The 56,540-nt window shown below is 57.7% G+C and carries 52 protein-coding genes (2 of these 52 running past the window's edge); 13 read left to right on the plus strand and 39 right to left on the minus strand.

Annotation, left to right across the window (positions count from 1 at the left end; translation table 11 throughout):
- The 11 genes in view from QVG21_RS00990 to QVG21_RS01040 are tightly spaced (at most 45 nt apart) and all read right to left on the minus strand, a layout consistent with a single transcriptional unit that may run on beyond the window.
- A protein-coding gene (locus QVG21_RS00990; RefSeq protein WP_287921228.1) for a glycosyltransferase family 2 protein crosses the window boundary here: on the minus strand, positions 1-626 show its 5' portion. The gene continues 103 nt to the left of window position 1, outside the view; 626 of the gene's 729 nt are visible here — the first part of the coding sequence; it begins with the start codon at positions 624-626; the stop codon falls past the left edge of the window.
- Positions 627-637: 11 nt separating this feature from the next.
- Positions 638-1,453 carry a glycosyltransferase gene (locus QVG21_RS00995; RefSeq protein ID WP_287921230.1) on the minus strand — a complete coding sequence of 272 codons (816 nt, stop codon included), beginning with the start codon at positions 1,451-1,453 and terminating at the stop codon, positions 638-640.
- Positions 1,416-2,642, minus strand: a complete 1,227-nt coding sequence (locus tag QVG21_RS01000) for a hypothetical protein (protein WP_287921232.1) — start codon at positions 2,640-2,642, stop codon at positions 1,416-1,418. The genes QVG21_RS00995 and QVG21_RS01000 overlap by 38 nt, the downstream gene beginning before the upstream one ends.
- Positions 2,639-3,718, minus strand: coding sequence for a glycosyltransferase family 2 protein (locus QVG21_RS01005; protein WP_287921235.1), 1,080 nt, complete (start codon positions 3,716-3,718; stop codon positions 2,639-2,641). The genes QVG21_RS01000 and QVG21_RS01005 overlap by 4 nt, the downstream gene beginning before the upstream one ends.
- Entirely contained in the window at positions 3,705-4,988 is a 1,284-nt protein-coding gene (locus QVG21_RS01010) for a nucleotide sugar dehydrogenase (protein ID WP_287921238.1), read from the minus strand. The genes QVG21_RS01005 and QVG21_RS01010 overlap by 14 nt, the downstream gene beginning before the upstream one ends.
- A gap of 45 nt (positions 4,989-5,033) precedes the next feature.
- Positions 5,034-6,350 carry a UDP-glucose dehydrogenase family protein gene (locus QVG21_RS01015; protein WP_287921241.1) on the minus strand — a complete coding sequence of 439 codons (1,317 nt, stop codon included), beginning with the start codon at positions 6,348-6,350 and terminating at the stop codon, positions 5,034-5,036.
- 19 nt (positions 6,351-6,369) lie between these two features.
- Positions 6,370-6,798 (minus strand): hypothetical protein, encoded by a 429-nt coding sequence (locus QVG21_RS01020; RefSeq protein WP_251213582.1) that lies wholly within the window; start codon positions 6,796-6,798, stop codon positions 6,370-6,372.
- Positions 6,780-7,424, minus strand: a complete 645-nt coding sequence (locus QVG21_RS01025) for an acyltransferase family protein (protein ID WP_287921245.1) — start codon at positions 7,422-7,424, stop codon at positions 6,780-6,782. The genes QVG21_RS01020 and QVG21_RS01025 overlap by 19 nt, the downstream gene beginning before the upstream one ends.
- 1 nt (position 7,425) lies before the next feature.
- Positions 7,426-8,904 (minus strand): lipopolysaccharide biosynthesis protein, encoded by a 1,479-nt coding sequence (locus QVG21_RS01030; RefSeq protein ID WP_287921247.1) that lies wholly within the window; start codon positions 8,902-8,904, stop codon positions 7,426-7,428.
- Positions 8,905-9,813, minus strand: a complete 909-nt coding sequence (locus QVG21_RS01035) for a hypothetical protein (protein WP_251213585.1) — start codon at positions 9,811-9,813, stop codon at positions 8,905-8,907.
- 15 nt (positions 9,814-9,828) lie between these two features.
- Complete coding sequence (locus QVG21_RS01040) at positions 9,829-10,893, minus strand: hypothetical protein (RefSeq protein ID WP_287921250.1); 1,065 nt, start codon at positions 10,891-10,893, stop codon at positions 9,829-9,831.
- Positions 10,894-11,319: 426 nt separating this feature from the next.
- Between QVG21_RS01040 and QVG21_RS01045 the strand changes: the two genes are divergently transcribed.
- The 3 genes from QVG21_RS01045 (at position 11,320) to obgE (ending at position 16,380) form a co-directional block, all read left to right on the plus strand.
- Positions 11,320-12,771: an aminoacyl-histidine dipeptidase gene (locus tag QVG21_RS01045; protein ID WP_287921253.1), complete on the plus strand. Its 1,452-nt coding sequence runs from the start codon at positions 11,320-11,322 to the stop codon at positions 12,769-12,771.
- A gap of 86 nt (positions 12,772-12,857) precedes the next feature.
- Positions 12,858-15,278: a TonB-dependent receptor gene (locus QVG21_RS01050; RefSeq protein WP_287921255.1), complete on the plus strand. Its 2,421-nt coding sequence runs from the start codon at positions 12,858-12,860 to the stop codon at positions 15,276-15,278.
- A gap of 85 nt (positions 15,279-15,363) precedes the next feature.
- The gene (gene obgE / locus QVG21_RS01055) at positions 15,364-16,380 is read left to right on the plus strand and encodes a GTPase ObgE (RefSeq protein WP_251213589.1); all 1,017 of its coding nucleotides are present in this window, start codon (positions 15,364-15,366) and stop codon (positions 16,378-16,380) included.
- On the opposite strand, the gene QVG21_RS01060 is transcribed toward obgE, so the two are convergent.
- From QVG21_RS01060 to QVG21_RS01075, 4 genes are all read right to left on the minus strand, one after another.
- Entirely contained in the window at positions 16,343-17,143 is an 801-nt protein-coding gene (locus QVG21_RS01060) for a DUF5689 domain-containing protein (RefSeq protein WP_287921257.1), read from the minus strand. The two genes, obgE and QVG21_RS01060, sit on opposite strands and share 38 nt — an antisense overlap.
- Positions 17,118-17,870, minus strand: coding sequence for a DUF5689 domain-containing protein (locus QVG21_RS01065; RefSeq protein ID WP_287921259.1), 753 nt, complete (start codon positions 17,868-17,870; stop codon positions 17,118-17,120). Before QVG21_RS01065 ends, QVG21_RS01060 begins: the two co-directional genes overlap by 26 nt.
- A 3-nt stretch (positions 17,871-17,873) precedes the next feature.
- On the minus strand, positions 17,874-19,097 hold the full coding sequence (serB, locus tag QVG21_RS01070; RefSeq protein WP_287921428.1) for a phosphoserine phosphatase SerB: 1,224 nt from the start codon (positions 19,095-19,097) through the stop codon (positions 17,874-17,876).
- A 74-nt stretch (positions 19,098-19,171) separates the two neighbouring features.
- Positions 19,172-20,761 carry an ABC-F family ATP-binding cassette domain-containing protein gene (locus QVG21_RS01075; protein WP_287921261.1) on the minus strand — a complete coding sequence of 530 codons (1,590 nt, stop codon included), beginning with the start codon at positions 20,759-20,761 and terminating at the stop codon, positions 19,172-19,174.
- A 253-nt stretch (positions 20,762-21,014) separates the two neighbouring features.
- On the opposite strand from QVG21_RS01075, the gene QVG21_RS01080 reads away from it, so the two are divergent.
- From QVG21_RS01080 to QVG21_RS01090, 3 genes are all read left to right on the plus strand, one after another.
- Positions 21,015-21,932 (plus strand): mechanosensitive ion channel family protein, encoded by a 918-nt coding sequence (locus QVG21_RS01080; RefSeq protein ID WP_287921264.1) that lies wholly within the window; start codon positions 21,015-21,017, stop codon positions 21,930-21,932.
- A gap of 27 nt (positions 21,933-21,959) precedes the next feature.
- A complete protein-coding gene (locus tag QVG21_RS01085; protein ID WP_251213593.1) occupies positions 21,960-22,367 on the plus strand; it encodes a DUF5606 family protein in 408 nt (135 codons plus the stop codon).
- Between the two features lie 333 nt (positions 22,368-22,700).
- Complete coding sequence (locus QVG21_RS01090) at positions 22,701-23,174, plus strand: methylglyoxal synthase (RefSeq protein ID WP_251213594.1); 474 nt, start codon at positions 22,701-22,703, stop codon at positions 23,172-23,174.
- Between the two features lie 31 nt (positions 23,175-23,205).
- Here QVG21_RS01090 and QVG21_RS01095 read toward each other — a convergent pair whose 3' ends face one another.
- Both QVG21_RS01095 and dusB read right to left on the minus strand, forming a co-directional pair.
- Complete coding sequence (locus tag QVG21_RS01095; RefSeq protein ID WP_287921268.1) at positions 23,206-24,639, minus strand: S41 family peptidase; 1,434 nt, start codon at positions 24,637-24,639, stop codon at positions 23,206-23,208.
- A gap of 99 nt (positions 24,640-24,738) precedes the next feature.
- Positions 24,739-25,761, minus strand: a complete 1,023-nt coding sequence (gene dusB / locus QVG21_RS01100; protein ID WP_287921271.1) for a tRNA dihydrouridine synthase DusB — start codon at positions 25,759-25,761, stop codon at positions 24,739-24,741.
- A gap of 81 nt (positions 25,762-25,842) precedes the next feature.
- Between dusB and argS the strand changes: the two genes are divergently transcribed.
- The 3 genes from argS to QVG21_RS01115 all read left to right on the plus strand — a co-directional run bounded on the left by argS (position 25,843) and on the right by QVG21_RS01115 (position 29,204).
- Positions 25,843-27,624, plus strand: coding sequence for an arginine--tRNA ligase (gene argS, locus QVG21_RS01105; RefSeq protein ID WP_287921274.1), 1,782 nt, complete (start codon positions 25,843-25,845; stop codon positions 27,622-27,624).
- 124 nt (positions 27,625-27,748) lie between these two features.
- Positions 27,749-28,783 carry a hypothetical protein gene (locus QVG21_RS01110; RefSeq protein ID WP_287921277.1) on the plus strand — a complete coding sequence of 345 codons (1,035 nt, stop codon included), beginning with the start codon at positions 27,749-27,751 and terminating at the stop codon, positions 28,781-28,783.
- Positions 28,784-28,913: 130 nt separating this feature from the next.
- Positions 28,914-29,204, plus strand: coding sequence for a hypothetical protein (locus QVG21_RS01115; RefSeq protein ID WP_251213598.1), 291 nt, complete (start codon positions 28,914-28,916; stop codon positions 29,202-29,204).
- Between the two features lie 49 nt (positions 29,205-29,253).
- Here the strand turns inward: QVG21_RS01115 and QVG21_RS01120 are convergent, their stop codons facing one another.
- Positions 29,254-30,024, minus strand: a complete 771-nt coding sequence (locus QVG21_RS01120; protein WP_287921280.1) for a metal ABC transporter ATP-binding protein — start codon at positions 30,022-30,024, stop codon at positions 29,254-29,256.
- Positions 30,021-30,881 (minus strand): metal ABC transporter solute-binding protein, Zn/Mn family, encoded by an 861-nt coding sequence (locus QVG21_RS01125; RefSeq protein ID WP_287921282.1) that lies wholly within the window; start codon positions 30,879-30,881, stop codon positions 30,021-30,023. Before QVG21_RS01125 ends, QVG21_RS01120 begins: the two co-directional genes overlap by 4 nt.
- A gap of 272 nt (positions 30,882-31,153) precedes the next feature.
- Between QVG21_RS01125 and QVG21_RS01130 the strand changes: the two genes are divergently transcribed.
- Positions 31,154-32,413 (plus strand): fimbrillin family protein, encoded by a 1,260-nt coding sequence (locus QVG21_RS01130; protein ID WP_287921285.1) that lies wholly within the window; start codon positions 31,154-31,156, stop codon positions 32,411-32,413.
- 1,459 nt (positions 32,414-33,872) lie between these two features.
- Here QVG21_RS01130 and QVG21_RS01135 read toward each other — a convergent pair.
- The 10 genes from QVG21_RS01135 to dnaA form a co-directional block, all read right to left on the minus strand.
- Complete coding sequence (locus tag QVG21_RS01135; protein WP_287921288.1) at positions 33,873-34,346, minus strand: helix-turn-helix domain-containing protein; 474 nt, start codon at positions 34,344-34,346, stop codon at positions 33,873-33,875.
- Between the two features lie 657 nt (positions 34,347-35,003).
- Complete coding sequence (locus QVG21_RS01140) at positions 35,004-35,390, minus strand: HIT family protein (protein WP_287921291.1); 387 nt, start codon at positions 35,388-35,390, stop codon at positions 35,004-35,006.
- A gap of 163 nt (positions 35,391-35,553) precedes the next feature.
- Positions 35,554-35,823 carry a hypothetical protein gene (locus QVG21_RS01145; protein ID WP_251213603.1) on the minus strand — a complete coding sequence of 90 codons (270 nt, stop codon included), beginning with the start codon at positions 35,821-35,823 and terminating at the stop codon, positions 35,554-35,556.
- Positions 35,823-36,227 (minus strand): hypothetical protein, encoded by a 405-nt coding sequence (locus tag QVG21_RS01150; RefSeq protein ID WP_287921294.1) that lies wholly within the window; start codon positions 36,225-36,227, stop codon positions 35,823-35,825. Before QVG21_RS01150 ends, QVG21_RS01145 begins: the two co-directional genes overlap by 1 nt.
- Before the next feature lie 5 nt (positions 36,228-36,232).
- The gene (locus tag QVG21_RS01155) at positions 36,233-38,443 is read right to left on the minus strand and encodes a RelA/SpoT family protein (RefSeq protein WP_287921296.1); all 2,211 of its coding nucleotides are present in this window, start codon (positions 38,441-38,443) and stop codon (positions 36,233-36,235) included.
- A 3-nt stretch (positions 38,444-38,446) separates the two neighbouring features.
- Complete coding sequence (recA, locus tag QVG21_RS01160; RefSeq protein WP_287921298.1) at positions 38,447-39,460, minus strand: recombinase RecA; 1,014 nt, start codon at positions 39,458-39,460, stop codon at positions 38,447-38,449.
- Positions 39,461-39,492: 32 nt separating this feature from the next.
- Positions 39,493-39,969: a thioredoxin-dependent thiol peroxidase gene (gene bcp, locus QVG21_RS01165; RefSeq protein ID WP_287921300.1), complete on the minus strand. Its 477-nt coding sequence runs from the start codon at positions 39,967-39,969 to the stop codon at positions 39,493-39,495.
- A gap of 151 nt (positions 39,970-40,120) precedes the next feature.
- Positions 40,121-40,333 (minus strand): hypothetical protein, encoded by a 213-nt coding sequence (locus tag QVG21_RS01170; RefSeq protein WP_251213608.1) that lies wholly within the window; start codon positions 40,331-40,333, stop codon positions 40,121-40,123.
- Between the two features lie 145 nt (positions 40,334-40,478).
- Positions 40,479-41,372, minus strand: coding sequence for a helix-turn-helix transcriptional regulator (locus QVG21_RS01175; protein ID WP_287921303.1), 894 nt, complete (start codon positions 41,370-41,372; stop codon positions 40,479-40,481).
- A gap of 65 nt (positions 41,373-41,437) precedes the next feature.
- The gene (gene dnaA / locus QVG21_RS01180) at positions 41,438-42,847 is read right to left on the minus strand and encodes a chromosomal replication initiator protein DnaA (RefSeq protein ID WP_251213610.1); all 1,410 of its coding nucleotides are present in this window, start codon (positions 42,845-42,847) and stop codon (positions 41,438-41,440) included.
- 227 nt (positions 42,848-43,074) lie between these two features.
- Between dnaA and QVG21_RS01185 the strand changes: the two genes are divergently transcribed.
- Positions 43,075-44,817: a phospho-sugar mutase gene (locus QVG21_RS01185; RefSeq protein ID WP_287921306.1), complete on the plus strand. Its 1,743-nt coding sequence runs from the start codon at positions 43,075-43,077 to the stop codon at positions 44,815-44,817.
- A 105-nt stretch (positions 44,818-44,922) separates the two neighbouring features.
- Positions 44,923-45,495 (plus strand): hypothetical protein, encoded by a 573-nt coding sequence (locus QVG21_RS01190; RefSeq protein WP_287921308.1) that lies wholly within the window; start codon positions 44,923-44,925, stop codon positions 45,493-45,495.
- A 59-nt stretch (positions 45,496-45,554) separates the two neighbouring features.
- Here the strand turns inward: QVG21_RS01190 and QVG21_RS01195 are convergent, their stop codons facing one another.
- The 8 genes from QVG21_RS01195 to dapB all read right to left on the minus strand — a co-directional run bounded on the left by QVG21_RS01195 (position 45,555) and on the right by dapB (position 53,977).
- Positions 45,555-45,881 (minus strand): nucleotide pyrophosphohydrolase, encoded by a 327-nt coding sequence (locus QVG21_RS01195; RefSeq protein WP_287921310.1) that lies wholly within the window; start codon positions 45,879-45,881, stop codon positions 45,555-45,557.
- Position 45,882: 1 nt separating this feature from the next.
- Positions 45,883-46,530: an O-methyltransferase gene (locus QVG21_RS01200; protein ID WP_287921312.1), complete on the minus strand. Its 648-nt coding sequence runs from the start codon at positions 46,528-46,530 to the stop codon at positions 45,883-45,885.
- A 1-nt stretch (position 46,531) separates the two neighbouring features.
- Entirely contained in the window at positions 46,532-47,125 is a 594-nt protein-coding gene (locus tag QVG21_RS01205; RefSeq protein WP_287921313.1) for a type 1 glutamine amidotransferase family protein, read from the minus strand.
- Position 47,126: 1 nt separating this feature from the next.
- Positions 47,127-48,341, minus strand: coding sequence for a M16 family metallopeptidase (locus tag QVG21_RS01210; RefSeq protein ID WP_287921316.1), 1,215 nt, complete (start codon positions 48,339-48,341; stop codon positions 47,127-47,129).
- Positions 48,342-48,344: 3 nt separating this feature from the next.
- Positions 48,345-51,134: an excinuclease ABC subunit UvrA gene (gene uvrA, locus QVG21_RS01215; RefSeq protein ID WP_287921318.1), complete on the minus strand. Its 2,790-nt coding sequence runs from the start codon at positions 51,132-51,134 to the stop codon at positions 48,345-48,347.
- Positions 51,135-51,236: 102 nt separating this feature from the next.
- Complete coding sequence (locus QVG21_RS01220) at positions 51,237-51,836, minus strand: IMPACT family protein (protein WP_287921321.1); 600 nt, start codon at positions 51,834-51,836, stop codon at positions 51,237-51,239.
- Between the two features lie 3 nt (positions 51,837-51,839).
- Positions 51,840-53,192 carry a signal peptidase I gene (gene lepB, locus QVG21_RS01225; protein WP_287921323.1) on the minus strand — a complete coding sequence of 451 codons (1,353 nt, stop codon included), beginning with the start codon at positions 53,190-53,192 and terminating at the stop codon, positions 51,840-51,842.
- 26 nt (positions 53,193-53,218) lie between these two features.
- Positions 53,219-53,977, minus strand: coding sequence for a 4-hydroxy-tetrahydrodipicolinate reductase (gene dapB / locus QVG21_RS01230; protein ID WP_287921326.1), 759 nt, complete (start codon positions 53,975-53,977; stop codon positions 53,219-53,221).
- Between the two features lie 104 nt (positions 53,978-54,081).
- Between dapB and truA the strand changes: the two genes are divergently transcribed.
- Positions 54,082-54,861 (plus strand): tRNA pseudouridine(38-40) synthase TruA, encoded by a 780-nt coding sequence (truA, locus tag QVG21_RS01235; protein WP_287921328.1) that lies wholly within the window; start codon positions 54,082-54,084, stop codon positions 54,859-54,861.
- Between the two features lie 66 nt (positions 54,862-54,927).
- Here truA and QVG21_RS01240 read toward each other — a convergent pair whose 3' ends face one another.
- A complete protein-coding gene (locus QVG21_RS01240; RefSeq protein WP_287921330.1) occupies positions 54,928-56,094 on the minus strand; it encodes an NHL repeat-containing protein in 1,167 nt (388 codons plus the stop codon).
- A 15-nt stretch (positions 56,095-56,109) separates the two neighbouring features.
- Positions 56,110-56,540 carry the end of an NHL repeat-containing protein gene (locus QVG21_RS01245; RefSeq protein WP_287921333.1) on the minus strand. It continues 1,591 nt past the right edge of the window, so the window shows 431 of its 2,022 coding nt (coding positions 1,592-2,022); its start codon lies off the right edge, out of view; it ends in the stop codon at positions 56,110-56,112.

A 56,540-nucleotide genomic window follows, 5' to 3' on the forward strand; every position in this document is an offset into this window, starting at 1 on the left:
AGCGGAAACGTGCTGCGACGGGCGGATTGCGATGTGTTGGAATCGTGGCGCCGAAAATAGATCAGAGGTGTCCGGATAAATTCTACCTTGCCCTTGATGTCGGCGAGCGAGCCTAACCAGCCGTCGTGATATACCGGCAATTTGTCGGGCAGAGGCAAAGCGTATTCGAGTATGGAGCGCCTGAATGCTTCGCAGGCTCCGACGTAACTGTTGCACAGGAGATTTTTCCAGAAGCCGGATGCGGACCCTCTCATTTCAAAGAATGAGGGGTGCAGGATATGCAGATTGCCGTCGGTCACGTAGCAGTCATGAACGACCAGGTGGGCCGTCTGAAGCGCCTGGAGACAGATGTTTACCTTGCCGGGCAGCCAAACGTCGTCTTGGTCCGAGAGGAAAATGTAATCGCCTTGCGCATGTTTCAGTGCATTCTCGAAATTGCCGTTGGTCCCGTGTTTGCCCGTGTTGCTGATTATTTTGATTCGGGGATCGCTGAAAGAACGGACGATGGAAAGAGTGGCGTCGGCCGAACCGTCGTCGGAAACTATAAGTTCGTCCTTGTCGTCCAATTGCGCAAGAATGGAATCTATCTGTTCCCGGATATATTTTTCACCGTTGTAGGTGGCCATGCAGACGGAAATCATACCCAATAATCTGTGTAGAAAATACGGAAAGGCCGGAACGTTTTTTCGGACACAGCCAACGAACAAGCGCGTCGGAACACGATCCGGTGGAGATATTTTTGATTTTTGCAGTCGTCGCACACGAAATTGCGGAGCGACTGGCAGAACAATCGGTAGCGGCTTAGTTTCTGTTCGCGTGTCTGAACTTCGTTGCTGAATTCCTGCTGACAAACTGCGTCTATGACGAATGCTTTGGGCGAAACCTTTCGGAATCGTTCGATGAATTGGAAATCGGCGAAATCGAGATGAACCTCCGGCCGATACCCTCCGGCTTGGATGAATGTTTCTACATGAATCAGCATGCCGCTGTTGATTACGGAGTATGCAGAAAGGCTGATTTCTCCGGTTGGCGCTGTTCGCTGGATGTTGCAGCGATAACGGTTCATTGGGACCGGAGACATGAACCGATCGGGGCCGATGCTTACCTGCGGACAAAACAATTTGACGGACGGATGCCGCTCGACAGCGCTTCGGTATTGTTCGAGGATGCCTGGCGGAAACGCCGTATCTTGGTCCGTCAGCAAAATCCAATCATATCCGTGCCGCCGCGCAAAGTCGGCCGTGTAATTATAGGCCGCGCCCAATCCGGGATTGTCCGGGAAAGAAATGTAATGCCATGAAGCAGGCAAATCGGCCTTGCTGTTCAGAGGCTGGGGTGAATTCTCGACGATGAGTACATCCGTACCCCCCCCCTGCAAGAGGGTCGTGTAGGTTTTCGTGTCGGCGAGACGCTCGTTATACAGCACACTGACCAGCAGAATTCTGTTTTGCACGGTGTTTACGATATTTGAGACTCAAGAGTATCAGCATGAACGGCTGCGGAATCAGGCCCATGAAGATGAACATGTTGTCGAACAAATTCATGATGACAACCATAGACACTTCGACAATGCCCAATACATAGAACGGTGAATCGCGGGGAATCAACCCGATAGTTACAAAGATAAAGAACACGGTGAAGGCAAACATATAGACGGGGCCCCACCAACCCAAATATTTGTAGGTTCTGCCGTATACGGATGCAACATTGAACGCATCCAGGATTTTGTCCATTTCCTGCCGCTGCATGTTTTTTCCGTCACTTATACGTTTGGAAACGAGGTCCGGCATCAACTCGAAAACTGCAAAATCGCGGAAACAGGCGGCATCTATGTCGACCACGGGATTTTGATCGACCATGTGTTGCGCGTTGGCAAGAGGTGTTGCTATATATATATAGGTCCAGAAAAACTCGTCCGGAATGCAGGAAGACTTGAATTCTTCCGTAGCTTTGCCGAACTCGAGAATCAGGCTTTTCACACCTTCCACATCGGTGCGCAAGTTTCCCAAAGCTCCGAATCCGAACAAGATAAAGGTAAATATCGCAGCAAGTTTGAACAGGACTTTTGATATTCGCTGTCTGCTCATCAGAAACAGAATCAGACATTCAAGTATGCAAAACATGATACCGCCTCGGCTGAACATCAGAAAAAACGGGAGAATGGCAAGAATCATGTTCTTGTAACCATATTTTTTAGTGGTTTTGTCTTCTGTGGATATTATTCCGTAAAAGGAGTACAATACGCAAATCATCAATCCGTTTACCACGATTACATGGAGGAACGGAAGCCCGAAGTCCGTATATTCGGTCTCTCTGTTTCCGCTAATGTAGGAGAGCAGAGGGATTCCTCGGGCTGCAATTATTTCGAGGAAGAGCAACAGGAGGAGCCAATAAATCACTTTCCGGCATGTGCGGAAGTTGATAACGCGCAACGGATTATAGGAAAAATATCGTTTTTGATGGGTTGCAAGGCCCAATAACAGAGATATGAAACAGGTGGAGAGCAGGAATAACCGATAACCGACCGATAGTTTGGGACAAAGATGGCTCCATTCGAGCTGATAGACCAACAATACCCCTATCCACGTGATAGCGTAGAGGATGAAGGGGTTGGTAAGTATTTTGTTTTGAGGAGCAATCATTTTTCAGCAGCAGCAGCTTGTCTGAGTTCCCTGAAATATTTTTTCTGCTTGCGCACCCATCCGATGTTGGCAGCCCGCCGGTATCGGATTTCATAGACCGGGCAGAGAAGCAGAAGCAAGATATTTACGACATGCCTGGACGCGAACTTATGACGGCTCTGCATTCGTCCGATGAAGAGCAGCTTTCGTCTGAGGAAAGCATACCGGTCGAAAAATCCGTGTGACAGGAACGTTTCTACGAATTGCAGATTGTTCTGGTATACCAACACTTTGTAGAGGTAGTCGGAGAGTATCAGCAAATCGGCCGTGTGCTGTGCTTCGGCCGAGAATTCCCGGGCCCGCTTGTCGAAAAAGTACAGATTGGTTTTGAAATGTTCCGGGGTGTAAATCTTCTTTCCGGTGGAGTTGGGGTTGCCTGCAATCCTCCAAAAGTAATCGGGCAGGAGGTTCGATTCGCTGAATTTCATACCGCTGCGCAGGCACAGAATATTGAAGTCGGGGTCTTGGTGGGACCGGAGCTGTTCGTCCCATACGATTCCCCGTGACAGCAAACTGTCCTTTCGGTAGATGTTCGTCACGACCTGGAACGGAACCAGATTGCGAATCAGCTTGGAAAGCGCATGCCTGCTGCTCTTGTAGCCCAAGGCGATGCAGCCGATGTCGAAAGGCTCCTTTTTGAAAGCCGTAAGCGGGAATATGGCGAAGTCCAACTCGGGGTGCCGGGAAATGAAATCCACTCGCTGCTCAAGGCAGTAGGGGGCGATCAGGTCGTCGGCATCGAAGAAAACGACATATTCGCCCGCAACGTTTTCCAACCCGATGTTGCGGCAGGTATTTCCGCCTTTCGTCCGCTCCTCGGAACGAACCATCAGTTTGATGCGAGGGTCTTTCGCTGCATATTCGGCAACGATTCGTTTTCCCGTGTCCGTGGAACCGTCGTCTACGACGAGCAGTTCCCAATCGGAATAGGTCTGCGCCAAGATGCAGTCGATCATCTTTCCGATGAACGGTTCTGCATTGTACATCGGAATGACGATACTGACCGTCGGGGCGGTAATTCTGTCAGAGACGGCCATCTATCGCAGCGGGGTTAAGGGTGCCCTTGACATCGTAGACAACTCCGGTTCGGGGGTCGGAGAGGAAATCCCGCGGGTCGAGCTGTTGGAAATCGGTGTGGGCGACGGCGTGAATGACCGCGTCGAACCGACCGTGCAATTCCTCGATGCCGGAGGTAACGATGTCTATGCTGTATTCATGCTTGACGTGTCCCGGATTGGCCCAGGGGTCGAAGACGGTGATGTTCGGCGTGTATTCCTGCAAAGTATGGTAGATGTCGACAATCTTGGTGTTGCGAATGTCGGGGCAATTTTCCTTGAACGTGACACCGAGTACCAGTATGCGGGCGTCCTTGACCATGACCCCTTTCTTGTTCATGAATTTGATGGTCTGGTTGGCCACGTAGGCCCCCATGCCGTCGTTCAGACGGCGTGCCGAAGACATGATTCGGGGCAGTACGCCGTAGACTTGCGCTTTCTGAATCAGATAATAGGGGTCGACGCTGATGCAGTGGCCGCCAACCAGTCCGGGCTTGAGCTTGATGAAGTTCCATTTGGATGCCGCGGCCTCGATGACATCGTTGGTGTCGATGCCCATGGCGTTGAAGATTTTGGCCAGCTCGTTCATGAACGCGATGTTGACGTCGCGCTGCGAATTCTCGATGATTTTGGAGGCTTCGGCCACCCGGATGGAGGGAGCCTTGTGCGTGCCGTTGATGAGCACGGAATTATAGACGCGGTCGACGATGTCGGCGATTTCCGGGGTCGAACCCGAAGTGACCTTGCGGATTTTTTCGACGGTATGCTCCTTGTCGCCCGGGTTGATGCGCTCGGGCGAATACCCGGCGAAGAAATCCGTATTGAACTTCAGCCCGGAGACGCGCTCCACGACCGGGAGACACTCTTCTTCCGTGACACCGGGGTAGACGGTCGATTCGTAGACGACGATGTCGCCCCGGGAAATGACCTTGCCTACCGTTTCGCTGGCGCCGAGCAGGGGCCGCAGGTCCGGACGGTTGTTGGCGTCGACCGGAGTGGGAACCGCCACCACGTAGAAATTGCAGTCGCGGATATGGCCGATGTCGGTCGTACAGCGGAATCCGTGGTTGTCGATGGCGTCCCGGAGCAGGGCGTCTTCGACTTCGAGCGTCGAATCGTGCCCGGTCATCAACTCTGAGACACGTTCCTTGTTGAGGTCGAATCCCACGGTCGGGTATCGGGTCGAAAAGAGCCTTGCAAGCGGTAATCCTACGTAGCCGAGACCGACGACGCAAATCTTTATGTTCTTCATATACTGTAAGTAGTTAAAGAAGTATTCTCTGTTTCGGGCAAGCCGCTACCGGACCCCGATGGCCGAATAGACGAGCCCGGCATCGGTCAGGTCGGCGGGGTCGTAGAGGTTGCGGCCGTCGAGCACCAATTTGCCGCGCATGGCCCGGGCTACGACGCGCCACGAGGGGATGCGGAACTGCTTCCATTCGGTCACGACCATCAGCGCGTCGGCGTCGACCGTGGCTTCGTACATCTCTTTGGCGTAGCGGACCCGGTCGCCGATGCGGCGGCGGCATTCGTCCATCGCCACCGGGTCGAAAACGACGACTTCGGCCCCTGCCTGGGTCAGCCGGTCGATCAGCACGAGCGACGTGGCTTCGCGCATGTCGTCCGTCTCCGGCTTGAATGCGAGCCCCCACAGCGCGATGCGCTTCCCCCGCAGGTCGGGCCCGATTCGGGCCACGAGTTTCTCGAAAAGCAGCGATTTCTGCGCTTCGTTGACTTCCTCGACGGCGCTGATTACCCGCATTTCGTAACCGTGTTCGCGCCCGGTGCGAATCAGAGCCTTGACGTCCTTGGGGAAACACGAGCCGCCGTATCCGCAGCCCGGATAGAGGAACTTGGTTCCGATACGCGCATCGGAACCGATTCCGCGGCGGACCATGTTGACGTCGGCACCCACCAGCTCGCAGAGGTTGGCGATGTCGTTCATGAACGAAATGCGGGTCGCAAGCATGGCGTTCGCCGCGTATTTGGTCATTTCGGCCGACGGAATGTCCATGAAGATGATTCGGTAGTTGTTGAGTACGAACGGCCGGTAGAGCTTTTCCATGAGCTCCCGGGCCCGTTCGCTCTCGACGCCGATGACGACCCGGTCGGGGCTCAGAAAATCCTTGACGGCGGCCCCCTCTTTCAAGAATTCGGGGTTGGACGCCACGTCGAATTCGATGTCTGCGCCCCGTTTGCCGAGTTCTTCGCGGATGGCCGCCTTGACTTTGGCGGCGGTGCCTACGGGCACGGTCGACTTGGTGACCAGGAGCGTGTATTTGTTGATTGCGCGGCCGAACGTGCGGGCAACTTCGAGGACATATTGCAGGTCGGCCGAACCGTCTTCGTCGGGCGGGGTGCCCACGGCCGAGAAGACGATGTCGACCTGGTCGATACATTGGGTCAGGTCGGTGGCGAAACGGAGCCGCCGGGCCTCGACGTTGCTGCGGACCATCCGGTCCAGCCCGGGCTCGTAAATGGGGACTTCTCCGGCGAGCAGGGCGGCGATTTTGTGCTTGTCCTTGTCGATGCAGGTGACGTTCGCGCCCATTTCGGCGAAGCATGTTCCCGACACCAGGCCGACGTATCCGGTACCTACGATTGCGATATTCATGTGTGCAAATATTCTCGGTTTAACTTTGCGGAAGCAATTTTTTCCAGCATCCGCTGTTTTCCAGCTTGTTCCAGCAGTATATTCTGAACTGGTCGATCAGAACGGCCACGAAGAACAAGGCCGCCAATATGCAAAAAATCAGGAACAGACAGGCGATTCCGCTGTAACTTGCATAGATGCCGGCAATCAACTTGCGGAACGTGAAGTTGAAAACCGTCAGATTGGCATGGAACAGAAACACGGCGAAACTTGATTTGCCTATGCGGTTTATTACAGGACTGTATGGTATCCGAAGTTTGGCGAATTTCAGTATCAGCATAACTGACAATACGATGACCAGCGGGTTGGCGTAGGAATAAAGCAAGGCAACGAAGCGTTCGCCGTTGTTGCAGACCAATCCGACGGTCAGCGCCGAATTGAGTATGACAGCTACTGCAAAGAACCCCATTTCTCCCCCCCCCTCAATGGGTTACCGTGCAGTTTCAAATACCGGGCGAGCAGGTACAGTCCGATAAAGGAAAATGTGGAATATCCCTGTTCTACGAAAACGGCGGAATTGGTCCAGCCGTAGAGTGTCTGGAACGAATAAAAAGCAAGGAGCGTCAAAGCCAGCTGCCGTTTGGTTGCCTTTTCAGCGAACAAATTCAGCATCGGGGCAAGAATGTACAGCCCGATGTACGCCTTGATGAACCAGTTGGCTTTCGTAAAACATAGGTAGGGTGCAAGCTGTCGCAGACCCGGCTGCTCCTGTCCGGCCATTATCATCAAAAGGTAGAAACCCAGCAGAAAAAAGGCGCATTGAAACAGAAAACTGCAAAATCCCCTGACCGAAACCCGAATCGAAAACCATCCGGAAATAAGGATGAAAATATTCACGCAGCCGATGGACGCCGATTCGATGAGGATTCGTGTCCACGTTCCGGCGGGTGCCGCATGGAACTCGGCCAGCGTCGGAAGTCCCAGCAGCCAGAAATCGGCATGAACCACAAGAATCATGAACATGGCGATGATTCTCAGCAGTTCAAAATTGGACTGCCGTGGCGGCGGCACTGCGGAAGATGCGGAACTGCTCATTTTAATGTTCGGTTTCCGAAAAGGTGATATTCGGGGATTTGAACAATAGTTTTTTTGCCGTCAGCAGAATATTGTATTGCCTCAACAAAGCGGCCATGATGAAAGTCAGCAGGGAGACGGTGCCGACGATCCACGCCAACGACCCGAAGATGTTCTGAAACGAGACGTAGCGATACAATATTATTGTGGCGGTGGCGACGAACGCCGTATTGATTGTTTGCGGCAGGATGGCCCGGTAGACCTCGGTCCAACGGCTGTAGAAAGTACGGCGATACATGACGGCGTAGGAATTCACGAAGTTGATGAACAGCGTGATGTCCCATGCCCATGCCATGGCCGTAAGAGTGCCGAATCCGAGCGCGGCGACCAGAAACCCCGTGACCGTGACCGCGGTGTTCATGACGCCGACATAAAACATGTGGTCGGTTTTCCCTGCGGCCTGGAAAAGGGCTCCCGACGTGGACAGAATCATTTGGAGCGGCAACGACAGCGCCAGAATCCGGAAGACAGGAACCGCCGGCTCCCACGCGGCGCCGAAGAGAATGTTGACGATGTCGTGCGCCCCGAAAAAGAGACTTAGGCCGATAGGGAAACTCAGAGAGGCGATGTATCTGACGAGCGTGGTATTTTTCCGGGCCAGCTCCTGCTTGTCGGACTGCAAGGTGGAGAGGATAGGGTGCAGAACCGGAGAGATGACGAACGTAATGTTCTGCAGCGGCAGCTGCATCAGCCGATAGGATTTGTCGTAGTAGCCCAGGTCGGCCATGGTGAAGTATTTCCCGATTACGAGCTTGTCTGCGTTGCGGGAGAAATAGTTGCAGACGCAGAACAGAAACTGGAACGCGGAGTAGGACCAGACCGTGCGGATGGCGCTGAGGTCGGGCCGGAGCACGACGGACTGCGGATAATTGCAGTAGTTGACGGCGAAAACGCCTACCGAGGAAAGGACCGGGGTGACCAACAGCGCATAGATGCCCCATCCGTGCAAGGCTCCGGCCACGGCGATGGACCCGCAGATAATCTGGACGGACAAGGTCCGCAGGGCAATGGTCCGGAAACGCTTCTCGCGGAGCATCAGCCCGTTCGGAACGATGTTAAGCGCATTGAAGAAAAGACAGATGCACAGATAGCGGCAGACGCCGGCAAGGGTGGGGTCGCCGTAGTAACGGGCGATGGTATCGGCCGAAAGGAACAGCACGAGGCTCAGTACCCCTCCGGCGCACAGCCCGGCCGTGAACAGCGTATTGATTTGTTTCTTGGAGAGGGTTTTGAACTGGACGATGGCCGCACCGATTCCCATGTCGGTGAAGATGTCGAGAAAGACCATGAGCACCGTGGCGATGGCCATGGTGCCGAATGCTTCGGGCGAAACGTTGCGCGCGAGGATGGCCGTTATGCCGAGCGAAATGACGATGCCGGAATATTTGGCCAGCGCAATCCAGAAGATGCCCTGTGCGATTTCTTTCTTGACGGAGGTCATTTACTTGATCAGCCGGTAGATGCCGTATTTGGTGAAGACGGCTTCGATTTGCGGATTGTTCTGGCACTGCCGGCCCGTGTTGATGTTGCAGAGGGCCATGTCCTGCACTTCGTCGTTCGACAGATAATCATTGCCCGCGGTATTACGGGTGACGACTTTGCGGATGGGGGTGCCTTTTTTGATGGCCATGGCATTGAACCAGACGTCGTCCGCCGTGGGACAGATGGAGGTGAAGACCTCGCGGTTCAGCACTTCGGCGTCCAGCGAGCGGGGCGGATAGAGCACTCCTCCGACACCCGTGAAGAAATTCCGCGAGGGGGTGTTCGGGTCGCAGAAACACAGTTTCCAGCGGTTGTAGGATTTCAACTTGCCTTTGCCGTCCGGCAGCATCGTATGAATGCGGCAGGCGTGAATGGCCTGCGGTTCGGCCAGATAGGCGTTGACGAGCCGTTCGACGATGTCGAAGTCGTACAGCGCGTCGTCGTCGACCGTGATGATGACGTCGTCGGGGCAGGCTTCGAGTGCCGGGATGAGTTTCTTGTAGCTTCGGATGTACTCCTCGGTTATCTTTACTTCCAGCCCCCGGGCCTGTAGCCGGACCAGGGTGTCGGGGAGCGGCTGCGCGGAGCATGGCGGGTCGAGCCACAGAATGATCCGGTTGGCTTTCTTGGTCTGCTGCATCAGGCTTTCGATGGTGAAGCAGACGTCTTCCAGACGACGGCCGTAGGTGGTCAGCGAAAGGACGATGTCGTGGTCGCAATATCTTTCGGAGCTGACGCCGGGCTCGGTGCTGTGCAGGATTTTGTCCTCCAGCTGGAGCCGCCGCATGAAGAACTTGATGTTCTGTACGTTGGCATGTATTTCGTTTAGCTGGCGGCGTTTTCTTTTGAGAGAAGAGAGTATTTTCATGATAGGCGTGTGTTTTCAGCGTTGTGCAGCGAGTGCTTTTTCGTATAAGGCCAAATCTTCGAGGATGGCCCGGCGGGCGGCGTTCGGCTGCTCCTCGGAGCCGAGCCATTGGTCGGCGAGGGCGCGCGCCTCGTGCAGCCACCGGGGCTCGGCCGTGCAGGCGTAGAGCATGCCCAAAGTCATCGCCCGGGTTTCGGGGTTGGTGATCTGCGGCAGAAATTCCAGATATTCCTGCTTGCAGCATTCGTATTCGTTCGTGCGGCCCAGGACGCGGTGGCTGAGCATCAGCAGGGCCGTGTATTTTCCGCGGATTTTGGACGCCGGGGGCAGCGACACCTGGCCGTAGCGCGTCAGAAAATAGTTCACGGCCGCCAGGTCGCTGGCATCGGGACCTTTCCGCAGCAGACTGTTGGCCAGCGCCCGGCGGGCCTTGGGCAGGTAGCTTTCGATTTTGTCGTAAATGTGTTTGCCGCCTTTGGCGAATTCCACGATTTGGAGGTATTGCGGCGCGATGTCGAGCGTTTCGACCGCCAGCATGTCGGTGATTCGGACGATTACCCTGCCGCCGTCGCGGCCCTGCTGGCTGAGCAGCACCCCCTCCACTCCCGAGAACTGGCCGCCGACGATTCGGACCCGGTCGCCCTGCTCAAGGTCGATTTCCGACGGCGAGAAGCAGGGAACCGCATGTTCGTAGGCTTGGGCGATGCGCATGAACTGCGCCATTTCGTCGTCCGGGACATAGCGGTAGTCGGTCGGTGCCTCCCGTTTTTCGCCCGTCGGAATCAGGTTGTAGGCGGGGTAGGCGTTGTGGAACCTGCGAAGTTGCGGCAGGGTTCCTCTGATGAATATGTAGTTGTACAGCAGGGGTTTGCGGATGCGTCCCCGGCCGTTGTCGCGTGCGGTCACATCGACGAACGTCGGTGCGAAGCATTCCAGCCGGGCGGCGGAGCGGGCGTTGAACTCGTCTGCATGGGCCGCCAGTTGTTCGCAGGCTTGCAGGCTCGACCGGAGCACGGTCAGTACGTACCAATGCGGCGTTTCCTCGGTTCGGTTGCAGGGCTTCGGTTCGGTTGCGGACATACCTTCTCCTCTTCGGAGTTTGTATAAACGGCTTGTCCTTAACAGGTTATGTCGGTTAAGCCGGAAACTTCCGAAAACTTCGTTCCTTTCCGTGGAAAATTCCGTCGCTTGAAAAAGCGCGTTTCCTGCATCCGGAAAGGGGGTTCTTAGTGGGACAAAGTTAGTATTTTTTGCTGAATTAGCAACATCGCCCCGTCGATTTTTTGCGGTGGGCAGGTTGGCGGATTCGCAGAGCAGGGCGGTGCAGACTTCGGATTGTGCTGTGAGCTGGCAATCAGTTCGTTGTATTGATGTGCGAAAATTTGTCGCCGCATATCCTCCCGGAATTTCCGAAAATTTCGTATACTCCCGCTCGGCAAAATGCAAGTAAACTTGCTTTTGCGCTCGCTTATTCGTATTTTTGTCCGAATCAATAATTGTTACGTCATGTCTGAAATTGCAGGATTGGAGCCCCGCTTGGTGTGGGAGCAGTTCGACGCCATCACGCAGGTGCCGCGACCCTCGAAAAAGGAGGGCCGGATCATCGACTTTCTGGTAGCTTTCGCCAAGCAACACCAGCTCGAATATAAAAAGGACGGTGTGGGTAACGTCGTCATCCGCAAACCCGCTACGCCCGGTTTCGAGGAGCGCCCGGCTGTCATCCTCCAGTCGCATATGGATATGGTCTGCGAGAAGAATTCCGACGTGGAGTTCGATTTCGACAACGACCCCATCCGCGCCTACATCGCCGACGGGTGGGTGCGGGCCGAGGGGACCACGCTCGGGGCCGACTGCGGCATCGGCATGGCCGCCGCGCTGGCCGTGCTGATCGACCCGCAGGCCCAGCACGGGCCGCTGGAAGCGCTCTTTACGGTCGACGAGGAGACCGGCCTTACCGGGGCTTTCGAGCTGGGCGAGGGGATGTTGCAGGGCAAATACCTGCTCAACCTCGATTCGGAGGACGAGGGCGAGTTGTTCATCGGCTGTGCCGGGGGCATCGATACCATCGCCACCTTTACCTGTTCGATGGAGGAGGCGCCCAAGAATTACTCGTTTTTCCGGGTCGACGTCTCCGACCTGCTGGGCGGCCATTCGGGCGACGACATCGACAAAGGGCGCGTCAATTCCAACAAGACCGTGGCGCGGCTTCTGTGGGGCGGGATGCAGTCGTGCGAGCTGCGTCTGAGCTACTTCTCGGGCGGCAATTTGCGCAATGCCATTCCGCGCGAGGCATACGCCATTTTCGGCGTTCCGACCCGGCTCAAGAAGGATTTCGAGAAACGTTATGAGCTCTTCGCCGCCGACCTCGAAGCCGAGTTCCGCCTGCGCGAACCCAATTTCCGCATTACGCTCAACGAGATGCCGCAGGTGGCCGAGGTGCTCGACGCGCGGTCGCAGTTCGCGCTGATTTACTCGCTCGTGGGGGTGCCCAACGGCGTCGTGGCCATGTCGGCCGCCGTGCCGGGGCTCGTGGAGACCTCTACCAATCTCGCGTCGGTGAAGTTCGCCGGAGAAAACAAAATCGTCGTCACTTCGTCGCAGCGCTCGTCGGTCGAAAGCGCCAAGACCTACGTGATGCAGATGGTCGAGTCGGTCTTCGCGCTGGCGGGCGCCGATGTAGCCCATTCCGACGGTTACCCGGGCTGGACGCCCGACCCGAAGTCGCGCCTGCTGGCCGTGACGGCCGACGCCTACCGTCGGCTGTTCGGTACCGAACCCAAGGTGCGGGCCATCCATGCCGGATTGGAGTGCGGGCTGTTCCTCGAAAAGTATCCCGACCTGGAAATGGTGTCGTTCGGACCTACGCTGCGGGGCGTCCATTCGCCCGACGAGCGCCTCGAAATCGCCACCGTTCCCAAGTTCTGGGAGCTGCTCAACGAAGTGCTGCGGACGTTGTAGCCGCCGGCGCTTGGAATTCCGGGAGTTGCAGGGTGCAGCTCCCGGATTTTTTCGTATCTTCGTATGTTCCGTTAAGTCTTTTTCGTATGCTGAAAAGCCGCCTTTGTCTTCTCTTTGCCCTTTGCGCATGCCCGGCGGCGGCCCAGACTTTCGACGACGAATATTACCCTTTTGCCGAGTACGAGGAGCCCCGGCCCATGCTGGTGCCCGATTCGGCGCTGTTCTATCGCGCCGTGCAGGCGGCTCCCGACCTGTACGGTTCCGTCTCGGCGTTCATCCTGCCGCAGGTGGCTTTGCAGCGGCGCGGACAGCCGTTCGGTGCGGAGGTCGCCACGGCCGACGGGGCGCAGGTGCCGTACCGCTGTTTTCAGGCGCTGCGCGGACTGGGAGCCGAGGAACGCGCGGAACCGGGCCTGGCCATGACGGCGGAGCACCTCGGGGGTGCAGGCGGTGTGCGGACGTTCGGATTCGCGGACGGGATGCCGCTGCTGCCTTACCGGGCTTCGGTATCGTTTTCGGGGCGGAATCACTTGGTCGGGGCCAAGGTCTCGGCCGTCGGCGAACTGCCGCATGACTGGCGTTTCGCGGCGGCGCTCGATTTTCGGACCGGGCGCGACCTCTATGCCGACGGGGTTTTCACCAATGCCCTGACAGCGGTGTTCCGGCTGGAGAAGCATTTCGGGCCGAATCATCGGGTGGCGTTGCTGGCCGTAGTCCCGCCGTCGGTGCGGGGCACGCGCCTTTCGTCGGTCGGGGAGGCGTTCTCGCTCACGGGCGACGCGCTCTACAATCCGGCGTGGGGTTTTCAGAACGGCAAGGTGCGCAATTCGCGGGTGCGGCGCGAGACGGTGCCGTGGACGGCGGTTTCGTATCGCGGCGGGCTGTCGGCGAACACATCGCTTTCGGCTGTGCTGAGCGCCGAGACCGGAAGCCGGAGTTATAGTGCGTTAGGGTGGTACGACGCCCGCACGCCCATGCCCGACAATTATCGTTACCTGCCCTCTTTCGCCCTCGACCCCGATACCGAGCAGGCGTGGCGGGCGGCCGACCCTCGCTATACGCAAATCGACTGGGACGGCATGATGGCCGTCAACCGGCTGGGCGGCGGGCATGCGGTCTATGCGCTGGAAGATCGTGTCGAAAGGCTTTGCAACCTGCGTCTCGACGCAGCGGTTTCGGCGCAGGTAAGTCCGCGGCTGACGCTCGACGGCGGGATTTCGCTCGGCCGCGAAGCGACCCGCAGCTTCAAGCGGATGCGCGACCTGCTGGGGGCCGGGTATGTGGTCGACAGGGACCAGTACCTGGTGGACGACGCCACCTACGGCCGTCTGTCCGAAAACGACCTGCGCCATCCGGGGCGGGTCATCGGGCAGGGCAACCGTTTCGGCTACGACTATCGGCTGGTGCGGTTCCGGGCGGCGACGCATCTGCGGGCGGTTTACCGCGCCGACAGGTTTCGGGCCGATGCGGCGGCCGAGTTGGGCGCGGCATCGACTTATCGGCGGGGACTGATGGAAAAGGAGCTTTTTCCCGGCAGCCGCTCTTTCGGCCGTTCGCGCCGGATGCGTATGGCGACCTATGCGTTCAAGGCGTCGGCCGGGTGGGCATTTTCGCCGCGCAGTTACCTCGGTTTTTCGGCCGCGGCCAGTGCTTCGCCGCCCGATGCCGACGCGATGTTCTTTCAGCCGCTTTACAACAATCTGAGCGTGGAGCGGATCGTTCCCGAACAGCTGTTCGCCGCCGAGCTGAACTACCGTTCGACAGGACGGACGCTCGAATGGCAGGCCTCGGCGTTTCTTACCGCTTCTTTCGACGGGATGGATACGCGGCGTTATTTCGACGACTTGGCGGGCCTCTACTGCGACCTTTCGGTGACGGGCAGCGGGCGGCTGGCCTGCGGGTTGGAAGCGGCCGCTTCGCTGCGGCTCTCCTATCGGTGGCGGCTGTCGCTCGCCGCGTCGGCAGGGTCGTACCGCTATCTCCGCAATCCGCGCGTGACGGTCGTTTCGGACACCGACAACAGCGCGGTCGACACGCGGGCCGAGAGCTACATGGGCGACTGCGTCGTGGGCGGTGCGCCCGCTCTGACGGCCTGCGCCGAAGTCTGCTACTTCGGGCCGAAAGGGTGGGGCGCCCGGCTGTCGGCCGGATATGCGGGAATCCGCCATGTCGAACCCATGCCCGTGCGGCGGACCCTCCGCATGGCCCGGCAGGGCGGCAGCGTTCCCGAGGCTTTCGATGCTTTCACGCGACAGGAGCGGCTGCCGGACGCTTTCACGGCCGATGCGTCGGTTTACAAGTCGTTCATGATAGGCCGTTCCCGGCTGGTCGCTTCGCTCGTCGTGCGCAACCTGCCCGGAAGCCGCAATACGGTTTACAACGGCTATGAATCCATGCGCGTGCGGCGCGTCACGGCGGGCGATGCCGTCAGCTGGTGGCCCCATGCCACGCGCTACACCCACGCTTATCCGCGCACGTTTTATTTGTCGGTCAGTTATAGTTTTTAGGCGTCGCGGGCAGGGGCTCCCGGCGCATATACATAAGGTAAATGCAATTTATTTATTACCTTTGCCACGAAAACACCCCAAAGTTATGGCAGGTTCCAATTTCGTAGACTACGTCAAGATATTCGCCCGCTCGGGCCACGGAGGTGCCGGCTCGGCCCATTTCCGCCGCGAGAAATTCGTGGCGTTCGGCGGTCCCGATGGCGGCGACGGCGGCAAGGGCGGCAGCATCGTTTTGCAGGGCGACAGGCAGTACTGGACGCTCATCCACCTCAAGTACCAGCGCCACCAGTTCGCCGAGGACGGCCAGTGCGGTTCGGGGGCCCGGTCGTCGGGCAAGGATGCGCCCAACATCGTCATTCCCGTGCCGCTGGGTACGGTGGCCAAACGGCTTGTGGAGCAGGAGGACGGCACGACTTCGGTCGAAACCGTGGGCGAGGTGACCGAACACGGCGAGCAGCTGGTTCTGCTCAAAGGCGGCCGCGGCGGGTTGGGCAACTGGCATTTCAAGAGCGCCACCAACCAGACCCCGCGCTACGCCCAACCCGGCGAGGAGGGCGACGAAGGAGCTTTCATATTGGAGTTGAAGGTGCTGGCCGACGTGGGGCTGGTAGGCTTTCCCAATGCCGGGAAGTCGACTTTGCTGTCGGTCGTTTCGGCGGCCAAGCCCAAGATCGCCAACTACGCGTTCACCACGCTCGAACCCAATCTCGGAATCGTGGAGGTGCGCGACCACAAGTCGTTCGTCATGGCCGACATTCCGGGTATCATCGAGGGGGCGCACGAGGGGCGCGGGCTCGGCACGCGGTTCCTGCGGCATATCGAGCGCAATTCGGTGCTGCTGTTCATGATTCCGGCCGACAGCGACGACGTGCGGCGCGATTACGAAATTCTGCTGGGCGAGCTGACGCAGTACAATCCCGAGCTGCTCGACAAACGCCGCCTGTTGGCCGTGACCAAGTGCGACATGCTCGACGACGAGCTGATCGGCCAGATGCGGCCCCACCTGCCCGAGGGCATTCCGGCGGTCTTCATTTCGTCGGTTTCGGGGCTCAATATCCAGCAGCTCAAGGATATGCTGTGGCAGGCGTTGCAGGAGGAGTGACGAACGACGTTTCGATTCCGGTGATGCGGAGCGAAAAGCTGCCGTTGAAATAGCTGATGATTCCGCATAGCGAACCGTTGCCTTCGGGCAGCGGTTCGCCTGCGTAGAGACAGCCGCCCAGGGTCCGGACCGCCAGCGTGTTGCCGTCGGCATCCGCGAGGGTCCGTTCGGTGGTGACGTAGCGCCCCGTTTCGGGGTCGAAGTCGCACCACGCGGCGCGTTGGGCGAAGCGTACACCGTCGATGCGCACGTAGGTGTCGGCATCCGCCGGGGTCAGTTCGCCGATTCGGACGGGCCGGGCTGTTATCCGCGCCGCCGGTAGCCCGCTGAGCCGCAGGTGTTTGTCCGCTTCGTCGCGCGGGATGCAAAGATTCCCGTCCGCTGCCTTTCCCAATTCGATTTTGCCGCCGTAGTCGTAGAGTGTCAGTCCGTTGCAGTAGACGACCAGCTCTTCGCCCAGTGGGTAGGCGTTCTCCGCCGCGTCGTATTCGGCCGCAATCGCAAGGCCGCCGCTCGCATCTTCGATGACGAGTTGGTTGTAGAATTCGCCGTAGCGGTTGTTTCCCGTGACGATGCCGCGGATGACGGTCTGGTCGGTGACAGGGTAGGAGGCTCCCTCGCAGCGCGATTTCAGCCGGGCGATGGTGCAGGTCGGGCGGGGCTGTTCGGCCTCCCCGAATTCGAGGGTCGTGGCCCGGTCGCAGCCTGCGAGCAGCAGGGCCGTCAGCAGCCATGCCTTACAGCGGCGAGCAGTCGGTTTCATCGCGCAGTTTGAGCAGATAGCGGCTGCCGTCGTGTTGGAGAATCCCCGTCAGCGAGCAGGGCCCTGCCGGAACTTCGTTTCCGGCGAAATCGGCGTAGGGGCGGACATAGGTGTAGACGGCGGTGCCCTCCTGGTCTGTGAAGCGTTTGTTTCCGGCCCAAGTACCTTCCGCCAGCCCGTCGGGGGCATATCGCACGCGTTCGATGCGCACCAGCGTGCCGCATAGGGCAGGCGTCAGTTCGCCGATGGTCCGAACGGTCGGTGCAGAGGGCTGCGGCGGGGTGTCGTGGCGGATAATCGTGCGGGCGAGGGCCGGGCGCGAAGCGATGTAGTCGGTCGGGTAGCCGTCCGATGCCGAGGGCAGGCGGCCTGCCTGCAACACTCCGCGGCTTTCGCCCAGCGCCCAGCCTTGCAGCCGGACCGTGAGCAGGCAGCCCTCCGGATAGTCGTTGTGCAGGTGGTCGAGCCCCGCCATGATTTCGAGCCCCGCGCCGTCGGATTCGATGCAGAGCGTGCGGTAGAAATTGGCGCTGCGGTCGCAGGTCGTCACCCGGCCGCAGACCGTCGTTTCGCTTTCGACGGCAACGGTGGTTCCCTCGAATCGTGCACGCAGTTCGCCTATCGTTGTCGTGGCCGGCGGGGGCGTCGTCTCTTCGTGCCGTTCGCCGAACGACGAATCGTAACAGCCGCTCAGCAGCAGAGCTCCGATAGCCACCCACGGTCGCATGGCCTATCCCTCGATGCGGGAATCTTTCAGTCCGAGGAAGTAGAGAATGCCGTCGAGCCCGATGGTCGAAATCGACTGCCGGGCCGTGGCCTTGACCTTGGGTTTGGCGTGGAAAGCGATGCCCAGACCCGCCAGGTTGAGCATCGGCAGGTCGTTGGCGCCGTCGCCCACGGCCACCGACTGGGCGATGTTGATCTCCTCGAACTGGCACAGCAGCCGCAGCAGCTCGGCCTTGCGGCGTCCGTCGACCACTTCGCCCGCATAGCGGCCCGTCAGTTTGCCGTCCTCGATTTCCAGCTCGTTGGCATAGACGTAGTCGAAGCCGTATTTCTGGCGCAGGTAGTTGCCGAAGTAGGTGAAGCCGCCCGAGAGGATGGCCGTCTTGTAGCCCACGCGCTTGAGGATGGTCATCATGCGTTCCAGCCCCTCGGTAATGGGGAGATTGCGGGCTATTTCGTCCATGACCGAGACGTCCAGCCCTTTCAGCAGGGCCACGCGGCGCGTGAAGCTCTCGCGGAAGTCTATCTCGCCGCGCATGGCGCTCGCCGTAATGGCCCGCACCTCGTCGCCCACGCCCGCCCGTTCGGCCAGCTCGTCGATCACCTCGGTTTCGATGAGCGTCGAATCCATGTCGAAACATATCAGACGGCGGCTGCGGCGGTAGATGTCGTCTTTCTGGAACGAGACGTCGAGCCCCAGTTCCGACAGGTTCATGAAGCGTTCCTGCATGGCGCTGCGGCTCTCGTCGGACAGCGAGCCGCGCACCGAAAGTTCGATGCAGGCCTTGGCCGCGCGGTCGTCCTCGTGCAGCGGCATGCGGCCCGTCAGACGCTTGATGGCGTCGATGTTGAGCCCGTGTTCGGCCACCACGGCCGTCACTTCGGCGATGTGGCGCGCCGAGACCGTGCGGCCAAGCAGCGTGATGATGTAGCGGTTCTTGCCCTGGCGGCCCACCCAGGCTTCGTAGTCCTCCTCCGAAATCGGGGTGAAGCGTATCATCACGCCCAGTTCCGACGCCTTGAACAGCAGTTCTTTCATGATGCCGCCCGACTTGTCGGGGGTGGTCATGATAAGGATGCCCAAGGTCAGCGACTGGTGGATGTTGGCCTGACCGATGTCGAGGATGCAGGCGTCGTAGCGCGCCAGGATGGCCGTCAGCGACGAGGTCATGCCCGGCTTGTCGGCGCCCGAAATGTTTATCTGTATGATTTCGATGTCGTTCTGCATGGTGTGTTGCGTCCGTACAATTTTATACAAAGTTAGAAAAGTTCTTTTCTTCCCTGCAAATTATTTGCTCTTTTTTACAGCACGACGGTTGTTGCCGTCCCGACTTCCCGGACGAAATGTTCGTCGTGCGAAATGACGAGCAGCGTGCCGTGGTAGCTGCGGACCGTGTCGGTCAGAATCGCGAGGCTTCCGATGTCGAGGTTGTTGGTCGGTTCGTCCAGCACCATCAGGTCGGGGATGCGCTCCGAGAGCATCATGCAGCAGAGCGAAAGCCGCATCCGTTCGCCGCCGCTCAGCGCCCGGCAGGGTTTGTCCCACGTCTCGTGCGGGAAAAGGGCGCGGTCGAGCCGGACCTTGAGTTCGTGGTCGGGCAGATTGTGCGCGTTGTGCCGTTCGGCCGTTTCCAGCACCGATTGGGAACTGTCGAGCGTCCGGTATTCCTGGTCGAGATGGACGGCCGAAAAATCGGCCCGTTCCACCCGCCCGGCGGTCGGGGCCAGTTCGCCCAGCAGCATCCGCACAAGCGTCGTTTTGCCGCTGCCGTTGTCGCCCGCGATGTGCACGCGGTCGCCGCTGCGTATTTCGAGGTCGAGCGGTTGCGGCCAAAGCGGTGCGCCGTCGCCGTAGGCGAAGTTCAGCCCCTCGGCCCGAATCAGTCGTTTGCCCGTGTGCAGGGCGGCATCGTCGAAGTCGATTTTCAGTTCGCCGTGGCGTGTCTGTTGCTCGCGCAGCTCTGCGAGCCGCTGTCGCGTATCGCCGATGATGGCGGTGTGCCGGTCTTGCAGCCGTGCCGCGCTGTTCTGCGCCTGCGCGCCGCGTGCATTGACGACAATCCGGGCCAGCCCCGTCTTCGATTTGTTCCGTTTGCCTTGCGCGCTCCGTCGCTCCTGCCGTTCGCGCACTTCCTGCGCTTGTCGGCGTGCCGCACGCAGCGCTGTCTGCTCTGCTTCGATACGCTCGGTCAGCGCCTGCTCCTCGATGTTTTTCTGTACGCGGTAGAAATCATAGTTGCCGCCGTAAAGCCGAATGCCCGCGGCGGTCAGTTCGCAGGTCGTATGCAGCAGATTCAGCAGCGTGATGTCGTGGCTGACCACGACCAGCGTTGCGTGCGTCGAGCCGATGTAGTCGTAGAGTTTGGCCCGCGCCCTGCGGTCGAGGTGGTTGGTCGGTTCGTCGAGCAGTACGATTGCGGGATTGTGCAGGCTTAGGCCTGCCAGCAGCACCTTCGTCCGTTCGCCGCCGCTCAAGGCGGCGACGGGGGTGTCGAGGGCTGCGTCGCGAAGCTCCCATTCGGCCAACACGGCGCGGCATCGCTCCTCGATGGTCCAGTCGTCGTTCAGTGTGTCGAACCAGGCCGTGTCGGTCGCTCCTGCGCATATAGCCTGCAAGGCGCGCAGTTTGTCGTCCACGCCGAGCAGTTCGGCGATGCTGCGCTCGTCGGGTGTCGTATGCTGGGGAATATAATAGGGTTGCGACGAGGTGGCCACGCTTCCCGCCGCAGGGGCCAGCCGGCCTCCCAGCAGTTGCAGCAGCGTTGTTTTGCCCACACCGTTGGGGCCGATTAGCGACACTTTGGCGCCGTCGGGTACGGAGAGGGCGACATGCTCGAACAGGGGTTGATTGTTGGTGTGGCGGTACGAAATACCGCTTGCGATGATAGACATGATAAACGATCGAATGGCGGCCCGCTGAGGGCCCGGTGAAACCTGAATGCTTGATTTGCAGCGGCATCGGTTCCGCAGAACCGGCCTATCGAACGTTTATTTTCATCGGAGTGTTTTCTGAATCCGGCAGCAAAGGTAGCAAAGTTCTTTTTTCCTGCAACTTATCCGCTGTTTTTTGCGGCGGGTCGGCCGATTATTTCCGTATTCGGCGGAATTTGTCTATTTTTGCATGCAAACCTAAGCAGAGAGACGTATGTGGAATTTTTTCTTGCAGGTGCTTCCCGCCGATGAGCCGCTGCTGGTACCCGACAGCGTGCAGAAAGCCAACCTTGCGCAGACCATCGACAAGGTGGTCAATATGGATTACCGCGAATTCTTCACGGGCATTCTCAACGATGCGGTGTGGATTCTGCTGAAACTGTTGCTGGCCGTAGCCATCTACATGATCGGACGCTGGATCGTCCGGCGCATCGTCCAGCTGCTCGACGTGGCTTTCGAGCGGCGCAAGGTCGACATTTCGCTGCGCATGTTCGTGCGCAACGCCGTCAAGGTCGTCTTCACGCTGCTGCTCATCCTCATCGTCGTGCAGACTTTGGGCGTCAACGTCACTTCGGTCATCGCCCTCTTCTCCGCCGCTACGCTGGCCATCGGTATGGCGCTGAGCGGTACGGCCCAGAATTTCGCGGGCGGCGTGATGATTCTCGTCATGAAGCCCTACCGTGTCGGCGACTTCATTTCGGCGCAGGGGCAGTCGGGCACCGTGCGGGAAATCAAGCTCTTTTCCACGGTCATCACCACGGGCGACAACCAGACCATCTACATCCCCAACAATGCCATCGCCACGGCCATCATCGACAACTATTCGACGGCCGACCTGCGGCGTGTCGACTGGACGATAGGCATTTCCTACGGCGACGATGTCGACGCGGCCCGCAAGGCGCTGCTCGAAATCCTCGCTTCCGATACCCGTATTCTGGCACAGCCCGCCCCCGTGGTGTGGGTCGCCGAGCTGGCCGATTCGGCGGTGAATCTTACCGTGCGGGCCTGGACGCGCAACGCCGATTATTGGGACGTCTTCTTCCAGAACAACGAGCGGTTCTACAAGCGTCTGCCCGAGCACGGCATCAACTTCCCGTTCCCGCAGGTGGACCTGCATCTGAAACAAGAATAACACTCTATTCATCAAGGTATATTCACTATGGAATTACGAGAAATTCTGGCTATTTCGGGCCAGCCCGGTTTGTACAAGTATGTAGCGCAGTCGGCGCGCGGGATTATCGTCGAATCGTTGGCCGACGGACGGCGGTTCAACGCGCCCGCATCGTCGAGGGTCAGCTCGCTGACCGAGATTTCGGTTTACACCGAGGGCGACGACATTCCGTTGGCCGAGGTCTTCACCCGAATCTACGCTCATACGGGCGGCAAGCAGGCCGTCAGCCCCAAGGAGACGCCCGAGAAGCTGAAGGCCGCTTTCGCCGAGGCGCTGCCCGAGTACGACCGCGAGCGCGTGCACGTTTCCGACATCAAGAAGTGCTTCGCGTGGTACAATACGCTCGTGGCCGCAGGCTTCACCGAGTTCAAGCTCCCCGAGGAGCCGCAGGAGTAGCCCTGCCGTGCCCATTCGGTTGCAGTCCCGGTTTTGGCCGGGACTTTTTTGTTCCGCGGACGCGACGGATTATTTTGTAAATATTTTTAATAAATAGCGATTTTTGCACTATCTTTGTCTGATGTCAGCGGTGCCTCGGCAAAAATCAAACAAGTTTGTTTTTGCTTTCGGCCCGCACTTTACCGAAGCTGCGCTCCGGTTTAGATAGGCGGCGCCTCAGCAGTCCTCAAATAAATTTGGTACTGCTTTCGGCTTGCACTATCTTTGTCCCTCGAACATTATATTATAAGTTGAATTCGGAAACCGATACGCGGTTTCCACAGACGCAGAATTATGAACAAAAAGAAAATGGTGGCCCTCGTGGCGCACGACAACATGAAGCGCGACCTGGCCGAATGGGTCGACTGGAACTGCAATGTGCTCGCCACCCATCCGCTGGTGTGTACCGGTACGACGGGCAAAATGGTCGAGAAAACGCTGACCGCGCGCACCGACGGCAGCTGCAACGTCGACGACCTCGATATTACCCTTCTCAAGTCGGGTCCGCTGGGCGGCGACCAGCAGTTGGGTTCGCTCATCGTCTCGGGCAAGGTCAGCGCCTTGATTTTCTTCTGCGACCCGATGGCCGCACAGCCCCACGACGTCGACGTCAAGGCTTTGCTGCGTCTCGCTTCGCTCTACAACGTGCCGACGGCCATCAACCGCGCTACGGCCGATTTTCTGATTTCGTCGCCCCTTTTCAAGGACGAGACTTACGAGCCCGTGGTCAAGGATTACCGCGATTACGTCGAGCGCGTGTTGAAATAGACGCCCGCGCCTTTCATGATAAAGGAGCCTGTCAGCAGGCTCCTTTTATTGTTTCCAGCAGCTTTTCCAGCACGGCGTCGCGGCCCGTCAGGTATTCCGCCGCTACGTAGGGTATCGCGATGTCGGGCACTATGTAGCCGTCGTCGCGGCGTGTGCATTCGTCTATTTCGACCATCGAAACGCAGCTCTCGGCCAGTTGCGACGGATACAGCGTCCGCCCCTCCAGCACTTCGCCGTATTTCAGTGCGTTGTGCAGCAGCGGTTCGCCGACCAGCTGCGCCGCGCCGTGGTATTGCAGCATGTTGACGAACGATGCGGCTATCGAGCCCGTGTCGCGGCTCACCAGCACGTAGCAGTTCATGCCGCCGACGTACATCTTCGGATTCGTCTCGAACGAGCGGACATATTCCGTTTCGGGCAGTTCCACCACTTGGCCGCTTTGTTCTTCGGTCAGAAAATCATAATATTGCATCGCTTCTTTCGATACCTTGACCCGCTGCCCCGTGCAGTAGTCGACCACCGGTTTGTCGATGAATATCGAGAGCAGTTCGTCGAATGCGTGGCCGTTGCCGCCCGGATTGCGCCGCAGGTCGAGAATCACGTTTCGCAGCCCTTGTTTCTTGAAATCCGTGATTGCCTTGCGCACAATGCGTATCAGCCGGCTGTTGTTGGGGAAAAACGCAGGGATCGCTATGTAGCCCGCTCCGGCGTCGGCATAGGTGCGTATGTTGGCGTCGGTCTCTTCGGCCTTGTTCAGGGCGAAGATGGCTTTTCGGGCCGGTTGTCCCGCCGTCTCCACCGTCAGCTGTTGGCCGTCGCGTTCCAGGCCGATGCGGAACCGCTCGACGGCCTGGCTGTAATAGCAGCGGTTCATCAGCGCGGTCGGTATCGTGTGGCGGTCGCCGTAGCCGTATTTCAGATAGTCGGCCGCCGCCACTCCGTTGATGGTTGCTACGCGGTCGCCGCGCCGGAACTGCGGGTCGAGCGAGCGGTCGACGATAAGCGTGTCGTTGATTTGTAGCAGCGAGAAGGCCGGCATCTGCAGTTCGCGGCTCAGCCTGCGTTGGTCGCTCTTTTTCGTGTAGACTTCGGTGTCGCCGTACGGTACCGGAGTAATCCGGTAGTGCGGGTCTTCGTGGTGCAGCAGGTCGAAATAGGGGCGCATGACCCAGAACAGGTCGGAGGTCAGCAGCGAATCCTTGCCCAGCGCATCGCAGCGGGCGTTTATCTCGGCCAGCACCTCGGCTTTTTCGGCGGGGGAGAGCAGCGAATTGAGCCCCGGGTGGCGCGGCACTCGGTGGAGGTTTCTTTCCAAACCGACGCGCGTGCGGGGGAGTTTGTAGTCCAGCATGGCGAAACAGCGGCCGGGGATGCGGACATTGCGTCCTTCGGGTGCATCGGGTTCTTCGGCCCGGGCGCTGAGGGTGCTTGCCGCAAGCAGCAGTGAAAGGAGGATGATTTTCATGATGTTCCGGGATTCTGTTCGTCTTGTTAACGCGCTTTTCCCGGATTTATTGCAGACGGCACCCGATTTGTTTGCGGCAATCGTTCGGAATTTTTCGTGTCAGAGGTTGTGCGACAGCGGGGCAGGTACGGCGGTGCTGGCGTCGAAGTCGCCCCAGCGTTCGGCAATAAGGTCGAGCGTGGCGAAGAGTTCGTCGATGTCGAGCGATGTCACCAGTTTCAGCCGCGTCTCCTTGAAGTTGGGCAGCCCTTTGAAATAGTTGGTCAGATGGCGCCGCATTTCCAGGATTCCTACGTGGTCGCCTTTGATTTCGAGCGATTTGCGCAGATGTTCCTTGGCGATGGCCACCCGTTCCGTCACCGTCGGCTGCGGCAGCACCTCGCCCGTCGCAAGGTAGTGTTTCGCTTCGCGGAATATCCACGGCCGGCCATAGGTCGCGCGGCCTATCATCACGCCGTCCACTCCGTAGCGGTCGAACATCTCCGCCGCCCGGGGGCCCGAATCCACATCGCCGTTGCCGATAATCGGGATGCGTATCTGCGGGTTGTTCTTCACCTTGCCGATAAGCGTCCAGTCCGCTTCGCCGCGGTACATCTGTGCCCGCGTGCGGCCATGAATCGTTAGTGCCGCAATTCCCGCGTCCTGCAGCCGCAGGGCGATTTCTTCGATGTTCTTGTGTTCGTCGTCCCAGCCCAGCCGGGTCTTCACGGTCACGGGTTTGCGCACCGCCTCCACAATGCGGCGCGTCATTTCGATCATCGTCGGCACGTCGCGCATCATCCCCGAGCCTGCGCCGCGGCCCGCGATTTTCTTCACCGGGCAGCCGAAATTGATGTCTATCACATCCGGATTCGCCGCCTCGGCCATCCGGGCCGCTTCGACCATCGGTTCGATCAGATGACCGTAGATCTGAATGCCTACGGGGCGTTCGCCCTCGTCGATTTCCAGTTTTTTCAGCGACTTGGCCGCGTCGCGTATCAGTCCGTCCGACGAGATGAATTCCGTGTAGACCATGTCGGCCCCGAACCGCTTGCACATGTAGCGGAACGAGGGGTCGGTCACGTCTTCCATCGGGGCCAGCAGCAGCGGGCGGTCTCCGAGGTCTATGTCGGCTATCTTCATGTCGGTGGGCGGATTCGGCTGCAAAGGTAGTTGTTATTTGGCAATAAAACGTTAAATTTGCAGTCGAAATTCCATCCATCCATGAATATCGAGACCTTTCTTTCGGAGGCGGTCCGCCGGGCGGCGGAAGCGCTCTACGGGCCGTCGGAGGGCGAGCCGCTGCAGATTCAGAAGACCCGCAGGGAGTTCGAGGGCGACTATACCCTCGTCGTGTTTCCCTTGCTGCGACGAAGCCGCAAATCGCCCGAAGCCACGGCTGCCGAGATAGGTGAGTGGCTCACGGCCAACGTCCCCGAAATCGAGGCGTTCAACGTCATCAAGGGTTTTCTGAACCTTTCGTTCGGCGGTTCGTTCTGGGCGGCGCGTTTCGCCGAGGTCGCCGCCGACCCCGAGTTCGGGCAGGCCGCTCCGTCGGGCCGCACGGTCATGATCGAATATTCGTCGCCCAATACCAACAAGCCCCTGCACCTGGGGCATATCCGCAATAACCTCCTGGGATATTCCGTCGCGCAGATTCTCGCCGCCAACGGTCATAAGGTCATCAAGGCCAACCTGGTCAACGACCGCGGCATCCATATCTGCAAGTCGATGCTGGCCTGGAAGCTCTACGGCAACGGCGAGACGCCCGCGTCGTCGGGCATGAAGGGCGACCACCTCGTGGGTAAATATTACGTTGAGTTCGACAAGCACTACAAGGCTCAGATCAAGGAGCTTATGGCGCAGGGTTTGTCCGAAGACGAGGCCAAGAAGCAGGCGCCTGTCATGCTCGAAGCGCAGGAGATGCTGCGCAAGTGGGAGGCCAAGGACCCCGAAGTCTATTCGTTGTGGGAGACCATGAACGGTTGGGTCTACGAGGGTTTCGACGTCACTTACAAGGCGCTGGGCGTCGATTTCGACAAGGTCTACTACGAGTCGCAGACTTATCTGTTGGGCAAGTCGCTCGTCGAGGAGGGGCTCAAGAAAGGCGTCTTCTACCGTCGCGACGACAATTCGGTGTGGATCGACCTCACGGCCGACGGGCTCGACGAGAAACTGCTGCTGCGTGGCGACGGCACCTCCGTATATATGACGCAGGACCTCGGCACCGCGTTCCGCCGTTTCGAGGACAACAAGCTCGACGACATGATCTACGTCGTCGGCAACGAGCAGAACTACCACTTCCAGGTGCTCAAGCTCGTGCTCAAAAAGCTGGGCTATGCCGATTGGAGCGACCACATCACCCACCTTTCCTACGGCATGGTCGAGTTGCCCGAGGGCAAGATGAAGTCGCGCGAGGGCACGGTCGTCGACGCCGACGACCTGATTGCCGACATGGTGGCCACGGCCCGCGAAATGTCTGCCGAGTTGGGCAAGCTCGACGGCTGTTCCGACGAGGAAGCCGATGCCGTTTCGACGATGGTCGGGCTCGGGGCCTTGAAGTATTTCATCCTCAAGGTCGACCCCAAGAAGACCATGCTTTTCGACCCGCGCGAATCCATCGACTTCAACGGCAATACGGGGCCTTTCATCCAATATACGCACGCGCGTATCCGTTCGGTGCTCCGCAAGGCCGCCGAAGCCGGTATCGACTTCCGGCAGCCTGCGCAGGCCGAGTTCCTGCCCGAGGAAATCGGATTGGTCAAGATGCTCACCGACTATCCCGCGACGGTCAAGGCCGCGGGCGATAACTTCGCCCCCTCGATTATCGGGGCTTACGTCTACGAGCTCGCCAAGCAGTTCAACGGCTATTACCACGACCATTCCATTCTCAAGGAGGAGAACGCCGCCGTGCGGTGCATGCGGTTGCAGTTGGCCGCGCAGGTCGCCCGCGTCATCCGTTCCGGCATGCGCCTGCTCGGCATCGACGTCCCCGAGCGGATGTAGTTTTGCAGCCAGCGTTTTTATTCGGGCCGGGGAATCCGGTCCGTTTTTTTGTTTGCAGGGCGGTGCGAATAGTGGTACGAATCTTGCGAGCGGGGTAGGCAGCAATGATTAACACTATATCAGCGTGAAAACAACCTTTACCACATTCGCCCTTTCCTTCGCGTTGTGCGCCGTTGCCGGAGCTTCGGCTCAGTCGCGGAGGGCCGTGTCGGCTTCTGCGGCCGATACGGTGATGCTGTCGGAGAGAGCCGACGGCGATTATATCGTGCGGCAGGCCCTTGTCGAGCGCAAGGCCGATTCCGATTATTCCGTGCGTTACCTGATCAACCTGGCGACGCTCGATGCCGCCCTCGACGGCAATTCGCGTCAGCTCAACGAGCTCAATTCGTTCGTCTCCGGGATGATGAGGGATTCGCTCGTCAGGGTCAATTCGGTCGTCATCACCGGTTACGCTTCGCCCGACGGTCCCGTGGCGCTCAACGAGCGGCTGGCCCGCAGCCGCGCCCGCGATTTCCGTAATTACGTCGATACGAAGTACGGTTTTTCCAAGAAGTTCAACGTCAAGACTTCTTCCGTCGCCGAGGATTGGGAGATGTGCCGTACCCTCGTCGAGAAGTCGGCCATGCCCGAGAAGCAGGCCGTGTTGCGCGTGATCGACGGTACGCAGTCGCCCGAGGCCAAGGAGGCCGCTCTCAAGCGGATGCCCGCTGCATGGGATTACATGGTCAAGCATATCTTGCCGCCCATTCGCCGCGTCGCCATGACTATTTATTACGACGAGGGCAGCCTTGTCGAGCAGCGGACCCGTATCTGCAAGCCCAAGCCTGCTCCCGCACCCGTTCCTCAGCCTGTGGCTGAGCCGTGCCCGCCCGCACAGCCGTGCCGTTGCTGGGAGATCGACGAGGTCGCCAACGGTATCATCGTCGAGATGCCCGATCCCGATGCCGGGATTTACCGCAACAGCGCACAGGGCGTGCGTAAGGCTGCCCGCCGCGACGTCCGCAACGGTCGTGAGGCCGCTGCCTACAATTCGCGCGAGGCCGAGCGTATCGCCGACGAGGAGGCCCGGGCGGCCAAGAAAATCGCTAAAAAGGAGGCCAAGGCTGCCAAGAAGGCCGAAAAGGCTTCCCGCAGAATCGCCCGTGAGTTGGGGAAATAGGGTTCTCCCTCCGTTATCGCAGGCGGGGTCCGGTTCTTCCGGGCCCCGCCTGTTCGTCGGCGGGGACGGTCGTATTGCATAATCCGAAAGTTTTACTACCTTTGTCTCAGCAAAATCTAAAATTTCCGTTATGGCTAATTTACGAAATCTGAAAAAGGAGATCGACTACCGTCTCGAAGAGGTCGTTTTCGACTGCGATATGGCTATGTGTTTCCAGCCCTCCAAGGAGCAGGAGATTTTCGCCGTCATGCAGGAGGCTGTCGGTGTGCGCAACGCGTTGTTCGCCAAGGCTATGAATCCCGCCGAGCCGCACAACAGGTCGCTCGTCCGCAAGCACTACGCCGCTCTGCGTGCCGAGATGATCGCCGCGTTCAACGGGCTTTTCGAGAAGTTGAGCAAAATCAACGGCGAGCAGAAGTAGGCCGCTCCTCTTTCCAATCGAAAATCCCCGCCGTCAAGGCGGGGATTTTTCATTCATGTTCGCAGCAGCAGTCGCCCGGGTGGTGTTCCAGCACCGTGTGGGGGATGTGGCCGTGCGATACTACCTGTATCGGGCAGTCGTAGTTGCGCAGTTGTTCTTCCGTCAGCCGGTTCGAGCGGTGGCGGTGGACCTGGCGGTTGACGCAGACTATTTCTTTCACTACGCTCGTTATTGTGCCGACGTCGTGCGAAACCATGACAATGGCCATCTGTTCGTTCAGTTCGCGCAGCAGGTTGTAGAGTTCGTTCTCGAATCGGTTGTCCACGAAGTTGGCCGGTTCGTCGAGTATCAGCAGGCGCGGTTCCGCAATGACCGCCCGGCATAGCAGCGCCCGTTGCATCTGACCGCCCGATACTTCGCCGATAGGGTGGCGGGCCGCTTCGGCAATTCCCGCTTTTTCAAGCAGTTCCGATGCTTTTTTGCGGTCTTCGCCCGTGTAGCGTTTGCCGAATCCGCGTCGTCCTTGCAGCCCCGACAGCACTACTTCTTCCACCGAAATGGGGAACGCCCGGTCGAAGTCGCTTTGTTGGGGCATGTAGCCGATCAGCCGTTCCTTGCCCCGGTAGAGTTCGGGGGCATAGTCGATTCGGCCCGTGTGGGCCACCGTTCCCAGAATCGCTTTCACAAGGGTCGTCTTGCCGCCGCCGTTCGGTCCGATGACGCCCAGAAAGTCGTCGGACGCAATTTCCAGGTCCGCATGGCGGAGTGCTTCGTAGCCGTCGTAGGCAACCCCTACGTCGTGCAGTTCTACCAGATTCATCGGGAAGTCAGTTGTTCGGTTATCTCGTCGATGTTGGCCGTCACGTCCTCCCGCAGCGGGTCGATCCGCACGGCTTCTGCACCGATGTCGCGGGCCACGGTCTCCACTGCCGAGGCCGGGAACTGGCTTTGGTACAATATCTTGCGTATCCCTTTGGCGCGGGCTTCGCGGATGATTCCGCTCAGATGCCGGGCCGAGGGTTCCTTGCCGTCGGTTTCGATGGCTTCCTGCCGCAGACCGTAGTCGCGGGCGTAGTAGGTGAGGGCGGGGTGGTAGATGATGAAGTATTCCGTTCCGCTCCGTTCGATTCGCTCCGCCGTTCGTTCGTCGAGTTCTTGCAACCGCCGTTGCAGCGATTCGTAGTTCTTCGTGTATTTCGCCGAATCCGGATAGCGTGCGTGAATCGCTTCGTAGGCATTCGCCGCCATCCGTTGCAGCGCACGGGGCGAGGTCCATACATGCGGGTCTACGCCGTGCGTGTGATGCCCGCCATGGTCTCCGTGCGAGCAGCTCCCGGCTATCGGTTCGATTCCGCGGCTCAGATTCACGATTTTTTGCCGGTCGTCGATTTTCCGGAGCAGCGCCGTCTCGAAATCGAGCAGTCCCACATTGAAAATCAGTTGTGCGCGGTTCAGTCCGATGAACTGGCGGGGTGTCGGTTCGTAGGTCTCCGGGCTTGCTCCGGGCGGTACCAGCACCTCCGTCCGGAAGTCGTCGCCGACAATTCCGCCGACCACCTCTTTCAGCGGCGGAATGGAGACGTACAGCGTTGCTTCGTCCGGTTTTTGCTGTGCCGCGCACGATGCCGCAAGCCATAGCAGAGACAATATCGCCGTTCTTATTCGTCTGTTTTTCATCTGCTTGTCCATAAAAGTGGGGGAGTGCTCCCCGCAGGTTCCGTATAAATTGCAAAGATACTCTTTTTTGCAGAAACCGTGCGACGGAAACGGGCCATAAAATCTCGAATCGGCGCTGTTTTTTCTTGGGATTCGGGTATTAAAATAACATAAAAAGTCTTAATTTTGTGTCAAAAGGTCGTAAATCGAATTTGTCTATGAAGCCGAAGATGAAAGTAGCGGGGTATATGCTCGCGTTGTTTTGTGCAGCCGGATGTTCCGAATCCGGACCGATGAGTTGCTATGTCACTATCGCTCCGACGGTGCGGGCGCGGGTCACTGCGCTGGCTTTCGAGCCGGGCGACCGCATCGGTCTTTCCATCGTCCGGGCGTCGGAGCCCGGCGTCCGGAACCGGCCGATGACCTACGACGGAACGGTGTTCGCGGGCGGTCTGGAGTGGTATGCCGAGCAGACGGAGCCTTCGACGCTGGTAGCTTATTATCCTTATTCCGAGGGCGGGGCGCCTGCCCAATTTTCGGTCGCTGCCGACCAGCGCGACGGTTGCGAAGCGTCGGATTTGTTGGGTGCGGTGAGGACCGGCGTTGTGCCGGGCGCGGCACCCGTGAGCATGGTTTTCCAGCACTTGATGGCCCAGCTGACGGTACTGGTCGACAACCGCACGGCAGGTTCGGTGCAGGAGGTCGTGTTGGAGGGTTTCGCGACGGCCGCTGCGGTCGATTTGGAAGCGCTCGAAGTCTCGGTCATGGCCGATGCGGCTGCTTCCGAAGTGCGGGCTTGCGAGGTGCGGTCGGGGCTTTCTTACCGGGCGGTGCTGGTTCCCCAGCAGGCCGATTTGACGGTTTCAGTGACCACTTCCGACGGGGTTGTCCACCGCAAAACCATCGACGCCGTGGCGTTGGAGAGCGGGCATTGCTATGACCTGACGGTCGAGGTGACCGGGAGCGGGTTGAAAATGCAGTTGAGCGGCGAGATTCGCGATTGGATCGACGGCGGGACCATCGGTTCCGGAAAGGATGACCCGGGCCAGGAGGAAGACCTCGGCGCATTGGTTTACGAGGGCGAAACGTATGCCACGGCTCTTGTCGGCGGACGGCTTTGGATGGCTGAGAATCTGCGTTACAAGCCCGCTTCGGCGGCATGGGAGGCCGGAATCTGGTATCCCAAGGAGGGCGCTTCGGGCGTGGCGGCAAAAGGGTTGCTCTACGATTGGACGACCGCGTTTGGCGGCGAGACGTTCGACGGGCAGGCCGCATCCGTGCAGGGTGTTTGTCCTCCCGGTTGGCATATTCCCGCGCGCGAGGAGTTGGAAGCGTTGGTCGATAGCGGTTGCGACCCCGGATTTTTCGTTTTGTCGGGTTGTTGGATTCATACCACTTCTAAGTACGGTTCCGCCAGTTATTTGATGAGTGCTTCGCTATCCGCGCAGAATACTAAAATGGCTTGTCTCAAGATTTCCGCCGAGGGGGCCCATTCGTTCGTTTCCGTTCCCGTGCAGTACGGCGTCTCGCTCCGGTGCGTGAAAGACGAATAGATTATTATAATCCGGACGCTAATTTTGCCGTCCAGATTCGTTCTGCGCCAGAATACTTATTTTTTCGAGTAGGTTGTTGGGCGTAAATTCGGGTTCGTCTTATGTCCAGCGGCGCGAGTAGATTAGCGCCAGTTCTTCGTACACCTTGCCGCACAGCGACGTCCAGCCCGGTTCGGCTTGCGGGTAGTAAACCAATCATTGCGGCGTTCGTCACGGTTGCCGTTGTAAATTTCATAGTCTTCCCGCCGGGTGGGTTTACATGTCGTTTTTGTGATTGTTCTCGTTTTCTCCGGAATCAGAGCGGGCAATCATAAAAATCATGTTGTTGGGTATTGTTCTTATTGCCTTTTTCCCGCTCCGGATGGGGATGGCTCGTCCGGTTCAAGAAAAGGTTTTGTGTTCGGGAGTAGGGTATAATAAAAGCGCAGGCTGAACGCCATAAAAAAACACGTTGAAATACAGCTTTCGCTTCGACAGCCGATGGGCGTTTTTTGCCCGTTTTTTTCAATATGTCATTTTGAACGAAGTGAAGAATCTACGCGTTATTATATTCTGTATTACAGCGCGATAGATTTGTAGTTGGTCTGTTCGGTTATTCGGAATATTATTTTGAGACAGCCTTTCCGATACAGGTTATCGCACGGGCTTAGAATGTTATTTTGTTCCGCGTCTTTCTTTTGTTAGCCGCACGCAGTTCTTTCTTGTATTCGGATTCATAGCATCATCGGCTATATCGTTGCAGGCCGTTCGGTTGGAATTGAATATTTTGCGCAAGAGTATATCCCGTTACCCAAAGCATCTTTTTGATACTGAATATAACGCAGCGGCTGCGGGCGATTTTTCGGTGTGGTGCCGCCACCAGCAAGGGCATATTCAGTCGCTGTGCGACAAGCGAATATTATCATGGGTGAAACAGAACCCGTTAATATCCCATACCCCCCCCCTAATAATTTAACATAATAACAATATTATTTCATTCGGCAAATGGTTAGGGGAGCAGTCAGTTTGGGCAGCTTGAAATAAAATGCACCGGAATAAAAACGTTCGTCCAAGTGCGAACAGAATTCTAAAGCCTTTTGTTGTAACCCGAACAATCTCGAGTTTCTTTGCAAAACACGTTCCTTAACGATGCTGCATTTTCCAAAGACATCGGCGCAACTTCGATATACCTTATTATATATGGAATTTCGGCACCTAACCGTTTTTGCATTATTACAGAATGGAGATTTATCCGGCGCAACCGATGGGCGGCTCGCCCTTTAGGCAAAGACAGCGTTTCCGAAACTGAGAACTGCTCGAAATATCCTGTAAGACGGTCTTTTGTCAGCCTCCCACGCTTCCGAGCGGCTCGCAATAAAAGCAAATCCGAACTTCCCGAATTTAATTCGGCAGAGTTCGGATTGATTTTTTTAAGTGCCGGAGAATGGATTATTCCGGCCTATTCCTCGTGTGGAATAATTCAGCGCATTGTCGGGAAGTACGATTCAAAAGCCCCGTCTTCGTAAAAGATGACAATACGCCTTACTTCGGCAGTCCGGTTTCCGGGTTTTGGGATTTCGGTTTTCGGTGGCTGCGGATTTTCGGGAGTTGCTATTGTCTTCGGACTGGCGGTCGAATCGGTTGTCCGGTCCGGAGCGAATAGTCCGCCGAGTTGGGCCGGACGATCCGCGGTTGCCTGCGAGGTCTCCGGTTTTTCGTAAGATGCCGGGGCCGATTCTTCCGCGTCGCGGTACATCGGGCCGCTGTCGAGCAGCAGCCAGTCCGGACTGATTCGGGGGAAGCGTCGGAGTATTTTCTGGAGCAAATCGAATCCGGGTTTGTTGCGTCCGGCCAAAATATGGGAGATTCCCGCCGGATTGATTCCGAGCATGTCGGCAAGCTGGCTTGACTTCAAACCTTCGCTTTTCATCAGATCGAGCAATTTTTCCCTCATCGGCGTAATTTTTTACAAATATAAATAGTTTTCTTTTGTAAAACAAATAATATTTACATTTGCAAAATGTTAATAACATCGAGCAATGTTTACAATTGTAAATAGCGAGTTATCGTTAACTTTAATCATGCTTATTCAGACGGATTTCATATTAGATAAATCGCATATAAATTTGGTTTTCAATGCAAATATTGAGTAATACATGTGTATACTATGATTGAGCCATTATACCTGTATTCCTCCATTTAATATGATAGAATATTATTTAGATGATTTTTGTAAAATACTGGTATTAAGTATTTATATATTTCGTTGTTTAATGATTTAATTTGCTTCCTGTGCGCCTTAAAACGGGCTTTATGGCCGCTTTGTGGATATTTGATATTTGTAACTATAAACACCGTGCCGCGATATGATTTGTTTACAAATGTAATTACAAATGGAAAGTCAAGCGAATTTTATTAATTACAAATGTAATTAACATCCCCTATTCGGTGAATTTTTCAGCAATTTTTCGGTATTGTCGCCTATCGGACATTGTTTTTTCTGCTGTTTTCTAATCACCTTTATATTATGTTAAATAAATAAAAAGTGTAGGGCGGAATCTTCTGCCCTACACTCTGTATTACAGCGTAATATAAATTTGTAAACAGCCCTTTATCCGGCGATTTTGGCGGATATTTCTTGGAACTCTTCCGGCGTCAAATGGAGCTTTTCGCGGTGGAAATCGACGTCGTTTTCGCTTTGGATGGGAATCAGATGGATGTGCGCATGGGGTACTTCCAGCCCTAAAACCACGATTGCTACCTTTTTGCACGCTATTTCACGCTGGATTTGTGCCGCTACCCGTTTGGCAAAAAGCATCATGCCCGAAAACGTGCGGTCGTCGAGGTCGAAAATGTAGTCTACCTCTTGCTTGGGGACTACCAGCGTGTGCCCTTTCGTCAGCGGATTGATGTCAAGAAATGCGTAGTAGTTGTCGTCTTCGGCGACTTTGTACGAGGGAATTTCCCCTGCGATGATTCGTGAAAAGATGGATGCCATATTTTTGATTGGTTTGATGTGATTCTGCATTTTTGCGGCAAAGGGGGTTTCTGGCCTATTTAGAACCGAATATGTTGTGGTTGCCAGGCTGGGAATAATCCGGCAAGCCGTGGCCGTATAAGCCCCTCCTTCCTTAAAAACAAGATTATGGGCCCTGGTCCCTTTAGAACTGCTTCTTGCTTGCGGTTATCCGTCTGTTGCGGAGGATTCCGAGCGCAAGATTCAGGTACCCGAAAATCAGTATGATGACGTTTACCCAGCTGAACGACAGGTATTTCGTTGCGACCGAGATTATCCAGCCGAGCGTCAGGGCGCTCCACAGCCCCAGCAGACCGTATTGCCGCCGTAAATTGCGCTTCGCTTTTTCCGGGTCATGGGCGGAGCGCCGCCACCGGAGTTCTTCGGGCGTCGGTTTGCGGGGTGTCCGGGCCATTATTCGTCGAATTTGGGCTTGAGAATTTCGGACATGATTACAGCCTGCCGCAGGTCGAAATCTGTGTTACGGGCGTTTTCGGGCTGTATTTCGGCTTGTTTCGGGGTTTCTGGGGCTGAACTTGCCTTGCGTTCCCGGCTTTCTTTCTGGGCCTTTTTCGCTATGAAATCCGCGTATTTTCCGGGTGAGGGCGTTTCAGCAAGGCGTTGCGGCTGAACTTTGGCTGTTTCTCCGAAAGGCTCGGATTGCGGCGGAAAGGCCTGTCTCTGTGCCGGCCATGCTTCGCCCGGCGCCGTCTGGCGGCGTTTTTCGCCTTTTTTGGCGTTTTTGCGGACTTGCCGGACGCCGTTGTAGGCTATCACGGCAATGACTGCGATCCATTTCAGAAAGCCGAAATCCTCCATCGGTGTCAGTTTATCGTTCGTTTTACGCTCTCTATTCCTTTGATTTTCCGAAGTTTGTCCATCACGGCGGAGAGACTTTCGGCGTCTCTGACATACAGGCTGATGTCGCCCTCGAAAATCCCGTCGTGGCTGTGGATGTTCACTTCGCGGATGTTGATGTTGAAATCGTTGCTCACCACGTTGGCCAGGTCGAGCAGCAGCCCCATGCGGTCGATGCCGCGCAGCTGCGTCGTCACCAAGTAGGAATCGGCCTTGTGCTGCGACCATTTGATTTCTTCCTTGACGATGTTCTTGCCGTATTGCGATGCCAGGCGGTTCAGTTCGTCGCACGTGGCTTTGTGTACGATGATGTCGCCCGTCGCCGGGTCGCGGTACCCTATCACTTTGTCGCCCGGAATCGGTTTGCAGCACTCCGCTATCTTGAATTGCGGTTCCGGCGCCGCCGGTTCCGGATTGGGTTCGTTCGGGTCGGTTTCGTCCCCCTCGTCTTCGGTTTTCGACGGGATGAACAGGGTCCAGAACTTGAGTTTCTTGCTTTTGGAGTTTATCTTGAGTACTTTTTCCAGGTCGTCGAGCGAGATGATTCCCGCGCCGATTTTGCTGTAAAGTTCTTCCTTGTTGTTGCAGCGGTAGATGGGGACTATCTTTTGCAGTACCCGGCCGCTGAGGTTGATATTCAGCGCTTTCATCTTCTCGCCGAGCAGCTGCATCCCTCGTTCGATGTTGTTCTGCCGTTCGCGTTTCAGAAAGCTCTTGATGGCTTGTTTGGCTTTGCCCGTCGTCACCGCTTCCAGCCATTCGGCTTTGGGGCGTGCATTGTCGGCCGTGATGATTTCTATCTGGTCGCCGTTGTTTATCTGCGTGGTGATGGGTTCGAGCTTGTGGTTGATTTTGGCGCTGATGGCGCTGTTCCCTATCTTGGAGTGGATGTCGTAGGCGAAGTCCAGCGCGGTCGCTCCGTACGGCATTTTCCGCGATTCTCCTTTCGGTGTAAATACTACGATTTCAGATGTATATAGCGATAACTTGAAGTTGTCCAGGAAGTCGACTGCGCTTTCCGTCGGGCTGTTCAGCGCCGTCCGGATTTGTTTCAGCCACTTGTCGAATTCGTCTTCGTCCTGCGAGATCGTCGCGTGTTTGTATTTCCAGTGGGCCGCGAATCCGCGTTCGGCGATGTCTTCCATGCGTTGGGTGCGGATCTGTACTTCGACCCATACCCCGTCGGGTCCCATGACCGTCGAGTGGAGCGCTTCGTAGCCGTTGGCCTTGGGCATCGAAATCCAGTCGCGCAGGCGGTCGGGCTTGGGGGTGTAGATATCCGTGATGGTCGAGTAGATTTGCCAGCACTGGGTCTTTTCCGACGGGAACGGCAGCGGTTTGAATACGATTCGGATGGCGAAAAGGTCGTAGATTTCCTCGAACGGAATTTGTTTGCGCTGCATCTTGCTCCAGATGGAGTAGACGCTCTTCAGCCGGCCCGATATTTCGTAGTTGAAGTGGTCGCGGTCGAGCGCTTCGATAATCGGGGCGTTGAATTTGTCGATGAATTCCTTGCGCGAGGCTTCGCTCTCTTGGAGTTTCTGCGTGATTTCGGCGTATTGCTGCGGAAACCGGTATTTCATGCAGAGGTCTTCCAGTTCGCTCTTGATGGAGTAGAGCCCCAGCCGGTAGGCCAGCGGCGCAAACAGGTAAATCGTTTCTCCCGTAATCTTGATTTGCTTGTTCATCGGCATCGAGCCCAGCGTGCGCATGTTGTGCAGGCGGTCTGCGATTTTTATCAAGATTACACGGACGTCGTCCGAGAGGGTCAGCAGCACTTTGCGGAAGTATTCCGCCTGTTCCGAGGTGTCGGCGTTGAATACGCCCGACATCTTCGTCAGTCCGTCGACCATCGAGGCGATTTTCGGCCCGAAGATGCGTTCCATGTCTTCCACGGTGTATTCCGTGTCTTCCACCACGTCGTGCAGCAAGGCTGCCACCACCGATTTGACGCCCAGGCCTATTTCGTCCGCCACAATCCGGGCCACTGCAATAGGATGCAGGAGATACGGTTCGCCGCTGCGGCGCCGTACCCCCTCGTGTGCTTCCTTGGCAAGGAAAAAGGCTCGTTTGATGAAATCCCAGTCTTCGTCGTTCTTGCAGATTTTCGTGCAGGAGAAGAGCAGGGCGTCCCATTTTTCCTTGATCAGGGCTTCATCCTCGGCAGTGTATCCCATACTTTATTCCTTTGCGTTCTTCATCGCGTCGCGGACCTTTTCTTCGATTTCTGCCGCCAGCGCTTCGTCGTTTCGCAGCAGTTCCTTGACCGCATCGCGGCCCTGGCCTATCTTCTTGTCGCCATAGGAGAACCACGAGCCCGCTTTCTTGATTACGCCGTAGTCGACGCCCAGGTCGATGATTTCGCCGATTTTCGAGATTCCCTCGCCGAACATGATGTCGAATTCCGCCCGTTTGAACGGGGGTGCCACCTTGTTCTTCACAATCTTCACCTTGGTGCGCGTGCCCAGTTGTTCTTCGCCGTCCTTGATGACCGACATGCGGCGGATGTCGATGCGGACGCTCGCATAGAATTTCAGTGCGTTGCCGCCCGTCGTCGTCTCCGGATTGCCGTAGACGATGCCGATTTTGTCGCGCAGCTGGTTGATGAAGATGCAGACCGTCTTGGTCTTGGCGATGCTCGACGTCAGTTTGCGCAGGGCCTGCGACATCAGACGGGCTTGCAGACCCATCTTCGAGTCGCCCATTTCGCCTTCGATTTCGGCTTTCGGCGTCAGCGCCGCTACCGAGTCGATCACAATGATGTCGATGGCGCTCGAGCGAATCAGCGAATCGGCGATTTCGAGCGCTTGTTCGCCGTTGTCCGGCTGCGAAATCAGCAGGTTGTCCACATCGACGCCCAGTTTCTGGGCATAGAAGCTGTCGAATGCGTGTTCCGCGTCGATGAACGCCGCTATGCCGCCCGCCTTTTGCGCTTCGGCAATCGCATGAATCGCCAGCGTCGTCTTGCCCGACGATTCGGGACCGTAGATTTCGATGACGCGGCCTTTGGGGTATCCGCCTACGCCCAGGGCTATGTCCAGCGTGATCGAGCCCGTCGGGATGACCGGAATGTCGTTCACTTCCGTGCTGTTCATCCGCATGATCGACCCCTTGCCGAAGTCCTTCTCTATCTTTTCCATCACTGCGTTCAAGACCTTCAGCTTGTCCGCATTCGCTTGTACTTTCTCTGCCATTATGGTTTTGGTTTTTAATTATTTGCTTGTGGTTATTTCTTGTCTTGCTGTAGGTGCCACTCCAAAATTTGTTCGTAGTGGTTCTTCGTGTCTACCTTGTCGAATATCTTTTCGATGCGGCCTTCCGCGTCGATGACGAACGTCGTGCGCAGGATGCCCATGTACTTGCGCCCGTACATCGACTTCTCGGCCCATACGCCGTAGGCTTCGGCTGCCGAGTGGTCGGTGTCGGCCAGCAGCGTGAAGTTCAGTCCGTGTTTCGCGCAGAAGTTCTGGTGCGACTTTTCGCTGTCGGGGCTCACCCCTACGATGCGAAATCCCTGCCGCGCCAGTTCTTCCTTGCCGTCGCGCAGGCTCTGCGCTTCGAGCGTGCAGCCCGACGTGTTGTCTTTCGGGTAGAAGTAGAGGATCACGCGTTGGCCGCGCAGGTCCGCCAGCGTCAGCGGTTCCCCGTCCTGGGTCGTCGAGCGGAAGTCGGGCGCCGTTTGTCCCGGTTGCAGTCTGGTCATCTTATAGAATACTTTTTTTGTAAAGATACGGACAGGCCGGACGCAATGCCGAATTCGTTCGTGCATTGCTGCGGCGGGAGTACCTTTGACAAAGTCAAAGATAGGAAAAATTTCGTTTCGTCCGCCGCCCTATGGGCCATTTTTTCGTGCCTCAGTCCCATTCGTAGGTCACTTCGACTTGTTCGTGGAATTCTTCCTGCGTGGCGTTCAGTTTCTTGTGGCAGGCCGGGCAGCGGATTGCCGTTTCGGTTTCCACGTATTCTCCGCATCCTACGCAGGGCGCCAGCAGGCCGTAGCCCGGTTGCAGGTAGTGGTCGAATCGCGCGCCGCAGTGGCGGCATCTGATTTTGTAGGCTGTTCCCATCGTTCTTCGTGTTTTGGTTTCACGATACAAAGGAACGGCAGTTTTGTGTCAGGTTGTGACACTTATTTGAAAAGTGGAAAATAAATATGAAAATCGGCCCGTCTGCGAAGCGACTGACTGGCCGAATACGTTGAAAGGTGTTGTTTCAGAGCATGTTGGTACTAAGATACCGATGCAGGTAGTCCGTCAGTTCCGGCCCCTCGACAATCCGGATGTCGTCGAGCAGCCCCACTACAAAGCGGCCGACGCCTGCCATGCCTGCCACTTCGGTGTCCAGCAGCCAGCGGCCCTCCCCCAGCGGCCGGACGTCGCGTTCGGCCAGCGGGTATTCCTCGCACAGCAGGTTGTAGGCCAGCATGCCCAGTTCGAGTTGTACGCGGCAGCGGCGTTCGCCATGCAGGCGGAATGCGTCGATGAAGCCCTCGCGGTGGGCTGCGGTGTGCTGCCATTCGTCGCCCAGCGTCACCGAGCCTATGCGCGAGGTCTTGAACAGTTTGTTCGCGCCGTCTTCCGGGTCGTAGCACCACACCTGTACGTAGTTCGTCGTGAAAGCGAACGGTTCTACCCTGCGGTCGCGTACTTCGCCGCCGTGGGCCGATTGGTAGCCGTGCAGGGTCGCCTGCCGCCGTTCTTCGATGGCTTCTATCAGGTTGCGGATGTTCGGGGCGTTCTTGCCGCGTACCACCGTGTCGGCCAGCGTCTTGTTGTTGTAGACCGAGTAGAGCTTGCGTTTCAGATTCTGTTTCAGCAGGTTCGTGTCGTCGATATTTTCGATGGCGTTTTTCAGTATGACGGCTTCTTCTTCGGTGAAGTGGACCAGTTGCGAGATGTCGCGGAAATGGGGCGATTCCTTGTCCAGACGGATGCAGTCGCCCGTCTTCTTGATTACGAACCCCGCTTCGCGGAAGGTGTCGATGTAGCGGTAGACCGTGCGGCGCGACATCGAGAGCCTCTCGGCCAGTTGGTCGACGTTGTAGGTCGTGTTGGCCGTCAGCAGTTTCATCAGCCGCAGCAGGCGTTCGAGTTTGGGTTGGTCCATGACGCTAAGGTACGAAAAAGCCGCGGCACAATTTGTCGCGGCTTTATGGATTTTCTTTCTGGCCGTTAGTGCGCCAATACTTTCTTTTCGATTTCCTCGACTTGGAGACGGAAATTCTTGTCGGTTTCCATCAGGTTCGCCACCGCCTTGCACGAATGGAGTACCGTGGCGTGGTTGCGGCCGCCAATGGCCGAGCCGATGGTCGTCAGCGGCGCCTTGGTGTGCTGTTTGGCCAAGTACATGGCAATCTGCCGGGCCTGTGCGATTTCGCGGGTGCGCTCCGAGGAGTTGAACCGGGCGAAGTCGAGGTTCTGGTGCTTGCACACCACGTCGATGATATGGTCGATGGTGATCTCTTTCTGATAGAGTTTCACATAGACCTTCAGTATTTCCTTGGCCAGCGTGGTCGTAATCTTGCGGCCGAGGAACGAGGCGTTGGCCACCAGCGACGACAGCGCGCCTTCGATTTCGCGGACGTTGGCCGAAATGTTGTCCGCCAGGTAGGCCGCCACTTCGTCCGAAATCTCCGCACCGAGGTGCCGGGCCTTGGCGTGAATGATCTTCAGTTTCGTTTCGTAGTCCGGCGTGGCGATCTGCGCCGACAGCCCCCATTTGAAGCGGGTCAGCAGGCGCTGTTCGATGTCCTTCAGCTCCACGGGCGGTTTGTCCGAGGTCAGCACGAGCTGCTTTCCGGCCAGTTGCAGGTGGTTGAAGATGTTGAAGAACGCGTTCTGTGTGCCCGTCTTGCCCGTCAGTTCCTGGATGTCGTCGATAATCAGCACGTCGATCATCTGGTAGAAATGGATGAAGTCGGGGATTTCGCCGTTTTTGTAGGCCGTCTGGAACTGCGCCTGGAACTTGTTCATCGACACGTAGAGCACTTGCAGTTCGGGGTGCCGCTGCCGTACTTCGTGGCCGATGGCTTGGGCGACGTGGGTTTTGCCCAGCCCCGAATCACCATATATATATAGGGGGTTGAACGGCGTGTTGCCCGGATTGACCGCCACCGACATGCCCGCCGAGCGCGCCAGCCGGTTGCATTCGCCCTCGATGAAGGAGCCGAACGTCAGACCCGGGTTGAGCTGCGGGTCGATGATGATCTTCTTGAGACCCGGAATTACAAAAGGATTTTTTATATTTGCCGTGTTGGTCTGCGTGTTGAAGCGCGCGATGTTCGTCGTGTCGGCGTCGGCCGCTACGCTCACAGGCGCCGTCGCACGCGGTACGGCATAGTGCAGCCGCGTTTGCTGACCGTAGAGCTGCGAGATGATGGGCTTCAGAAACGGGATGTAGTTCTTTTCGATCTGATGCACGTAGCTCTCGTTGGGTACCCGCAGGCGCAGGGTCGTGCCGTCGAATTCGAGCGGTACGATGGGCTGGAACCATTTCCGGAACTCTTCGGCCGTAGTCTGGGCCTTGATGCGGTCCAGGCAGTTCTGCCACATGTCGCTATATGTCTGCGGGTTGTTGAGCATGACGGGGGTTGCACTGTTTTTGATGCGACAAAGTTGTGAATAAATTCGCAGAAAAATCTTCCGAAATCGGTTGCAAATAATCTTTTTTTATATATAGAAACGCAACGGTTTCCGGCCCCGAAATTTTAACTCGCTGATATTGAATAATCGAATTTTATTCGTTATATTTGCATATAAATTTTTTGGTACGGTTCGATTTTTAATTATAAATAAAACTAATGAATCTTATGGCAAACGATGTAGAACAATTGGTGCGCAGCAAGGCGCAGGCTTGGCTCGACGGGCATTACGACGAGGCGACCAAGAAGCAGGTCAAGTACTTGTTGGACAACGACATGAAGGAGCTCATCGAGAGTTTCTACAAGGACCTCGAGTTCGGTACGGGCGGTCTGCGCGGCATCATGGGCGTGGGTTCCAACCGCATGAACGTCTATACCGTCGGCGCCGCTACGCAGGGCCTGGCCAATTATCTCAAGAAGAATTTCGCGGGCGAGCGTATCCGCGTCGCCATCGGCCACGACAGCCGCAACAATTCGCGCATGTTCGCCGAGCGCGTCGCCGACATCTTCGCGTCCAACGGTTTCGATGTCTTCCTCTTCGACGCCCTGCGTCCTACGCCCGAGTTGAGTTTCGCCATCCGCGAGTTGAAGTGCCATTCGGGCGTCGTCGTCACCGCGTCGCACAATCCCAAGGAGTACAACGGTTACAAGGCTTATTGGACCGACGGTTCGCAGGTCACCGCGCCCCACGACAAGAACATCATCGCCGAGGTCGCCAAGATTACCGACGTCGATATGATTCTCACCGGTAAGAATCCCGGCAACATCACCATCCTCGACGAGAAGTTCGACGAGATCTATCTTAATAAGGTGCACGAGTTGTCCCTCTCGCCCGAGGCCGTCCGCAAGCACCACGACATGAAGATCGTCTACTCCCCCATGCACGGCGCCGGCGTGCGTCTCGTGCCCGCTTCTCTCAAGAAGTTCGGGTTCTCCAACGTCATCATGGTCAAGGAGCAGTCCGTCATCGACGGTAATTTCCCCACCGTCGAGTCGCCCAACCCCGAGGAGCGCAAAACCATGTCGATGGCCATCGACCTCGCCGCCCGCGAGGGTGCCGACCTCGTGCTCGCCACCGACCCCGATTCCGACCGTATCGGCGTCGCTCTGCGCAACAAGAAGGGTGAATACGTTCTCTTGAACGGCAATCAGACCTTGGTGTTGTTGATGAGTTACCAGCTTACCCGTTGGGCCGAGTTGGGCAAGCTCGACGGCAACCAGTATGTCGTCAAGACTATCGTCACTTCGCTCATGGCTAACGCCGTCGCCGACCGTTTCGGCGTCAAGTGCTACGATTGTCTCACCGGGTTCAAGTACATCGCCAAGATCATCCGCGAGAACGAGGGCAAGGCCAAGTATATCGGCGGCGGCGAGGAGTCGTTCGGTTACCTCGCAGGCGATTACGTGCGCGACAAGGACGCCGTGTCGGCTTGTTCGCTCGCGGCCGAGGCTGCCGCCTGGGCCATGGATACCATGGGCCTCACGCTCTACGAGTGGTTGCAGGAGCTCTACGTCAAGTACGGTTTCTATCGCGAGGGGCTTGTTTCGGTCGTTCGCAAGGGTAAGGAGGGTGCCGAGCTCATCCAGAAGATGATGGTCGATTTCCGCACTACCCCGCCCCGTACGATTCTCGGTTCGCCCGTCGTTAAAATCAATGACTTCCTTTCTTTGGAGCAGACCGACGTCCGCACGGGTGCCAAGACCCCTATCGAGCAGGACAAGAGCAACGTTCTCCAGTGGTTCACCGAGGACGGTACTATCGTCTCCGTCCGTCCTTCCGGTACCGAGCCTAAAATCAAGTTCTACTTCGGCGTCAAGGCTCCCTTGGCTTCCGTCGCCGATTTCGATGCCACCTTGGAGCAGCTCGACGCTAAAATCGAGGGTATCAAAAAGGACCTCAAGTTGGAATAGTCCTCATCTCTATCGTTTGTACGGCACCCTCCCATCGGAGGGTGCTTTTTGTTGTATTATTCCGATATTTTCCGTATATTTGTTAAATCACCAACCCAATAAATTATGAAAAAAATTTTACTATTATTGGCCGCAGTTATTTATGCCGGTTTTGCTTATTCGCAAGGAGAACATTTGCCATTCAAAGGTATTCCTATTACGGGAGCAGCAAGCGATTTTGCCGATGAACTCGTAAGGCAGGGATATGATATTCAAACATCAGATGATGGCTCTATAGTTCTGAAAGGCAAATTTACGGATAAGGATTGTCTGATAGTTTTGACAGTTACTCCTCAATCTAAGATTGTATCGGGTGTCGGAGTATTGTTTGATGAAAAATATAATACTTGGAGTAGTATCAAATCTGAGTATAATAGGTATAAGAAATTGTATGAAAAGAAATATGGTATCCCTCAGATTGACAATCATCGTTTTGAAAGGCCGTATTACGAAGGAGACGGGTATGAAATGACGGCTTTGCGTGTTGATAAGTGTAATTATCTAACTGCTTGGCAATTAAAAAACGGTACTATTGCACTGAAAATGGCGGAGAATCAAATTATGCTATTGTATTCGGATAAGGTAAACAATGCCTTGGATGATATGGAATCAGAACAGGCATCTTTGGATGATATTTAGTATGAAGACATGCTGAAAGTCCGTAGAGGATTTTCCTCTACGGGCTTTCAGTTGTATTGTTATTTCGTCAGTTTCCCGTTCGCCTTGTGGCGGTCTTTGTCGCGGGCGGTTTTCTTGGCGAAGTTGGCTTCCAGGGCGGCCGTGAGGTCCACTCCCGTCTGGTTCGCCAGGCACACCAGCACCCACAGCACGTCGGCCATTTCGTCGGCCGGGTCGGTGTTTTCGCCCGCCTTGAACGACTGGTCGCCGTAGCGGCGGGCCATTACGCGCGCCAGCTCCCCCACTTCTTCCGTCAGACACGCCATGTTGGTCAGTTCCGAGAAGTAGCGGACCCCGTATTCCTTGATCCACGCGTCTACCCTCTCTTGCAGTTCCTTGATTTCCATATTATTTCACCCTTATCAAGTTCAGTCCGTCGCGGATCGGTACAATGACGTTTTCCACCCGCGGGTCTTCCACTATCATGCGGTTGAATGCCACCAGCGCTTGCGTGTGACGGTCGTTGCGGGCGATGGGTTCCGCCACTTTGCCCGACCATAGTATGTTGTCGGCTACCAGTATCGTTCCGCTGTGTACCAGCGCTTTGCCGCCACCGTCGCCCATCAGCATCCGGTAGTAGTCCGGGTATTCGCGTTTGTCGCCGTCGATGAACGCCAGGTCGAACGGTCCGCTCAGCGTCGGTGCTATCTCCAGCGCCGAGCCGATGTGCAGGCGGATTTTCGCGCCGTGGGGCGAGCGGTCGAAGTAGCTTTGGGCCATCTCTTCCAGTTCGTCGTCCACTTCCACCGTGTCGAGCCGCGCATCCGCTTCCAGCCCCGCCGCCATCGAGAGCGCCGAGTAGCCCGTGAAAGTCCCGATTTCCAGCACGCGCTGCGGCCGGACTATCCGTACAATCATCTCTAAGAGCCGTCCCTGCACGTGCCCCGACAGCATCCGCGGCGCAATCATCCGTTGGTGCGTTTCGCGGTCCAGTTCCCGCAGCAGTTCTTCTTCGGGTTCGGTGTGGTCGTGGATATAGCGTTCCAGCGCGTCCATCCTATTGCTTGTATATGCCGTGTTTGCTGAATTCGTACCATGCCGCGATGGCTTCCGGTTCGTCGGCGCCCAAGGCCAGCAGGTATTCGCGCGAGAATTCCAGGTAGCCCGTGCCGTTGGCCGTCACCATGCCGCCGTCGCGCACGGCTTGCCGTTCTTCGTAGCGGGCCGCTCCCGTGTAGCGGTCGCCGCCCCATTTTTGCAGCATCTCCACCGTGTTGCCCGTGTGGCGCACTTCGTTCAGAAAGCCGTGGGCCGCCAGGAACGAGACTGCATTGCAGATTGCTCCGACCGGCAGGCCGCGACGGCGCGCTTCCTCCACTATCCCTGCAATCTTTTCGGCTTCGGGCTTGTCCCAGTCCATGCCGCCCGCCAGCACCACTCCGGCGCACTGCGCAGGCAGTCGGTCCGCCGCATAGTCCGGCGTCATGCGCAGTCCGCCCAGCGAGGTCGCCGGGCCGCCGTCGGGTGTCATGTATTTCACTTCGCAGTATCCCGGGTGTCCCGGCATCACGCCCCCGCGCAGCGCCGGGGCCAGGAACGCCGCTTCCCAGTCGGCGAACCGGTCGAGCAGTACGATAACGATTTCTTTCATCTTATTTGTAGGTTAGTCTGGACATCTTCGTGAAGACTTCTTCGGCCGCTTCGGTCAGTTGCGCCGCGGTCAGGGCGCCGATTTTGGCGTAGACTTCTTCCATCGTGTCTATTTCGTCGTGCGTCAGCAGGCTCTTGCCCGCGCTCAGCATGTAGTTTTCGTTGCTCTCGCCCGAAATGGCCAGTTGGGCGATGAATTGTTTCTTGGCCATCGAGAGTTGGCGCCCCGTCAGCGGCGTGGTCCGCAGGCGTCGCAGCTGGCGTTCGACCAGTTCGGCGCACTGCGCTTCGTTGGTGTGTTCCGAGCTGAAGTAGATGGCCACCAGGCCGCTGTCGCCGTAGGGTATGTAGTTCGCTTCGATGTTGTACGACAGGCCGTGTTTTTCGCGTACTTCCACGTTCAGCAGCGAGTTCGCCGACGGGCCGCCCAGCACATTGACCAGCAGCGCCAGCGGCAGGCGTTTCGTCTCTTCGATGCCGCAGGCCCGGTTGCCGATGATGCAGTGGGTCTGGTGGGTGTGTTTGGTCACCGTCTTCTCGAACGGTTTTACCGCCGGGGGCGCCGCCCTCTCGAATCCGCGCGTCGTGGCCGCCTGTTCGCCGAAGTAGCGCAGGGCCGTCGCTTCGGCTGTCTTGGGCGAGAAGTTGCCTATCGACGAGAAGACCATCCGGTCGGTCGTGTGGGTCCGGGCCGTGAACGCACGGATCGCGGCGCCGTCGTAGCGCATCAGCGCCGCCTTGCGGCCCAGTATGTTGTGGCCCAGTTCCGACCCCTCGAACAGCATATCCTCGAACGTGTCGTAGAGCATCTCCGCAGGCGAATCCTTGTAGGTGTTGATTTCGTCGGCGATGACTTCCTTTTCGCGTTCGATTTCGCGCTCCGGAAAGGTCGAGCGGAACGCGATGTCGGCAATCAGTTCGGCCGCTTTCGCAAAGTCGCCCCGCAGCGTCGTGGCGTGTATGGTCGTCTCTTCCTTGGTCGTGAAGGCGTTCAGTTCGCCGCCCAGGTTTTCCAGCCGGCAGTTGACCTGCCAGGCCCGGCGGCGTTCGGTGCCCTTGAAAAAGGCGTGTTCGGTCAGATGGGCCAGTCCGTATTGGCCGGGGTGTTCGTCGCGGCTGCCCGCTCCGATGACCAGCGCGCAGTGGGCCACCGTGCTCCGTACCTGCCGGTGGATTCCGCGGATGCCGTTGGGCAGCGTGTAGGTGTAGAACTCCATTTCTTACAGTTTGGTGCGCAGGCGCAGGTATTCGCCCGTGCGGCTCTCCGTGCAGCGTTCCAGGTCGCGGGGCGTGCCCTCGAATACCAGCCGTCCGCCCGCCGTTCCCGCTTCGGGTCCCAGGTCCACCACCCAGTCGGCGCATTTGATGACGTCCATGTTGTGTTCCACCACCACAATCGTGTGTCCTTTGGTTATCAGGGCGTTGAACGCCGCCAGCAGTTTCGAGATGTCGTGGAAGTGGAGCCCCGTGGTCGGTTCGTCGAAGATGAACATGATGTTTCCGCCGCTCTGTTCCTTGGTCAGGAACGACGCCAGTTTCACCCGTTGGCTTTCGCCGCCCGAAAGGGTCGACGACGACTGCCCCAGTTTGACGTAGCCCAGTCCTACGTCCTGCAAGGGTTGCAGGCGTTCCACTATGCGGCGGCAGGTCGCGTTCTTGTCGTCTTCGCCAAAGAACGCAATCGCTTCGTCCACGGTCATTTCCAGCACGTCGCAGATCGCTTTGCCGCGGTATTTTACTTCCAGCACTTCGTCGCGGAAGCGGCGGCCGCCGCAGGCTTCGCACAGCAGTTCCACGTCGGCCATGAATTGCATCGACACCTTGATGACCCCCTCGCCCTGGCATTCTTCGCAGCGCCCGCCCGCCGTGTTGAACGAGAAGTGGGCCGGGCTCAGCGAGTTGTGTTTCGAGTAGGGTTGGTCCGCATAGAGCTTGCGTATTTCGTCGTAGGCCTTGATGTAGGTCACCGGGTTCGAGCGCGACGAGCGGCCGATGGGGTTCTGGTCCACCATCTCCACCGTACGCAGCAGGCCCGTGTCGCCTTCCAGCCCGTCGAAGTCGCCCGGTTTGGCTCCCGTGTCGAACAGCAGGCGCCGCAGCGCCGGGTAGAGGATTCCTTTCGCCAGCGACGATTTGCCGCTGCCGCTCACTCCCGTGATGCAGGTCATCACGCCCAGCGGGATGCGGACGTCGATGTTTCGCAGGTTGTTTTCGCGGGCTCCCTTGATCGTTATCGAGCGGCTCCAGCCGCGGACTGCCGGCGGCGGGGCGATGGTCCGGCGGCCTGTCAGATAGTCGGCCGTCAGGCTCTTTTCGTCCTTGAGCAGTTGCGGCAGCGTGCCGCTGAAGACCACTTCGCCGCCGTTGTAGCCTGCCCGCGGGCCGATGTCCACAATCCAGTCGGCCGCACGGATGACTTCTTCTTCGTGTTCCACCACGATGACCGTGTTGCCCAGGTCGCGCAGTTGTTTCAGTACTTTGATAAGGCGGTTCGTGTCGCGCGGGTGCAGGCCTATCGAGGGTTCGTCCAGGATGTAGAGCGAGCCCGTCAGGTTGCTGCCCAGCGAGGTCGAGAGGTTGATGCGCTGGCTTTCGCCGCCCGAGAGGGTCGACGACAGGCGGTCCAGCGTCAGGTAGCCCAGCCCTACGTCGGCAAGGTATTGCAGGCGGTTGCGGATTTCCACAAGGATGCGGGACGCCGTCTTTTCGTCGTGGCTGTCGAGTTCCAGCGCCCCGAAGAACGCTGTCAGTTCGTCCACAGGCATCTTCACCAGTTCCGCTATGTTGCGTCCTCCGACCCGTACATAGAGCGCTTCCTTGCGCAGGCGCGAGCCCCCGCATTCCGGACAGAGGGTCTTGCCCGTGTAGCGGGCTTTCATCACCCGGAACTGGATTTTCCGCCGTTCGGAATCTATGTAGTCGAAAAATTCGTCCAGTCCGTGGAAATATTCGTTGCCGCGCCACAGCAGGCGTTTCTGTTCAGGCGTCAGCGCATGGAACGGCGTGTGAATCGGGAATCCGAACTTCGCGGCGTTCTCCACCAGTTTTTCTTTCCAGCGGCGCATCGTCTCGCCGCGCCAGCAGGCGATGGCGTCTTCGTAGACGGTCTTGCTCTTGTCCGGAATGACGAGATCTTCGTCGATGCCCACCACCTTGCCGTAGCCTTCGCAGCGGGGGCAGGCTCCCAGCGGGTTGTTGAAGCTGAACAGGTGTTCGGTCGGCGGCTCGAATTCGATGCCGTCGGCCTCGAAGCGCGACGAGTAGCTTTCCTCGCCGTTTTCGCCCGCCACTATGCAGATGCCGTTGCCGTAGGAGAATGCGCGGGCCACCGAATCGCGGACCCGGGTCGCCGTGTCGTCGTCGGCCGTCAGCCGCAGGCGGTCTATGACGACCTCGAATGCTTCGGCTTTCGTGTCGGGTCCTATGGTGGGCAGTACTTCTTCGATCAGTCGCGTTTCGCCCCCGGTCCGCACGCGCATCAGGCCGTCCGAGAGCAGCAGCGTCATCTTCTCGATGAGCCCCTGCCCCGCCGCCAGCCGGATGGGTGCCGCTATGATGATTCGGCTCCCCTCCTTTTCGGCAAGAATGCGGGCCGCCACGTCGTCCACGCTGTAGCAGCGCACTTCCTGCCCCGATACGGGCGAGTAGGTGCGGCCGATGCGGGCGAACAGCAGTTTCAGATAGTCGTAGATTTCGGTCGTCGTCCCGACCGTCGAGCGGGGGTTGCGCGTGTTGACTTTCTGTTCGATGGCAATGGCCGGGGCGATGCCCGTTATCAAGTCTACGTCGGGTTTGCCCACCTTGCCCAGGAATTGCCGCGCGTAGGCCGAAAGGCTCTCCACATAGCGGCGTTGTCCCTCGGCGAATATCGTGTCGAAAGCCAGCGTCGATTTTCCCGAGCCCGAAAGTCCCGTCACCACCACCAGTTTGTCGTGCGGTATTTCGACGTCGATGTTCTTCAGGTTGTGGACCCGGGCTCCTTTTATATATATGCAGTTTTCGTGTTTCATCGGTCGCGTTGCTGGGCGTGTTCGTGCCGCTTCGGTAAGGTTAATTCGTTTTTCGCCGCCGGGCCGGGCTTTTCAGGCCGCGGAATTTTTAATTCTTAATTCTTAATTCTCAGCAATGCTTCCTCCCGCTTTCTTCAGCCGTTCTTCCAGTTCTTCGGCCCGGCTTTCGCGGATCGTCAGTTCCATCGTGCAGAGGTTGTCGAAGCGTTGGGCACGTATGGTCGGTCGGCATTCCTTGATTGCGCGCATGACGTCGTTCATCGCCATGTAGGGGAAGTCCACCCGGATTTCGCGGTCTACCGTGCGTTCCACCACCGTCGCCGCTGCAAGCGCTTCGGCCGCCGCTTCGCGGTAGGCGGCTATCAGTCCCGGCACCCCCAGTTTCGTGCTCCCGAAATAGCGCACCACTACTATCAGGCAGTCCGTCACTTCGGCCGACAGCAGTTGTCCCAGTATCGGTTTTCCCGCCGTGCCCGAGGGTTCGCCGTCATCGTTGGTCCGGTAGCGTTCGCCCCGCGGTCCCAGCCGCCACGCATAGCAGTGGTGGGTCGCATCGAAATGGCGTTTGCGCAGGGCGTCCAGGTGTTCGCGGATTTCTTCTTCGGTCCGTACCGGGTATGCGTAGGCCAGGAATTTGCTGCTCCGTTCGCGCGACGCCGCTTCGGCCGCCGCTTCGAGGGTCAGATAGGTGTCTTCGGCCACTTCCTACCTCACTTTTCGGAAAAGCCGCCGCCAGCGGATGTTCGCCGGGAACGATTTGTTCGCTTCCAGCGACAGCCATACGAACGAGGCCTTGCCCACGATGTGGTCTTCGGGTACGAAGCCCCAGAATCGCGAGTCGGCCGAGTTGTGGCGGTTGTCGCCCATCATCCAGTAGTAGTCCATTCCGAAGGTGTATTCCGTCGCCGGGGCGCCGTCTATGCGTATCGTCTCTCCGTCCACTTCCAGCGTGTGGCCTTCGTAGACTTCGATGATGCGGCGATAGAGCGGCAGGTTCTTCGTCGTCAGCGCCACCGTCGTTCCTTTCTGCGGTATCCATATCGGGCCGTAGTTGTCCTGGCTCCAGCGCGGGGTTTCCCATTGCGGGAATACGTCGTTGTTGGGCGGACAGATGTAGCGGCGTACCATCGTCACGTTGTCCATGTTGCGGAGTTTCTCGGCCGTCTCTTCGGTCAGGAACATGTCGTAGCCCACCCGGTTGCCCGAATATTCGCGGATGCCGAGACGTTCGATGGCATAGGGCGTCAGCGGCGAGGTCGTCTGTACGAGATATTGGTGTTGGGTGCCCGGCACCTTTTCCTGCGGTTCGCCGTTCACCCATACGTCGCCGTTGCGTACTGCCAGCGTGTCGCCCGGGATGGCCACGCAGCGTTTGATGTAGTTTTCGCGTTTGTCCACCGGGCGGCTGATGACCGTGTAGGCGTCGTTGAGTTTGCGTCGTCCCTCTTCCTTGCCGAACGACGCTTCGTAGCTGCGCAGTACGTCGTAGTAGGTTACCGCTTGGTTTTCAAGCAGTACCGTGTCGCCCGCCGGGAAGTTGAAGACTACTACGTCGTTGCGTTTTATCTTGCGCAGTCCCTTGAGCCGGTGATAGTCCCAGCGGATCGCTTCGGAAAACGATTTCTTGGTTTGCGAGAACGGCATCGTGTGGTGTACGAACGGGAACGACAGCGGCGTGTTGGGCATCTGCGGTCCGTAGGTCACCTTGCTCACGTAGAGGTAGTCGCCCACCAGCAGCGAGCGTTCCATCGACGAGGTGGGAATCACGTACATCTGGAATACGAACAGGTGTACCAGCGTCGCCACAATCGTGGCGAAAATCACGGCGTTCACCCATTCGTAGGCCGTCTTGTAGAGTTTGCTCCGTTCGCACAGCTTCGCGTTGCGGCTCCACACATGGCGGTAGAACAGCCGCGATATGTAGAAGTCGTAGATCAGCGGCAGCCCCAGCAGCAGCCAGAGGTTGCCCGTCCACACCACGAACCAAAGTACGTAGAGCGTGGCCGTGAGCCCGAAGCCCACCCATTTGTTGCGTAGTATCTTTCTGAGTTTTTCCATATCGTTCCAACGCGTTGCGCGCAGTTTTATTGCATCAGGTCCTCCATGCCGAAAACGCCTGTGCGGCCGCACAGGAATTCGGCCGCCACAACGGCTCCGAGGGCCAGCGTGCGGCGGTTCTTGATGGTGTGGCGCAGTTCCAGCACGTCATCTTCCGATTCGTAGCTCACCGTGTGCGTGCCTGGTACCGTCCCTTCGCGTACCGAGCTGATGACAAGTTGTTCCGGTGCCGCCGCGGCCGGGTCTTCCGTGCGGTTGGCTGCACATTCGATGCCGGGGGCGTAGTTCACCCACGTTCGTTTCGTCGTCAGATTTCCGATAACCCCTTCGGCCAGCGTGATGGCCGTGCCGCTCGGGGCGTCTTTCTTCTGCGTGTGGTGGATCTCTTCTATCCGCACGTCGTAGGCCGCATGCAGTCGTTCGATCATCGCCGCCAGTTCGCGGTTCAGGCGGAACAGCAGGTTAACGCCCAGGCAGTAGTTCGAGGCGTAGAACATCGCGCCGCCCCGTTCGCGGCAGAGGGCTTGCAGTTCCGGCAGGCGGTCGGTCCAGCCCGTCGTGCCGCTCACCACGGCCGTGCCCGCTTCCAGGCAGGTGCGGATGTTGTCGTAGGCCGTCTGCGGCGTGGTGAATTCTATCGCCACGTCTGTCTCCGCCAGATGCGCCGCATCCAGTTCCGCCGCGTTGTCCGTGTCGATGATAAGGGCCGTTTCGTGACCGCGTTCCTTGAGTATCTGTTCGATTTCGCGGCCCATTTTGCCGTAGCCTATGATTGCTGCTTTCATGCCTGCGCGTAATTATTCTGACAAAATTACGAATTTTTCTCCGAATATCGGGTTTGCAAACCCGGTTTTATTCGTATCTTTACTTCGTTGTAGATACTTCGACCATGCGTTATTTCCTCGAACTCCGTTACAACGGCGGTGCTTACTTCGGTTGGCAGCGGCAGCCAGCCATGCCCACCGTCCAGCAGACCTTGGAGCAGGCGCTCGCTACCCTGCTGCGCGAGCCCGTCGAGGTGACCGGGGCCGGGCGCACCGACACGGGCGTCAACGCTTCTTATTATGTGGCGCACTTCGACGTTTCGCAGCCCGTCGCCGAGCCGCAGCAGTTGCTCCGCAAGCTCAATTTCATGTTGCCGGGCGACATTGCGGCCGATTCGCTCACGCCCGTCGCCGACGGCGCCCACGCCCGTTTCGACGCCCGCGAGCGGGAGTATCGTTATTTCATCGAGCCGCACAAGAATCCCTTTACGCGGCACCTCTCGTGGCAATACTACGTGCCGCTCGATGTCGGTCGCATGAACGAAGCGGCGGCCATGCTGGCGGAATTCGACGATTTCACTTCGTTCGCCAAGCTCAATTCCAACAACAAGACCAACCGTTGCCGTATCATGCACGCCGCATGGACGGTCGACGACAGCGGCGTGTTGTGTTTTACGATTCGTGCCGACCGGTTCCTCCGCAACATGGTCCGCGCCATCGTCGGGACGTTGGTCGACGTCGGCCGCGGGCGTTATTCGCCCCACGGGTTCCGGGCCATCGTCGAAAGCCGCGACCTCTCGCGGTCGAGTGCCGGGGCTCCCGCGCAGGGGTTGTTCCTCAGCGACGTCCGCTACCCTCCCGAGGTTTTTTCAAGGGTGTGCGCCGCGAAACATCCGTTCCGATAGCCTCCCAGCGGACATAAAAAAGGCAGAAGCTCGTGCTTCCGCCTTTCTCTTTGTGTGCCCCGTGGGTTATTCTTCCTCCGGGTCGATGATTTCGTGGGTCCGCAGGTCGACATAGAATTCCGCGTCGTCCTTGCCACTGCGCGTCAGCGCCGTTCTGACTTTGACCACGTTTTTGTTGATGGGTTCGTATTCGCGGATTTCGCCTTTGAAAACTCCCATCCGCACCAGTGTGTTTTTGGTGATATCCGAAATCCAGAACGTGCCGTCGCTGCCTTTGCAGATGCGTTCCGGGCGGCCGAATGCGAATCCTTTGATGCTCTTGAGCGTCTTGACCCACTCTTTCTGTGCGTAGTCATAAACGTTGATGGCGTCGTTGCTGCCCGTGGCGTACATGCGTTCCGGGCTCGTCGCGAACGTTTTGGGTTTGAACGCCAGGGCCCAGGTCAGTTCGTTGACGTCGATATTGGTGCCGTTCGTGAAATCGTCGTTGATGAGCGAGGGGTCCAGCACCCGGATCGACTGCGCTTCGTAGGCCGTCAGCAGGATGTGTCCTTCTTCGTCGGCTTCCATGTAGTGGGCCGCGAAACCATTGTTCCCCGAGCTGCCCTCACCGGGTCCCGTTTGTTTGTAGCGGTTGATTTTCTGGTAGTTTTCCGGCGTGACGTCCGATTCCTTGTAGACGCTGACTTTGCCGTTCTTGTCGCGGGCGAAAATCAGTCCGTCTTTCACGGTCATCGCCTGCGCCTGGAACACCGGTCCGCTCCAGTTGCCGTTGCCGATGCAGGAGCAGTATTCCATGCCGGGCAGCGAGAATACATGGATAAGCGATTCTTGTTCGGCTACATAGACCCGTTCGTCCGTCACCGTTATCGCGTTGATTTTGCTCGTGAAGTTCTTTTCCGCGTCGTTGACCGTCCAGGTGCTGATGGTTCCGAGCGGCCGCTTGTCTTTCTTCGAGTAGAGAATCAGGCTGTTTCCGGCCGCTGCGCTGTTGGCTACGAACAGCGTGTCGCCGCGTTCGGCTACCGTATAGGGGTTGAAGTCGGCGGTCGCCGCCAGTCCCATCGCTTCATGGCCGAGCGTCTCCACCGCTTCGTAGGTGTAGTACCAGTAGCTGGTGTAGGTCATCTCCTCCAGTTCGGAGCTCCATTCGGGAGCGGCCGTTTGTTCGGTGCACCGCACGGTCGTTGCGGCGCATGCAAGCAGCAGTATATATATAAGTATGCGTTTCATGTTCTTTGCCGTTTTTTAGTTGTTGGTCTCTTCGCCGCCCAGTTGGCTCAGCGGGATGGCATAGAGGCACAGCCCGCCCACACGGTCGATGATGAAAAGCGTGTTGCGGCGGATCAGACACTTGGCCGGGTTGTTTAGCGTGATGTCGCCGATGGTCGTGAAGTCCTTGATGACCTTTCCGGTTTCGGGGTCCACTTCGCAGAATTTCTGCTCCGTCTGCTTCCCGTCGAACGAGACGAACAGACGGCCGTCGGAGCTCCATGCCGCACCCGTCGGGCTGTAGTCGAAGGCCAGTTCCTTGCCCGCGGTCAGTTTGCAGGCCATCATGTGTTCGGGGTTCATCCGAACCAGCCTTTTCGCGTAGTAGTCGACTGCGTAGACGTTGCCTGCGTAGTCGGCGGTCATGGTGTTGCTGCTGTGCGCTCCCAGGTTGTCGCTCGACGCTA

The organism is Alistipes sp. UBA6068 (assembly GCF_949428155.1).
Lineage (GTDB): Bacteria > Bacteroidota > Bacteroidia > Bacteroidales > Rikenellaceae > Alistipes > Alistipes muris.

Excerpts from the sequence above, each read along its gene's own strand:
- QVG21_RS01000 (WP_287921232.1), bottom strand. The coding sequence starts at position 2,642 with ATGATTGCTCCTCAAAACAAAATACTTACCAACCCCTTCATCCTCTAC.
- QVG21_RS01005 (WP_287921235.1), bottom strand. The coding sequence starts at position 3,718 with ATGGCCGTCTCTGACAGAATTACCGCCCCGACGGTCAGTATCGTCATT.
- QVG21_RS01010 (WP_287921238.1), bottom strand. The coding sequence starts at position 4,988 with ATGAAGAACATAAAGATTTGCGTCGTCGGTCTCGGCTACGTAGGATTA.
- QVG21_RS01015 (WP_287921241.1), bottom strand. The coding sequence starts at position 6,350 with ATGAATATCGCAATCGTAGGTACCGGATACGTCGGCCTGGTGTCGGGA.
- QVG21_RS01020 (WP_251213582.1), bottom strand. The coding sequence starts at position 6,798 with ATGGGGTTCTTTGCAGTAGCTGTCATACTCAATTCGGCGCTGACCGTC.
- QVG21_RS01025 (WP_287921245.1), bottom strand. The coding sequence starts at position 7,424 with ATGAGCAGTTCCGCATCTTCCGCAGTGCCGCCGCCACGGCAGTCCAAT.
- QVG21_RS01030 (WP_287921247.1), bottom strand. The coding sequence starts at position 8,904 with ATGACCTCCGTCAAGAAAGAAATCGCACAGGGCATCTTCTGGATTGCG.
- QVG21_RS01035 (WP_251213585.1), bottom strand. The coding sequence starts at position 9,813 with ATGAAAATACTCTCTTCTCTCAAAAGAAAACGCCGCCAGCTAAACGAA.
- QVG21_RS01040 (WP_287921250.1), bottom strand. The coding sequence starts at position 10,893 with ATGTCCGCAACCGAACCGAAGCCCTGCAACCGAACCGAGGAAACGCCG.
- QVG21_RS01045 (WP_287921253.1), top strand. The coding sequence starts at position 11,320 with ATGTCTGAAATTGCAGGATTGGAGCCCCGCTTGGTGTGGGAGCAGTTC.
- QVG21_RS01050 (WP_287921255.1), top strand. The coding sequence starts at position 12,858 with ATGCTGAAAAGCCGCCTTTGTCTTCTCTTTGCCCTTTGCGCATGCCCG.
- obgE (WP_251213589.1), top strand. The coding sequence starts at position 15,364 with ATGGCAGGTTCCAATTTCGTAGACTACGTCAAGATATTCGCCCGCTCG.
- QVG21_RS01060 (WP_287921257.1), bottom strand. The coding sequence starts at position 17,143 with ATGAAACCGACTGCTCGCCGCTGTAAGGCATGGCTGCTGACGGCCCTG.
- QVG21_RS01065 (WP_287921259.1), bottom strand. The coding sequence starts at position 17,870 with ATGCGACCGTGGGTGGCTATCGGAGCTCTGCTGCTGAGCGGCTGTTAC.
- serB (WP_287921428.1), bottom strand. The coding sequence starts at position 19,097 with ATGCAGAACGACATCGAAATCATACAGATAAACATTTCGGGCGCCGAC.
- QVG21_RS01075 (WP_287921261.1), bottom strand. The coding sequence starts at position 20,761 with ATGTCTATCATCGCAAGCGGTATTTCGTACCGCCACACCAACAATCAA.
- QVG21_RS01080 (WP_287921264.1), top strand. The coding sequence starts at position 21,015 with ATGTGGAATTTTTTCTTGCAGGTGCTTCCCGCCGATGAGCCGCTGCTG.
- QVG21_RS01085 (WP_251213593.1), top strand. The coding sequence starts at position 21,960 with ATGGAATTACGAGAAATTCTGGCTATTTCGGGCCAGCCCGGTTTGTAC.
- QVG21_RS01090 (WP_251213594.1), top strand. The coding sequence starts at position 22,701 with ATGAACAAAAAGAAAATGGTGGCCCTCGTGGCGCACGACAACATGAAG.
- QVG21_RS01095 (WP_287921268.1), bottom strand. The coding sequence starts at position 24,639 with ATGAAAATCATCCTCCTTTCACTGCTGCTTGCGGCAAGCACCCTCAGC.
- dusB (WP_287921271.1), bottom strand. The coding sequence starts at position 25,761 with ATGAAGATAGCCGACATAGACCTCGGAGACCGCCCGCTGCTGCTGGCC.
- argS (WP_287921274.1), top strand. The coding sequence starts at position 25,843 with ATGAATATCGAGACCTTTCTTTCGGAGGCGGTCCGCCGGGCGGCGGAA.
- QVG21_RS01115 (WP_251213598.1), top strand. The coding sequence starts at position 28,914 with ATGGCTAATTTACGAAATCTGAAAAAGGAGATCGACTACCGTCTCGAA.
- QVG21_RS01120 (WP_287921280.1), bottom strand. The coding sequence starts at position 30,024 with ATGAATCTGGTAGAACTGCACGACGTAGGGGTTGCCTACGACGGCTAC.
- QVG21_RS01125 (WP_287921282.1), bottom strand. The coding sequence starts at position 30,881 with ATGAAAAACAGACGAATAAGAACGGCGATATTGTCTCTGCTATGGCTT.
- QVG21_RS01130 (WP_287921285.1), top strand. The coding sequence starts at position 31,154 with ATGAGTTGCTATGTCACTATCGCTCCGACGGTGCGGGCGCGGGTCACT.
- QVG21_RS01135 (WP_287921288.1), bottom strand. The coding sequence starts at position 34,346 with ATGAGGGAAAAATTGCTCGATCTGATGAAAAGCGAAGGTTTGAAGTCA.
- QVG21_RS01140 (WP_287921291.1), bottom strand. The coding sequence starts at position 35,390 with ATGGCATCCATCTTTTCACGAATCATCGCAGGGGAAATTCCCTCGTAC.
- QVG21_RS01145 (WP_251213603.1), bottom strand. The coding sequence starts at position 35,823 with ATGGCCCGGACACCCCGCAAACCGACGCCCGAAGAACTCCGGTGGCGG.
- QVG21_RS01150 (WP_287921294.1), bottom strand. The coding sequence starts at position 36,227 with ATGGAGGATTTCGGCTTTCTGAAATGGATCGCAGTCATTGCCGTGATA.
- QVG21_RS01155 (WP_287921296.1), bottom strand. The coding sequence starts at position 38,443 with ATGGGATACACTGCCGAGGATGAAGCCCTGATCAAGGAAAAATGGGAC.
- recA (WP_287921298.1), bottom strand. The coding sequence starts at position 39,460 with ATGGCAGAGAAAGTACAAGCGAATGCGGACAAGCTGAAGGTCTTGAAC.
- bcp (WP_287921300.1), bottom strand. The coding sequence starts at position 39,969 with ATGACCAGACTGCAACCGGGACAAACGGCGCCCGACTTCCGCTCGACG.
- QVG21_RS01170 (WP_251213608.1), bottom strand. The coding sequence starts at position 40,333 with ATGGGAACAGCCTACAAAATCAGATGCCGCCACTGCGGCGCGCGATTC.
- QVG21_RS01175 (WP_287921303.1), bottom strand. The coding sequence starts at position 41,372 with ATGGACCAACCCAAACTCGAACGCCTGCTGCGGCTGATGAAACTGCTG.
- dnaA (WP_251213610.1), bottom strand. The coding sequence starts at position 42,847 with ATGCTCAACAACCCGCAGACATATAGCGACATGTGGCAGAACTGCCTG.
- QVG21_RS01185 (WP_287921306.1), top strand. The coding sequence starts at position 43,075 with ATGGCAAACGATGTAGAACAATTGGTGCGCAGCAAGGCGCAGGCTTGG.
- QVG21_RS01190 (WP_287921308.1), top strand. The coding sequence starts at position 44,923 with ATGAAAAAAATTTTACTATTATTGGCCGCAGTTATTTATGCCGGTTTT.
- QVG21_RS01195 (WP_287921310.1), bottom strand. The coding sequence starts at position 45,881 with ATGGAAATCAAGGAACTGCAAGAGAGGGTAGACGCGTGGATCAAGGAA.
- QVG21_RS01200 (WP_287921312.1), bottom strand. The coding sequence starts at position 46,530 with ATGGACGCGCTGGAACGCTATATCCACGACCACACCGAACCCGAAGAA.
- QVG21_RS01205 (WP_287921313.1), bottom strand. The coding sequence starts at position 47,125 with ATGAAAGAAATCGTTATCGTACTGCTCGACCGGTTCGCCGACTGGGAA.
- QVG21_RS01210 (WP_287921316.1), bottom strand. The coding sequence starts at position 48,341 with ATGGAGTTCTACACCTACACGCTGCCCAACGGCATCCGCGGAATCCAC.
- uvrA (WP_287921318.1), bottom strand. The coding sequence starts at position 51,134 with ATGAAACACGAAAACTGCATATATATAAAAGGAGCCCGGGTCCACAAC.
- lepB (WP_287921323.1), bottom strand. The coding sequence starts at position 53,192 with ATGGAAAAACTCAGAAAGATACTACGCAACAAATGGGTGGGCTTCGGG.
- dapB (WP_287921326.1), bottom strand. The coding sequence starts at position 53,977 with ATGAAAGCAGCAATCATAGGCTACGGCAAAATGGGCCGCGAAATCGAA.
- truA (WP_287921328.1), top strand. The coding sequence starts at position 54,082 with ATGCGTTATTTCCTCGAACTCCGTTACAACGGCGGTGCTTACTTCGGT.
- QVG21_RS01240 (WP_287921330.1), bottom strand. The coding sequence starts at position 56,094 with ATGAAACGCATACTTATATATATACTGCTGCTTGCATGCGCCGCAACG.